Genomic DNA, 52500 nt, shown 5'->3' on the forward strand with positions numbered 1-52500 from the left:
TTATGAATTAATCAATCGGCGCACAACTCCATACGTATTTTCCCGTTATTGTAATTCCAGGACATTCAAAAGGATTGGTGCAATCAAAAATAAAAGGTTTTTGTTCAGGATTGTATGAGTCTGGCTCAAGAATAATGCTGTTGTTTGTTTGGTAAAATCTTTTCAGTGTTGTTTCATAACCATTGATACGGACAGCTACAATATCACCGTTTGCAACTTCTTTAGTTTTAGTATCTATAACAGCATAAAAACCATTAGGCACTATTTTGTTCATGCTATCTCCTTCGATTTTCAAAGATACGAGGTTTTCCAAACCATACATTTTAATTAATTTATCAGGGATTGGAAGGCTACCTATGATATTGTCATCTGCCCATTTAGGGCAACCTGCAGGAATAGATCCATATATAGGAACTGTCTCTGTCATCGGAACAATACTACTATGCGTATTTTGTTCGCCCACATTGTCAAAAATCAATTCGGCTGTGCTAACTCCTAGTTTTCTTGCTAGCGTTTCAATTGTACCTGTCTTGGGAGTTCGTTCCCCTCGCTCCCAATACCCTATTGTGACATCAGAAAAGCCAAGTCGCTTTCCGAATTCAGCTTTAGAAAGTCCTAACTCTGTTCTAATCCTTGCTATGTTTTTGGCGAAGTTTATTTTTTTCCCCATTTTTTCACCTCCTTGTTATTTATGTTGTTATTATAAAACAAAATGTTAGCTATAGCAAACATACAGTTAGAAAAAACAACGCAAATATATAAAAATGGTGTAAAAATCGTTGACATCTAACAAAATGTTAGATATTATTAACGTGTGAGGAGGTGAGGTAAATTGGAATATAAAATTGCAAGAACTCCAAAAGAATGGAGGGCGCGTTTAAATTTAACTCAAGACGATGTAGCTAAAGCCTTAGGTATTCATAGAACTACTTACTCTTCGTGGGAGAGAAATCCGCAAAAGATGGAGATAGAAGAAGGTGTGGCACTAGCTGATGTATTTGGGTGTGACTTTTCAGAAATCATTTTTTTTAAACTAAAACCTAACAAAATGTTAGATATAGAGAGGGATGTTTCTTAATGAAAAAAAACAAATCAGTTGAATCAATTGTTCTTAGCGGAAAGTATGCTATTACATTTGTTCAAGAGATAAGACCGAGCATGCATTCAATTATTAAAGAACGAAAGGCAAAACAAAAAAAGGAGATTTCATAAATGAATGAATTACAAACGATTAATCATAATTTTTGGAGATTTACCATTTTTGGAGATTTACCTGTAATGATAGTGGATGGAGTTGAGTGGTTTGGAGCAAAGGAAATTGCTAAAGCATTAAGCTTTTCGAAACCACATAATGCAATTCAAAACCATGTTGAGGAAGATGACTCCGCGGTCCACGGAGTCATCGACAGAATAGGAGAGAAAACAAAAGAAAAAGTTCGTAAATGAATCAGGTTTATACGATTTAATATTTGGAGCTGCAAAACAAGGGAACAATCGAGAAATTAAAGAGAAGGCAAAAAAATTTAAACGATGGGTAACCTCTGAAGTGCTACCTATAATTAGAAAAACGGGCGGATACGTTAATAAAGGTAACGAAGAACAATTCATTAAAAACTATTTTCCTAGTTTCAGTGATGAAGTAAAGCAAGCAATGGTGCTAGATTTGCGAAATCAGAACAATCAACTAAAAAAGCAAATTGAGCAAAACAAACCTAAAGTTCTGTTTGCGGATAGTGTGTCAGCATCCAGTACATCTATTTTGGTGGGGGAGCTTGCAAAACTATTAAAAACAGAATGGAATTGAAACGGGACAGAAACGATTTTCGCATGGTTAAGAGACAACGGATATTTAATAAAGCGAAAAGGGACAGATTACAACATGCCAACTCAAAAGAGCATGGAAAGTGGATTGTTCGAAATTAAGGAAACATCTATAACACATTCAGATGGTCATATCAGTCATCAGTAAGACACCTAAAGTCACTGGCAAGGGTCAAGTATATTTCATCAATAAGTTTCTAACGAAAGAAGAGGCGGTTTCATAATGTCAAATCAATTGCAGGTTATAGATGGTATTCAAAAGGAAAAGGTGGATTATTATTCGATCTATCGAAAAATATTTTTAAATGAGCTATACGAAGGATTGGCACAATGCGAAAGCCAGGGATCTATTGAAAGAGAGACCCTCAAAAGAGTTGTCTTTAGTGGTTTAAAAATGATTAATAGTGAGGACATGCCTGAAACATATGAAGACGTACTAACGAGATTTCACATTATTGGCTCTATCAATACAATGATAGGTTGGTTAACGCCAAGGGAATTGATGCAGATGTTCCCGGTCGAAAAGCATTATGACGGTGATAAATATGAAATGAAAGACTATTTTTACACAATGCGAGTTATTGAAGAAAAGGGACTAGACAATTGCATTGGAACAGAACGAGAAGTATTTGACTTTATTTCAGATTATCAAAACTCGGATATTACATCATTTATGATCGAATCGCTATCAACAGTCAGTGCCTTACGAAGAGCAGAAGGACAAAAAGGTTTGTTAGAAGAGTTTGCTGAGGAAAAGGGGATTGATACTTACACAATGGGGACTGATCACAGAGGAAAGCAAGTATTGGTTAACAATACAACTGGTGAAGTGCAGAGAGTGATAAAGAAGCGTCCGAGATATATACAGCCAGTAGATTAGGTCATTACTGACCAACTAAAAGGAGGTGGGTAAAGTGAAGATCAAAACAAAAGAATGGCTTGCTCTAAGCGAGGCAGAACGTTTTATGAAGATTTATCAGGCTTTTGTGAAGAAGCATATCTAAAAGTTAAAGGAGAGAGAATAAATGGCTAATATGAAATATCAAATGCCAGTTACATTAGAAAAAGGTAAGGCCTGGGCAGCTGTCTGGATTAAAGGGTTTGAAATAAAAAATAGAAATGCTTTTTCCATGGGTGATGCTAAAGAAAGCCAGCTCAATCTTGAACTGACTTTTAACAGTAATGATTATTCTACAGAAAAATATACACAGTTTATAAATGATCTTATTAGATTTCTTAATGAGCATGGTTGGACTGAAGGAAAACAATATTAATTTAAACCGAGCCTTTGTTTTAAATAATCTTGTGCAATTCCAGCCATTAACGACACTGAAATACTTGCAAGACCTTTTGTTTTTTCTTTAGTAGCTTCCCATATTGATGTCTCTCTTATGTTATCAAGAAATACATGGCCATCCCAGGTCAAATGACCTAGGATTAAGCCACTTAGTGAATCATCAGATCGTATTGCTTTACCTTCGATAAAATTGGCATCAATTAGCTTTAAAATAGCGTAAAACGAGGTTTCTTCTCCAAACTTTTGAACGGTTTGAAGTTCTCTTACCTCGCTAGTATTTAGCTGGTCGTTCAATGTAAGTTTTTCTTCTAATTCAAGAAGGATTTCTCTTACACAATCGTGATCAAGTTTCATAGTTTCACCCCCTATCTTACAGGAACATTATACCAAAGAGGAGGATAAGCATGAATTTAAATCGATTTCTAAAGTCTGATCAGGAAAGAGCTGAAAGGCTAATCAAATCAATGGATTTTCTAATCACTGAACTGTTACCAGATGCTATTGAGGACGGAGATTATGAAGGGTGTATTGAAATAGCAGGGTCGATGATTGCCCATTGTAAGGATCTTAAACGGATGGAGCATCCAGAACAAGTTGTTCAGCTGCATGAAATAGCGTCCCAACTCTTAAGTAAAGGGATAGACGTTTCAACTGTAAGGAGGGCGTATCAATGAATATCGAGCATCCAATCATTACAGAAATCAACCGTTACGGTTATCCGTTGGAATATTTGAAGTATGAAAAAGAGAAAGACAACGAAGAGGAAGACAATTAAAAAAGTTCACTCTGCCAAGTGAACTTTAGGGAAGTGATTTTTTAAGAAAGAATATTTAAAGCATATCGAATATTTTTTGAAAAATCAAGGGAGGAAACAAATTAATGAGTAGTCTTCCAGAAACAGAACAAGTGTTAATCGATCAGGTCGAAGAAGAGGAAAAGGATTATGAAGTGTTTGAGGTGACTGACCTAGAATCAGCAGCCGAAGCACAACGGCGCATCACTTACTTTAAAGGGAAACAATCAGAAATAGATGCAGTGGCTGAAAAGCAGCTTGAACGCCTCAGAACTCAAATTGAACGGGTTGAGTTTTGGCGTGATGAGTCTAAAAAACCATATGTCGAGCGTGAAAACTTCTATATCCATAGACTAGAGCGATACATGCGGGAAGAAGTCAGAAGGCAGATTGAAAGTGGCAAAAAGCCATATAAGTCAATCAATCTACCGTATGGAAAAATTAAGCTTACCAAGCAGCAGCCGGAATATCAACGTAATGAAACCGACTTGTTGAAATACGCGGAAACAAAAGGGTTAGTCAAAATTAAAAAAGACGTTGATTGGGCATCCATTAAAAAGAAATCTTCAGTTTTCGGGGACAAGCTAATAGACGCAGATGGCGAGATTATTTCAGGTGTGACAGTGGTTGATAGGGAAGATAAATTCACAGTCGAGGTGAACGAATAATGAATATTTATCAAAAGCTGATCGAGGTCAGAAAGGCGATCCCGTATCTCCAAAAAGAAAACAAAGGAAACCAGTACGAATATGTCGGATCAAGTCAGGTTTTAGGCGCTATCAGAGATGAATTAGACAAACAAACGCTTTTACTGATTCCGAAAATTGTAGACAAACGCATCTTAACAGAAACAGTTGAAAGTAAAGATAAGTACGGCAATCAGAAAAAGAAAACGACATATTTCACAGAATTAGACCTTGAATTTATTTGGGTGAATGCAGAAAATCCCGAAGAAACGTTGACTGTCCCTTTTTATGCACAGGGTGTTGATATAGCAGGAGAAAAGGGAGTCGGTAAGGCTTTGACATACGCTGAAAAATATTTTCTTTTGAAACAATTCAACATTCCGACAGATAAAGACGATCCAGACGCATTTCAACAAAAAGTAGAAGCGACAAAACCACCTGAAATGATCACACAGGAGCAAAAGGATGAAATTCAATCCCTTGCTCAACATTATATTGAATTGCGTGGACAAGGCGATGTGAAGACCGTTATAACAGCTCTTGACATCAAAGATATTAACAAAATCAATAAAGGGCAAGCTGACCATTGTATCTATCTACTTAAAAGATGGGTGGCTAAAGCAGAGAAAGAATTAGCATAACAAGAGGGTGATTTTATGGGCGGAGCGTTCCAAACAAGTAGAGACATTTTTACAAGCGATATATGGCAAAACCCAGTCGAATTCCGTCTATTCTTCTTTATTTATGGAAATGCAGTTTTTTCGGAAGAGGGGCAACGAAAAGGCGATGTTTTGGTGAAGCGCGGTCAATTTTTAAGATCATATCGAAATTTACAAAAAGACTTGCAGTATATCGAAAATAGATCGGTCAAACAGTATTCACTTTCGAGGATCAAAAGGGCGGTTGATCGACTGATTAAAGAAAATCGTTTGAAAATCGAGGACACCGAACTTGGAACGCTCTTCACTGTCGTAAATTATGAGGTATATCAGGGGTTAGAGAACTACAAAAAAGGCAACTTGGAACGGAGAGAGAACGCAGATGGAACGGAGACGGAACGCAGATGGAACAATAATAAGAATGTAAAGAAGGTAAAGAAGGAAAATAATAATAATAATAAACGTTTGGTTTTTGATGAAAAACAAATGCAGCTGGCTGAATTGCTTTGGAAACATGTCCATATAAACGCCCCTGACATGAAACAACCAAACCTTGATAAATGGGCTAATACAATTCGACTGATGATGGAACGTGACGGACGCACAGGAAAAGATATTCAAGAAGTGATCTTGTGGTCTACTAAACACGAATTCTGGTACAAAAATATTTTAAGTGCTGATAAATTGCGAAAACAATATGCCAGATTAGTAGTTCAGAAGAATGAAGAAGAAAGAAGGGGAACGAGAAATGGCAACCAACAACCGTACGGACAAAGCTATGGAGAAAATACTGAAGAAGCTTCAGGAAAGGTCAGCTCAATCTTTGGTGGAAGAGTCGGACGCCTTAGAAAAAAAGGGTGAATATGACTGTCCCACTTGTAAGGATGAATTGGGTTATCTAGAAAACAGGGACGGCATTGAGGTGTGGGTACGCTGTAAATGTGTTGAGTGGCGTCGAATTAGGAAATTAATGAATTCTAGTGACATAACTGCAGAGTTTGAGAAATTACAATTCAAGAATTTTGTTACGGAAGGGAAACACGGTCTGATCGTTGATGCTTACGATTGCGCTGTTGATTACTATAAGAATTTCGACAGTATCAAGGATAAACGTAAAAACAGCATTGCCCTTTTGGGACAGCCAGGATCAGGAAAGACACATTTACTTACAGCCATATCAAATAAATTAATCAAATCGAAAAACGTGCCAGTTCAATACTTTCCATATGTCGAGGGCTTCAATGATCTGAAAGATGATTTTGAAAAATTGGAAGAGAAGCTACGGCGAATGAAAGAGGTTGATGTCCTTTTTATAGACGATCTATTTAAGCCTCTGAAGGGTAAACCTAGGGCAACTGATTGGCAGGTGGAACAGACATATTCAGTCATCAATTATCGTTATCTCAATCATAAGCCGATTCTCATTTCAAGTGAATTGGATATTGAGCAGCTTGTACAAATAGACGAAGCACTCGGCACACGGATTTATGAAATGTGTGAGAACTATATAGTCATCATCAAGGGTGACCGGATGAAATTAAATCATAGATTAGGAGCTTGGAAATGAAAAACTATCAAATCATTCCATTGATGCCGGGAGTTTACGAATTGTCGCCAAGGAAGACAGGGAAAGGCAAAGACCTGACACCAGTTATCAAAATGCTAGAAGAGAAAATGCGCGAAATGGAAAAAGCGATAAAGGAGAGCGCCTAATGGGTGTTTATATCATGCTTGATCATTGTAATTTTGATTGGAAGCCGGACGAAGTGGATGAAGTTGAATCTTACTGGCAGGGCGGTTTACCCATTGAAAGAATTGCAAAAATCGTTAAACGACCAGTGAAAGAAGTCTTTCTCTTACTCTATGACCGTGCGGAGTTGGGGCATATCAGGGAAAGAGAAGGCGGGATATTCGGTGCTTGAGCAAATAAAAGCTGCATTTGAGATCTTATTTCTGGCCGGATACAGAGAAAAACAGATTAAGCAATGGATACATGATGACGGGAGGTAAGGAGATTGAGAGAGATCAAGTTTCGAGGTAAACCGATTGAGGATTATGGCGATATTAAATGGTTTTATGGCGGTATCGACTTATACCATGATAAAAAATTAGCCTATATCAGTGCTCCTTATAACGGTCATATACAGGTAGAGTGGGCATCAATTGGACAATACACCGGATTGAAGGACAAAAACGGTCAGGAGATCTACGAGGGGGATGTCTACCATCAAGGCGACCTAAATATCTTGTACGTTGTTGTATATAAAGACACTAGTTTTATAGGTAAGCAAATAAGGGCCAGTAGTTATGCGGGTTTGGAATATTGGAAAGACAGAATCGAAGTTATCGGCGACATATATCGAAATCCTGATCTATTGGAGGTGGCGGAATGATTAAATTACCTGAAAATCCTTGCGCTATCTGTCGGAAAAATGAGGTAACTCAGTTATGTGATTTTGTAACAGCTTATGTGTGGACATCAGTTCATGGTGGTATTCATAGAACTTGTGATTTGCCAATGTGTAAGGAGTGTGCAAAATCACACGGCCCATTTGACTTTTGCCCATACCATGATGGATTAAGCAAAAAGCTTAAAGTTCCAGATAAAAAATTAATAAGACGGAAAAATCAGTATAAATCAAAAGAGTTAAAAGAATTGAGGGGCAACCAATGATCACCCTTAACATACCCGTTACACCAATGGGAGCCGTTCGAATGACTGGGCGTGGCAAATTCGTAAATAAAAACGCTCAACGATACTTAGCCTATAAAGATTTCATCAAGTGGGAAGCGCAGAAACAGATGAAAAGCGATCCTTTTGAATCGGGAGCACTCCATGTAGATATCACTTTCGTTATGCCGATTCCTAAAAGTTGGTCAAAGAAAAAACAGCAACAATCCATCAATACGCTGCATACCAAAAAGCCAGACATCGACAATCTTATAAAAGGCGTGTTCGATGCTCTAAACAAAATTGCTTGGAAAGATGATAACCAAGTTTCAAAAGTAACTGCTTGTAAAAAGTACGGTGAAAAGCCAGGAATCGAGTTCAGATTACAAGGGCGACAGAAGAATGGGAACAGCTAAGCGTCTGATTATACGCTATAAAAACGATTATAGGCGCACTGTGGGGCATAACACCCTATGGAGGAACATTGATAGTCTAATAGAGTTAAAACGTCGCTATGGCTTTTTAAACGACGATTTAGAGTATATCGAAATTGATGGTATTGAATACGATCTCGACAAGGTAAGGGCAGCGCTCGAAAAGCATGGTTATTCATGAGATTGAAACAACTTTCCGTATAAATGGGATTTCACACCGGAGAGTAAAATAAATAACGGCTTCATTTGTCGAATTTTGTCGAAAAAATGAGAGGGAGAATTTAAACATGTTAAATAGATCAATTATTGTTGGACGCTTAACTAAAGATCCAGAGTTAAGATATACCGGCTCAGGTGTTGCTGTTGCAGGATTCACACTTGCGGTTAATCGACCGTTCAAAAATCAAAATGGAGAGTCAGAAGCAGACTTTATAAACTGTGTGGCTTGGAGAAAGCAGGCTGAAAACGTCGCGAACTTTCTTAAAAAGGGATCATTAGCAGGCGTAGACGGACGATTGCAGACACGCAACTATGAAAACCAGCATGGTGGTCGGGTGTTCATTACAGAATTAGTCGCTGAATCAGTTCAATTTCTGGATACAAAAAACAGCAACCAGAATCAAGGACAGAACCAGAGACAACAGCAAGGAAATAGATTCCTAGATGACCCGTTTGCCAATAATGGAAAGCCGATTGATATAAAAGATTCAGATTTGCCGTTTTAAGGGGGATAAACATGATAAGGCGTGTTGTTCAGTGGGTGGCAACAAACTATGATTCTGAGAATCTACAGGTCATTACTGTTTTTGAAGAAGGCATAAATAAACAAGCTGCTAAAAATCAAACACCGTTCTGCAGGCGTCACAGGGTACTTTACAAAAGTAAAGGGGGGAATAAATATGAGTTCAAATAAAAATTGGAGATTGCCAGGGGAAGTGAAAGTTTGGAAGATGACAGAGAAAGAACGGTTGGCTTATATCAAAAAGTACCCAATTGTCTACCGAGAGTATTTAAAACCTTCACGTAATTTTATATTTGAAAAACAGAATTATTGGGAGGCATGGAAATGACACTCTTACAAGGGGAATTCCTAAATCTATACAAGGCAAAATTGAATACCAGTAAAAAAACATCAGAACAAATTAAAAACGAATTAACTGGGCTAGAACCAAATGAAGAAGAAATTCAAAATTGGCTTAAAATATATGGCTTAATTGCCGGAGTAGAGGTTATTGTCGCAAAAAGTTGGAGTGGAGACGGGTATTGTCTCGTTAACTGGCTAGAAAAAGATAGTGGAACAATAAAAGAGTTTTTCTACCACTTAGAACAAGATCCAATGTTCGGCTCCTATTTTGATGAACGAGAAGAGTTTGAGGAAGATTGGCAATCGGGAGAGTATTGTCCGGCCTGTTCAATTGTATTCAGTGATAAAGATGTTGAAATTATTGAGATAATTGTTCGTTAAAGGAGTTACGAAAATGAAAGAATGCTCAAATTGTGGTGATGAGTTTCAAACAGATGAAGGTTATCCAACTAATCAAGAAAATAGGTTTGAATGTTGTTGTTCATTAAATTGTTGGCTTGAGCTTATAGATGAAGCGCCTTGGAAAGAAGAAATTGACTAATTCACAGTTTAAGAAATTAACGGCATAGTGTTCAGTCGTAGTTGACTAAAAAATAACATAAGACGGGAAGGGAGAATCATGATCTATCTAATTATAGGAATCATTATTATTGCAGCACCGTTGATTTGGATAGAGTTTACCGAAAGACGTATTGAAAAATGGGAAAAAGAAAAGTAGAAGAATAGGAGGGATAGGATGTCTAAACAATTATCTTTTCTTCCAGCTGTGGATGAAAAAGCCGTCCGCAAAGTTGTCATCAAAGAATTGAAAAATTACCGTGCGCTTAAAGTCCAATTGGAGAACAAAAAGGAATGTTCATCTGCTGGCATAAATACTTTCCCTTCCCTCCGAGATTCATTAAATCTCAATGAACTCAAGGTCAAGCAGATGGAACGCGCCTTACAAAACAGCTTGGATGAAGAAGAACGGTTAATCATTGAAAAGAAATATCTAACTGCTGCAAGGGTAAAAGATATTCATATCTATATAGAACTCGGAATGAAAAAGGATACTTATTATGAAATCAAGCAACGCGCTATAAACCGTATAGCTACAGCACTCGGAATTATCTGAGTGCTTTTTTTATCGACAAAATCCCGACATTTTTCCGATAAAATGGGGGACAAAAAGGGGGACTATTTATGTCTGCATTAGCGATAACATTTACTTATCAAGAATATATGGGAGACGCGCCTTTCCCTTATCAATGGCGTATCCGGATACGGAACAAAGGTGTTGAGGAATGAAGCCGAACGGGAGGAACATTCTGAGCCTGGATAGCGCTAGTCTTGCGGCAGCCGTATCGGGGAATAGTATTTTCATTGTACCCATGATCTTACTATGCTTGGCTTCCTCCCGGGGTATGTGTAAGTTCAATTTTATTAAATATAAGCGTGTTAATGGACTTGGTTGATGTTCTCTGTAAACCGTGTCCAGTGAATCTCAGATAAGACGATTGATGGCAAAGGGAGCCTCTGAGTGTGGGCATGGTTTAGAAAGAATATAGCCAAGCGCTTTTCCGAAAGGGAGGGTGTTTTTTTATTTGAGGGAGGTATAAAAAGTGGATTTTAAAAAGGATTTAGCCAATATGAGTATATCTGACCTATTGGAAAGGGTAGTAAATGGTCCATATCAACCGTATCAATCAATCACAACTAAAGAGAAAATGGCACCACCTTTACTTCAAATTGAACTTGATGATATTGATTCTCCGCCACGTATTTTTTATAACGGTAAAAAAATTGACAAGATTATAAATGCAGATTTTTCATACTTAACTAGGGATGATTCAACGCTTAATCCAACGCATATTGACATTGAATTTGTCGATAAAGATAGCAAGTATGGAACAAAAGCAATCGTTTACAATCGATCTCTTTACAACCGAAGGAAGGATAACAATGCCACCTAAGCCGTTAAGGGAGTGTAAGGCCTATGGGTGTAAGGCACTAACTAGAGAAGCCTATTGCCATGATCATAAGCACATCAAGCAAGAGGAAACAAAACAATACAACAAACATTCAAGAGACAAAACAATTACAAGTTTTTATAAATCAACTGATTGGAAGCAAACAAGACAACTTGCTTTGTTAAGAGACAACTATCTTTGTCAGAGATGTTTGAGGGAACATCGCTTCATACCTGCTGACATGGTTCACCACATTGTGGAAGTAAAAGAGGACTGGTCCAAGCGTTTAGACCTTTCAAACCTTGAAAGTCTCTGTAATGCTTGCCATAACAAGGTTCATGGTGATCGAAGTAAGCTAGGGCAGTAGGATACCCCCCTACTAAAATCTTTGGAAAACAACCGTCTGGGGAACGGCGCGCCCTCTTCTGCAAACAAACACCGCTTTTCAAAGTTCCCGAAAAATACAAAATACCCTCTCGGCGATTTGCCAAGAGGGCTTGATATAAACGATTTGATTGTTAGTTTCATCATAGCATGTTTGACGGAAAAAACAAGCGAAAAAAGAAGATTTTTTTAACGAAATGAGGTGAAAAACATGCCGAGACCCGCAAAATCTGCAGCTCTTCAACTAATACAGGGTAATCCGAATAAAAAGAATACTGAGGAATTAGCCACCAGAGCTAAATATGAAAAACAAATGAAAATGCGTACTGAAAATATTAAGCCTCCTTCATGGTTGGATGATAAGGTAGCTAAAAAAGAATTTAAACGGGTTGCTGCTTTATTGTCTGAAGTGGATCTCATCACAGAGGCGGATATCAACATGTTGGCCACCTATTGTAAGATTTACTCTCGATATATTTCTATTACAAAAAAAATTGATGAAGATGGCATCATGATAAACACAGAAGGGTGTAATGAAAATGGTCAGCCCATCAAGTCGGTTGGTGAAGAACATCCCCTTCTTAAACGCGAGAAAAATTATTATGATCAGATGATATCTGCGGCCAACCATTTTGGCCTTACACCGTCTGCACGTGCAAAACTAGCCATCACCAAAACTCAGGAAGAACGAGAAAAGACGGCAGCGGAAAAGGAGTTTGGTAATGTATGAATACAATTAAACAGTTTATGATTGACTACTCGCGCGATGTGATATCGGGTGAGATTGTGGCGTGTCAAAAACATATTTGGGCTTGTCATCGCTTTTTAAATGACATTAAGAGAGAAGGAACAAGGGAGTTCCCTTATATATTTGATGACGAGAAAGCTAGACGGTTTCTTTATTGGATGACTCAGTTTAAGCATACAAAAGGACCTCTCGCAGGAGAAAATATTGTCCCCGAACCAATCCAAATTTTTATTTTTGGCAATGTGTATGGGTGGGTTCACAAAGAAACAAGGTATCGCAGATTCACAAAAGTATATTGGCAAGTTGGACGTAAGAACGCGAAAACACAAAGTTTAGCTTGTGTTGCTTCTTATGAAGCTATGGCAAATGATGAAAATATGTCAGAGGTCTACATTGGGGCAACGAAAACTGAGCAAGCAAAAATATGTTGGAATGAGATCAAAGCACAGATTCTTCAGTGTGAGCTATTAAATAAACCTGAGCAAAAATATAGGATTGCCTACGGGAAAATTGAACATCCAAAAACACAATCTAAAATTGAGGCACTCTCTAAAGATGCAGGGAAAACAGGAGATGGGTTCAATCCTCAGTGCGGAATTATAGACGAATATCACGCACATAAAACATCTGAAATATATGATGTACTTGTTTCTGGTATGGCTGCACGAAATCAGCCGTTAATGGTCATTATTACGACTGCCGGTTTTGAATTAAATAACCCTGCCTACCGCGTTGAATATGATTACGTGTCACGCATTTTAGATCCAAATAAAGTAGAAACAAATGAGCAGTATTTTGTGATGGTTAATGAATTAGACAAAGGTGATGACATTAAGGATGAGCAGAACTGGATCAAAGCCAATCCTATTGTTGCTAAAAATGAACATGGACTTAATTATCTGCGTGGAGAGTTGGAAGTTGCCTTGGCTGTACCAGAGAAAATGAGGAACTTTCTGACTAAGAATATGAATATCTGGGTTAACATGCGTGAAAATGGCTACATGGACATGCAAGCTTGGAAAGATTGTGGATCTGATCATTTTCCTGATCTATCCGGCCGGGAGTGCTATGTTGGAATTGACTTATCAAAACGAATTGACCTGACAGCCGTATCTTTTATTTTTCCGTTAGATGATGGGAGCTTTGCTGTAGAAAGTCATGGTTTTATGCCTGAAGATACATTCTATGAACGTATGAAGACAGATCATGTCCCTTATGACTTGTGGAGGGAGAGGAACTGGTTAACCGTTACTGATGGTGCTGTAGTTGATTATGACTATATCAGAGCTTATATCAAGAAAATGGAGAAAGAGAAAGGATGGAAAATTAAAGAAATCGGTTACGATCCATATAATGCGACACAGTTTGCTCAACAGATGGAGGCTGACGGATATGTGATGATTGAAATTAGGCAGGGAGTTGCCACACTTTCAGAGCCTACAAAAGACTTTCGCGAAAAAGTAAAGGCGAAAAACATCATCCATAATAAAAACGATCTACTGACATGGGCGATGGGTAATGCTGTTACAAAAGTAGATGCTCAAGAAAATATCATGCTGGACAAATCAAAGTCAACACAACGGATTGACCCTGCTGCAGCCCTTATTAATGCACATGTGAGAGCATCTCAAATTGATATGACGATTGACTTAAATGCTTATATCAAGTCAGGATCTTTCAGCCTGTAGGAGGTGGGAATATGAAATTTATAAAAAGTATGCAGCCGTTTATAGATGATATCTTACTTATTATAGGGATGATATTCATTTCTACTGCCATATATCGAATAAATATCAACGCGGGTTTGATTGCGACCGGTGTTTTTTTATTTTCTCTTGCTGGCTTGTTAGGTGTAGATAGGCAGCGTAAGGAGGAAGGAGGGGATTAGATGCTATTAAGCCGTTTAAAGGGCGGGGTCAAGAATGAAATCGCAGAAGAGGATAGCGGCTCCCTTCTTCATCCAGCCAATTGGTTTAGAAATATTTTTGCTGGCACTGAAACCTCATCAGGTGAAAGAGTATCATCAAAAACAGCTGTTCTTCATCCCGATGTTTATGCATGTGTCATAGTTTTGGCGGATGATATCGCGAAACTGCCAATCAAACTTTTTCAGAATAAAAACGGCAATATCAAACAAGTCCAAAATGATATTAGTGAGATGATTCTGAACAAAGTCAATGATTATATGACAAGTTTTATTTGGAAAAGGCTTTTGGTCACAAGGCTTTGTACTTGGGGGAACAGTTACAATCTTTTGCTTTTTGATAAAGACGGAAATGTGACTGGAATCAGACCTTTAAACCCTGAGGCAACAAATACAAATATTGACCCTAATAACGGTCGGGTTTGGTATTCAACCACGATTGACAGCAAATATCGTGAGTTTTTTTATGAAGAAGTTCTGCATTTTAAAAACCTTTCTCTTGATGGAATTGTGGGACAAACTCCGATTTCAGTTATTCGTGACAATATCGGATCAAATCGAGCTGCCACAAAATTCAATGCAAAATTTTATAAAAATGGTGGCGCTCCGTTTGGCGTTGTCAAAGCACCAACTCTATTAGATAGAGAAAGTAAAAAAATTGTGAGAGAAGACTGGGAGCGTGTAAATGCGGGTCAGTCTATTGCAGTCCTAGACGCTGGTCTCGACTATTCACAAGTAACCATGCCGATGAAGGATGCTCAATTTATTGAGTCCATGAAATGGAACCGTCAGCAGATCGCATCTATTTATAAGGTACCACCACATAAAATAGGTGAACTTGATCGAGCCACTTTCTCTAATATCGAACAACAATCATTGGATTATGTCAAAACGACGTTACAACCTTTAGTGACAAATATAGAACAAGAATTGAACGATAAAATATTGACAGAAAACCAGTTAAAAAGTGGTTATTACTTTAAATTTAACCTAGAATCAGAACTTCGTGGAGATAGTAAATCTCGTGCTGAGTTTTATAAAACGATGCAAAGTGTTGGCGCTTTTAGCGTAAACACAATCCTTCAAAAAGAGGACATGACCGGAATTGGAGATATTGGGGATGAGCATTATGGGAATTTAAATCTTGTTCCTCTTTCAATTATGAAAGAATATCAATTGAACAAAGTAAAAGGGACATCTGATGAACAGAAGGGGGGTGATGGCAACGAAGAAGAAAAACAAGTATTGGAACATGAAGATTCTGAATGATTCTACTGCTGAAATCACACTTTATGGCTCAATAACGGGTGAAGGATGGTTTAGTGAGAGTTCTTCTAAAGTTTTTCAGTCAGAATTGAAAAGTTTAGGTGATGTAAGCTCTATTGATTTGTACATTAATTCACCTGGAGGAGATGTCTTTGAGGGCCAAGCGATTCATTCAATGCTTAAACGTCATAAAGCTAAAATTAATGTTTATGTGGATGCACTGGCTGGAAGTATTGCCTCAGTTATTGCAATGGCGGGGGATAACATTACAATGCCAAGTAACGCCATGATGATGATTCATAATCCTTACATGGGAATGGTCGGGAATGCAACAGAATTTCGAAAGGCTGCCGATGATCTTGACAAGATCACAGAAAGTATTGTTTCGACATACCTTGATAAAGCTGGTGACAAGCTGGATGATGTTACTTTACATCAATTACTTGATGAAGAAACGTGGCTGACAGCTGATGAAGCATTACATTATGGTTTGATTGATGAGGTCTCAGAATCAAAGGATGTAGCAGCCTGTATTGATCATCAAATTTTGGCACACTTTAAACATGTGCCAGGAAAGATAGTTGCTAAAACAGTTGCTGAAAATTCGGCTGAAGAAGCAGGATTGGATGAATTACAAAAACAAAAAATTGATATGAAACTTGAACTCTTAAATCTTTAAGGGTTCTTTTTTAATGCCACTTTTAAGGAGGACAAGAATTTGAAACCGAAACTATTAAAACAAAAAAATTTTTTATTGAAACTAGATATTCAATTTTTTGCTGGAGGTGGAATGTCTAAAAAAGAACGGGAGTTACGCCAAACGCTAGCAGAAAAGCGTACAGAAATTGAAGCATTGACAGACAAAGGGAAAATTGATGAAGCTAAAAAACTACTTTCTGAAGCTCAACAAATAAAAGAGCAGATCCAGACATATGAAGAAGTCCGAAATATGCAAGTCCCTTATGAACAGGAGCAGACATCACAAGATTCAGTAGCAACTGGTCAACAGCCAACAGATGATATCGCCAAAACGGAAGTAAAGAACCATGTTCAGCTTTTTGCGTCAGCTCTTAAATCTGGAACAATACCGAAACCTCTTTCCGCAATGAAAGAAGGTGTGGATGAAGATGGCGGTCTTGTTGTTCCGCAAGATATTTCAACGAAGATCAACGAAAAACGTAGACAATTTGATACACTGGCTAATCTCGTTGATGTCATTCCGGTATCTACAAATAAAGGTTCACGAGTGCTTGAAAAACTAGCAGATATCACTCCATTAGCAAACCTTGAAGAATTAGCGGATATTACGGAACTAGAGAATCCTAAATTTGAAAACATTAAATATAACATTAAAGATTATGCAGGAATTTTGGTTCTTTCTAATGATTTGCTTTCAGATACACAAGAAGCGCTTCTTCAATATTTGACCAATTGGCTCGCTAAGAAATCAGCTGTTACGCGTAATACGTTGATTATTAAGCAATTAGGAACACTCGTAAAAACAGCAGTTTCAAAGCAAGACGATATTAAAGATATTTTGAACGTCAAGCTTGATCCAGCTATCAACGCCACAACCTCTTTTATTACAAATCAATCAGGATTTAATGTTTTGGATAAATTGAAGGATGCTTTTGGCCGGTACTTACTACAGCCTAATCCAACAGATCCGACTAAAAAACTTTTATTCGGAAAGCCTGTGTCCGTTATATCTGATAAATATTTGCCAAACGGTGGTACAAAAGCAGCGCCAAAATATCCGTTGATTGTCGGTGATCTTAAAGAAGCTGTTAAACTATTTGACCGTCAGCAATATTCCATTTTAACGACAAATGTTGGCGGTAAAGCATTCTATCGTAATTCTACAGATATGCGAATCATTGAACGTGAAGATGTTGTTCTTTGGGATACTGATGCTGTTGTGTTTGCAGAGTTTTCATCAATCAAAGATGCAACTCCAGACAATGGGGTTCCAAATCCCGGTTCTGGTGAGAACAAATAATAGGTGAATGAAAGCTAGGTGATGCCCAATGACAGAAATTGAGCAAAAAGAACTTAAAGAAGCGAAAAAATTTCTCAGGGTTGATGGTGATTTGGAAGATGATTTAATCCTGGGATTTATCGCTTCGGCGAAGGAATATATTACAGCTGCAACTGGTTTAAAGTTCCCAAATCATTCAGCACGAGCTGATATGTGTGTAAAAGCATTTGTAACGCATTGGTATGAAAACAGGGAAGTAGCTGGCACAACTTCAAACCTTGATGGGGTGCTAACGATGATGATCAATCAATTAAAATATACGGTTTCGGAGACTGGTTCCAATGTTGAATGACATGCGGTATCGGATTGAATTTCAACAGAAAAAAGAGGGCGGGCGCCTCCCTGTGGAAGGTAAGTATGAAACTGTTGTGGAATGCTGGGCCAAAGCTGAGGGATTAAAAGGCCGAGAGTATTATGCAGCGGCAGCTGTTCAGAAAGAAAAAACTATAAAATTTACAATTCGTCACCGTGAAGATCTTAACGAACATATGCGAATTCTTTTTCAAGATCAACCATACGAGATTGAATCAATTTTGCCGAACTATTCTCGGAAACATTTCACCACAATAAGGGCAAAGGCGGTGGAATAATGGAATTTGAAATGGAGATGCAGGGCTTTAAAGAATTAGATTCATATTTAACTGACCTTGCAAGGAAAGATGAGTCAATCAATAAAGCAGCCGTAAAAGCCGGGGGTGCTATTCTTGCCAAAGAAATAGATAAAAATGCACCTCGATCTGATATTGGGGGCAGTCATCCCCATATTGATGAGGATATTATTGTTGGAAACCGTACTCGAAAGGATTTGGATGGTGAAATCTATGCTGTTGTTGGACCTACTAAAGACACAAAATTCCGTGTTCACTTACCGGAATTCGGAACCATTCATCAGCCAGCTAATCCATTTATTCAGCGAAGTATGAGAAGCGCAAATGAAAGAATGTTACAAGCGATGGCAAGCGTAATTAAAAGAGGGTACAAGCTATGAATGTAGTAGAAAGGTCTTTACTACTGAAAAACAAAGTATTTGAAGCGTTGGAGAATGATCCAGCGCTTTTATTATTGGTGAAACCATCAAATATTTTTGAACTAGCTGTACCAATTGGGATCAAAAGTAAGCCAGCCTATATTGTTGTACAGGAACTAGAGTATAGAGCTACTCAGTGGGCTGATGGCAAGCCAATAAAGGATAGTGCTGTCTATCAAATTGATGTCTATCACAGTTCTTCCTGTGATGAGATTCTTGTTGCCATCGTTCATGTGATGAATCAATTAGATTTTCAAACGACTGTTTTAATCAATGGTTTTTTAAAAGATGAAGTCCTCATCCGGAAAGGATATCGATTTGAGGCCAATATTTTAATATAATTGGAGGTTTAAAAATGCCTGAATTTAGTTCAGTTACCGGGTTGGAAGGTGTGAAATTCGCACCACTAAAAAAGGAAAACGGGGTTTATATAGCCTCAAAAATTATAGATTACCCTTATGCAATTAATGCAAAAGTAAATACTGAAACTTCAACAGAAAAGCAGTATGCGGATAATAAACTGGTTGATATGGCTGTTACAACAGGTTCCACAAAACTGGAACTCGAAATGCGTGATTTACCAATGGAAATATTAGCTGAGTTGTTAGGAATTGAAGCAACAGATGGACTGTATATGTTTAAAAAGAATATTATCCCGCCATGGGTTGCTATGTCGTTTTTTGGGCCGAAAGCAAACGGTAATCATCGTCATGTGGGATTAGTGAAAGGTCGTTTCTCGTTACCAGATGATGAATGGAAAACAAAAGAAGAAAAAACGAATTTCCAAACAATCAAACTTTCAGCTGAGTTTATGGAGCGTGAGCAGGATAATGTCTTTAAAGTATTAGCTGATGAAGATGCACCAAGCTTCAGTTTGGATAAGTTCTATACGAAGGTATTTGGCGATGCTTACAAGTCTCCTAGTGCAGGAGATAACCCTAACGTCAATCCAGGAAAATAAACATAAAGGGAAGCCTTAGTGCTTCTCTTTTTTCGTACTCAATACTTTTAAAGGAGGAGTCAGCATGGCTCAAAAGCAAATTGCAATTAAATTATGGTTTGAAAAAGATCAAAAATATAAAACGTTTATTGCCCCTCGTACGAATACAAAAATCTTGTATGAAGCCTTGGAATTAGATGAAGATGCAGCAAAAAAAACAAAAAACATTAAAGAAGTCCTTAAAAGTCTAGATGAACGCATGAAATTTATTGTCCGAGTATTTCACAACCAGTTTAGCTTAGAGGAATTCCAAGAAGGCCTACAATCCTTTGAGGTATCTGATCAAGTAAGACGAATCATGGGCGAAATCATGGGATACGAAGAGGTTAAAGAGGACGATGATTTTTTGCAGACAGCGGAAACAGAAACCTTACAGCCAAAAGTGGAATAGAGCAACTCAATGATATTTATTCGGCTCTTTTAAAGCAAGGATGGACAATGACAGAAATAGATCAGATGGATATTTATCACTATTTAGAAGTTTTGGCACATGAAAACAAACCTAAAATAGTACCTATAGATCAAGTATTTTTCTAAAAATGATTTTTTTGTTGAGTTTAAGCCAGGGAAGCGGGGTGGTTACATATGGCGCAACCTATCGGAAACATGATTGTTAAAGTAGGGCTTGACGATACTGGCTTTAATCGTGGTATTGAAGGTTTGAAACGACAAATGCGTTTGGCAAATTCAGAAATGAAAGCCTCCGGAGCAATTTATAAAGCAGCGGGCAATCAGTCTAAGTTCCTCCAATCTCAAATAGAAGGCCTTAATAATAAATATCAGATTCAAGGACGTTTAGTTGATGAACATCGCACTAAATACAATAAATTAGTAAGGGAAAAAGGATTAGATAACCGTGAAACACAGATACAAGCCCGGCGGTTAAATGACGCGATTGCTGTCCACCAAGGTCTTGGAAATGAACTGAAACGAGTAACCAGAGAATTTGATAATACGACAAACAGCACCCGAAGAGCAGCGGGTGTTTTTTCTGTATTCAAACGTAACTCAGGTGAAGTATCTAAAGAATTAAATGCAGTTTATCAGTCTGCTACTACAGCAGGGAAAGCACTTTCTGCCATTGGTGCAGCTGGAACTGTTGGAATTGGACTCACTGTAAAAGCAGCAGCAGACTTTGAGAAAGCAATGAGTCGTGTAGGTGCTTTGGCAAACGCAACGAATGAACAAATGGGAGAGTTAACAGAAACAGCCCGTCATTTAGGTGCGACAACTCAATTCACAGATGGGCAAGTTGCTGAAGGGATGCAATATCTAGCGATGGCGGGGTATAAAACGAATCAAATTGTTGGAGCCATGCCGGGACTTCTAGCGACTGCCGCAGCTGGTCAAACTGAACTTGGTGTTACAGCAGATATTGTTTCAGATATTTTGACTGAATTTCATATTAAAGCTGAAGATACAAACCGTGTTGCAGATGCGATGACCTACACGTTTACCAATTCAAATGCCACACTGCAAGAAATCGGACAGACAATGAAATATGCGGCACCTGCCGCAAAAACAGCCGGACTCAGTATGGAAGAGTTAGCAGCAGCCACCGGAATCATGGCAAACAGTGGGATTAAGGCGGATATGGCAGGAACAGCCTTACGATCAACACTTACTCGTTTAGCAGCACCGCCAAAGCAAGCAGGCAATGCAATAGATGAATTGGGATTAAAGGTCACAGATTCAACCGGAAAATTACGACCACTGGCAGATATCATTGGACAAATCAATGAGAAAACTAAAAACTATACGGAAACCGAGAAAATTCGTATTGCCAAACAAATAGCAGGGCAACATGCACTTTCAGGATTTATTACCTTAATGCACGCTGGAAAAGACAAGCTTCAAGATTTCACGAAAGAAGTAGAAAACAGTGGTGGAACTGCTGAAAAAGTAGCTAAGAAACAAATGGATAATTTATCTGGATCACTTGAATATCTAAAGTCAGCTACAAATAACGCAGTTATCACTTTGGGAAATCAGTTCTTACCTGTTATTAGAGCTACAGCTGATGGATTGACTAAGATGGTAACTTGGTTTGATTCGTTACCTCCTTCTGTGTCTCGTACAATTGCTATTACAGGTGGAGCCGTCACTGTGTTTTCACTTTTAGGTGGTGCAGCTTTGTTGTTGCTTGGCTCTTTGCCAAAGATGGCAGCAGGATGGAATATGCTTCGTACTGCCGGTGGATATTTAACTCGTAATGTAAACCGTGCTTCAACTAGTCTTGGAGTTTACTCTACAGAAGCGATTGCCGCGGGTAGAGCCTCCAGAACAGCAGCCACAGGGATGAGCACAACATCAACAGCGGCAAACTTAGCATCCACAAGAATGAATAGATTTCACCAAACGACCAACTTAGCAACAACAAGAGTTGGTAGACTTGAACAGTCAGCTAGTAGAAGTACTAAGGTCATGAGAGGGTTGGGTGGAGCCTCTCGTGTAGCTGGTTTAGGTCTTGGTATGTTTGGTGGTCCAGTTGGTGTAATCGGAGGACTTTTGCTTTCTTTTGCCCCGGAACTATTAAAATTTGGCTCAGGTATTTTAAAAGTTGGGGTCAATGCTGTTAAAGGCGCTGGCGGTTTTATGAGACTAGCAAAAAGCGGTTTCGGACTGTTTAACATTATCAAAAAAGGTGTAGGGATAGTCGGCTTATTACGTGGTGGATTGAGCCTGTTGGGTGGTCCTGTTGGTCTTGCTATAACAGGAACTACACTTTTAACTGAAGCTGGTTTCAAATACTATGACAATCTAAAGAAAAGAGTTCTTCCAGCAACAATTGATTTTGGTAATGGTGTATCAAAATCTACTTCAAAAGCTATAAACGCTTATGAAGATATGAACATAAAAATCACAGCTAAGCTTAATACACTACGTGTGACGAATAAAAAAATCACTAAAAGTATTGCTGAAGATGTATCTAAACAATTCACAGATATGGGAAATTCGCTGAAAAAAGGTTTTCAGACAAGTGCAGATACGGCTACTAAGGTATTAACAGATTTTTATGCTTCTAATAACAAAACATCAGACAAGGAAGCTGCTAAAATACTAAATAAAATTAAAAACGGAAATAGCAAGCAACAAAAAGAAATTCAAGGGTATGTTAATCGAGTTAACCAAATCTATCGAAAAGCTGCAAAAGAACATCGCAAAACAACAGACAAAGAGAATAAAGAAATAGCTAAAATACAAAGAAAAATGTATGCCAAAATGAAGACAGCTCTTTCTAAAAGTAAAGATGAACAAATAAAAATTTCAAGAAAATTAAAAGAGGAATCTTCCAATCTTTCTGCAAAACAAGCAGCCGCAGTTGTAAGAAACAGTAATAAAGCTAAAAACAAAACAATAAAAGCAGCAAATGATCAATTTAATGCTGTTGTAAAGGCAGCGGACGATCAATATTATGTCAAAGGCACGATTACTAAAAAAGAACATGATGATACTGTTAAAAAGGCAAGAGATCAGAAAAAAAACACGATATCAAAGGCTAAAGAAACTCATCAAGGTGTTGTAAAAGAAGCCAAAAAACAGGCAACCGGACATGTTAGCCAAGTTGATTGGGAAACGGGTGAAGTTCTCGGGAAATGGAATCTTTTCATTGTTGATTTAGCCCGTATCATTAATAAAATTACTGGTGGTATAAACAAGGTTCTTGAATTTTTTCATGCCCCAACTATTCCTGAGTGGAAACCTAAAGGATATAGTGACAATGATAAAAAGATGCAGGTTGCTCCTGGTGCTGCATATGCGAAAGGAACAAATTTCCACCCAGGTGGTCAAGCACTTGTTGGTGAAGAAGGTTGGGAACTGGCTCATTCACCAGGAATTGGAACCTATATGATAGGGGTAGGCGGTCCACAAATCTTGGATCTACCACGAGGGACTTCTGTACTTCCACATGCTGAGTCTAAAGTGTTAACAGGATCAGGTTTACCTGGATATGCGGGTGGAGTCGGAAGTTTTTTCAAAGGAATGATTTCAGCAGGGAAAAATGTTGTAGATAAAACGATTGATGTGGGTTCAAAGGCAGTAGAGTTGATTAAGAAAGGACCAGGTGAATTCATTAAAAAACTGTTTAAGGGATTAATACCTTTCAAATCTGGAAAAGGCATTGATTCCATAGGAACTGGCATAATGAAGACCATAAAAGATGGAGCATTTCAGTTTTTAAAAGGGATTATACCAGAAAATACGGCCACGGATTCGAGTTCATTTAAAGGAACAGGTGGGACAAAAGCTGTTAACCAGTGGGTTAGTGAGGCAGCAAACATAGCTGGTGTTCCTCCTACATGGATACCTGGTCTTGTTACAATTGCCATGAAAGAAAGCGGTGGAAATCCAAATGCCATCAACTTGTGGGATTCTAATGCAAAGGCTGGACACCCTTCACAAGGGTTAATGCAAACTATTCCATCTACATTTAACGCTAACAAGTTTCCTGGGCATAATAACATATTGAATCCTGTAGATAATACTTTGGCGGCTATTAACTATATTAAGCGCAGATACGGAGATATACGCAACCATCCAGGTTTAAGATCGATGGCTCTCGGTGGTGGATATGTTGGGTATGCAAAGGGTGGGATTTCTCCCGGTCGTGGTGGTTCAAAATGGGCAATTTTAAACGAAAGAGGCTTTGATGAAACTACAATTACAGAAGATCCTTCATACCGCGAACGCAATATAGGATTATGGGCGCGTATTGGTAGCAAGCTTGGAGTTCTCCCGTCTTTACAAGAAGGGATGATTTCAAAAGCTCTTGTGTTGTTGCAAAAAGTATCGATGCAACCCGAAAAAGAACGAGGTTCTTCTAATATTCCATCTGTGGACATTAGTAGTATCGTGCAGAACCAAGAAAAACAAATCAATATGATGGCAAAACAAATTGATTTTCTGAATAAAAACATGCAGCTGTTACAACAGATTCTATTAAAAGAGAGTGACACTTATCTTGATGGAAGAAAGATTGATCAATCTACCGGTGATCGGTTTACCCGAACGTCATTTATGAACGGGGTGAGATGATGAAATTGTTTATTGATTATGATAATGGGCTGGGGGAGCAAAGTTTAAATAGCTTGCTCCCTTTTTTCGAGGTTCTAAGCTTTACACCTGAGGCTCCAGGGATAAGTCGTGAAACAATCAATATTCCGAGAATAAATGGAGTTATTTTGCCGCAGCACCCACGTGAAATCACGTATACGGAGAGAAAAATAACAGTCGAAATTTATATGAATTCAATTATTGCAGAAAATTTTTATCAGTATAGACATGAACTTTATGCGTTACTGGTTAAACCTTTCCCATATTATATTTCAACGGATTTATTGCCAAATCTCCGTTTTAAAGTAACTTGTGATGGGAATTTCAGCATTCCAAAACAGAAAGAAAAAAATCACGTAGTTTTCACTGTGGACTTTAATAACTTTACAGGATTAGCTGAATCAAAATCTACTTCTCTGACAAAACAAAATTTTAATGGTGAACACTGGAGCCCGGGGATGAATATTCAAATGCGTGATGATCTAAAATACATGTTCAAAAATCAAAAAAGGTTTCAGGTCTATAACACTGGTGACGCCTATATTAACCCTATGCAGCATGATTATCATGTAACCTTACGAGCAAAAGGAAAAAATGTCACGATCATCAATCATACAAATGGTGAAAAGTTAAAAATAGAACGCGAGTTGAAAAAATCTGAGTCTGTGACTTTTGTTAAACAATATACGGTGATCAATAAAAAGCCTGTCAAAACATCTGGGAGGCTTCCGGGGCTTGATATCGGAGTGAATGATTTTGAAGTGCAGAATACCAATGATTTTGACATCACGTTTGATACACGTTTCTACTACGCGTAAGGGGCAAGTGATATGGCAAATTTAGATTTTATTAAACAGATTGCACCAGACGCACAGAGAGTTTATAAAAAGCATGATATTCTTGCTTCCCTGATTATTGCTCAAGCCTGTTTAGAAAGTGGATGGGGTACAAGTGAGCTAGCCCAGCAGGGAAAGAATTTATTCGGAATGAAAGGTACGTATAAAGGACAATATGTCCTCATGTGGACGACTGAATATGACAAGAACGGAAAACCTACTCCCGTGCAAGCCAGGTTTTGCAAATACCCATCTTGGTCTGAATCGATTCAAGACTTAGCCAAGTTATATGTCAACGGGACAAGCTGGGATCCTAATCACTATCAAGCTGTCGTAGGGGAAAAAGATTACAAGAAAGCAACAGCCGCACTTGTTGAAGCCGGTTATGCGACTGATCCGAATTACGCCATTAAATTAAATAGTTTAATCTTTACTTACAAACTAACACAATATGACACTGTGGAAGGTGTCCCTGACGGACCAGATGATCCAGATACACCGACACCTGATCCCGAATTTCCTAGTAAAGAGTATGACGGGAAAGACATCACACTCAATCAGAATTTACCTTCTGACGTTACCTTTCCACAACTACATGTTTCAACAAAGGATGGAAAAAGTGTTGTCGAAATAACGGGCGTTTCAGTCGATCTGATGGACGATAAGACAGGGAAGAAGAGTTTTACCTTTACGATCACAAAAACGCAGGAGAACGCCATAGAATTCGATTTATTGGTAAATGATAATATTCTGTATTTGGATGAGAAGAAATTCAATCATCAAAAGTATTACATTACAGATGTTAACATCCGTCAAGAGAAAAATGTTCTAAGGAAAACTGTATCAGCGAGCCACATTTTCACTGTGCTTCTGATTAACAATCGCATTCATGAAACGGTCTCAAAAAAGCTAAAGTTAAGAGAGGCGTTAGATATTGCGTTAAAGGATACGAATTTCAAATATATTTTTAAAACGCCTGAAAGAGAATTTGATGCAGCAGAACAAGAAAATTTTGGGGATAAGAATTCCACAGAGTTGATGGATGAAATTATCCAAGATTACAAGCTTGAGATCGATGTCGATAACTATAAAATGTATGTTTATCAAAAGATGGGAAAACGGATTAATTTCACCTTAGATTCACGCTATAATATGCCTGGTATCTCCATTAAAATTAACTCACAAAACAGCACAACTAGAGCTTGGGGCTATGGTGCTTTGAAAAAAGGCAGTAGCGCAGATAGCAAAAAACCAAAATATGAATTTGAGCCGATTTTGTACATTCATCCAGATGAAAAAAAGTTTTTACTCGAAGGAAAACCACGTTGGGCAGAACCGATCAGGGATGAAAGATATAAAAAGGCGAGTATCATGGTTTCAGCGCTTAAAAAACATGTGAATCCATATCCTGAAATGACAATCGAGGCAGACTTTCAATATATCTATGAACCAAAACTATTAGAAATTGAACAGGACTTCTGGAAAGGTGATACGATTCATGTCTTAGCTGATACGGCAGATGGTATCACGTTTGAAGATGATGTACGGCTGATCTCCATTCAGTACAATCCTTTAGATCCTTACAGTAGTCCAAAATTGATATTCGCCAATTTCAGAAAAGATATTCAAGATATCGCCGTTAGTCAGGCTAAGCAGTTAAGAGATCAAAAACGATATATCAACCAACTTTTTCAAACGCTCAGATAGCGTTTTTTTATTTTTGTTTAAAAAGGAGTGAGGCAGATGGTGCAGCTGATAAAAAATTATGATCAAACGCGAAACTCCCGTCATCAAGCACAATTAAAATCAGATATGCAAAGTATTGAAAATACCTTAAATGATCACGAGTATCATTTGAAAAGTCATGAATTATCTAAAACAGCCCATACATCAAAACAAGTCGATCACGGCGGTTTTTCTGTGTCTTCGGTTTTAGAAGGATTAAAGAACAGAATACGAAATTTAATATTAAATACCGATGGGACGAACGTTAAAGAGGTAGTCGATTCGAGAGTTACAGCTGATGGCGAGGTATTTCCCTTGCTTAAAGAGCGATTAGATACGGAGTATGGTAAGCTACTACAAAAAATCAAACGTAATGTAAATGTTGACGATTTCGGTGCTGATCCGACCGGTATAAAAGATAGTACAGAAGCATTTCAAAAAGCGATTGGTACCGGTAAAGTACGTCTGAACCTATCAGCCGGTACCTATATTGTAAAAGGCGTCAAACTTCCGTCTTGGACGTACATGGTCGGTCAAGGCATCGGTGTTACTACGCTGAAACTGCACGAAGATACGCCAGCTAGTGAGTGGGTGGTCACGAACGCGGATCATGTAAAGGGAAACCGAAATATCGTTGTAGAAGGAATGTCGCTTGATTGGAATTCGGAGCGCCAGGGCGGTGTAAGTGCAACCGGTGGAATACATTCGAGCTGTCTTACCTTTGCCAATGTTACATTCGGGATTGCGCGAGAAGTAGAAGGCATTAATCCGGGGTTACATTGTTTTGATGCCTCTGCACCAAGCTATAATATTGCGGATGTTGATTATACAAAAAGTGGATGCCGGTATATCTGGTTTGATCGATGCGTCGGTTCGGGGTATGGAGATGACGGAGTAACAACGCACTATAGTGAGTATGTTTTTATCACACAATGTGTGATGACCAATCCTAGTGGAAAGGCCCATCCAGTTGGAGAGGCAAATTCGAACGGTGTCGAGGTAGATGACGGGTCTAAAAACGTTTGGGTTATTGATTGTTATACGTCAGGGAATGTTCGTGGTGTTGAAGTGAAAGCACATCCGGAATGGCCGGCGCCTTCTAACGTCCACATTACAGGTTGTGAATCATTTCGAGATGTTCGCGCGTTTGATCTTCGTCACATTGGACATCACTTAGCAAACGAACCATGGAGCGAAACAGCTCGAGATGTTACGTTAGTCAATTGTACAGCGCGTGAACCAGTATTTAATGATCTATGTGTGGGACTAGATCCACGAGCGCTTGTCGTTTCAGCTTATCAACATGTCATGATTTCAAACTTCCGTGCGATTGGCGATCCTACGTATAACTATAAAGGGACAACAATCATCGCTTTTCAATATAAGAGTCGAAAGATTAATGTTAACGGATTACAAATGCATGGTTTCGCAAAAGCTGGTACAGATATTCATGTGATCGGAGGCGATCAACGAACGGATGATGTTCATATCTCAAACTTTGCAATCCATGATTCGGCAAAAGTCGGTATTAGCTTAGGCGGTGGGGTATATTACGTTAATTTAATGAATGGTATCACACATACAAAAGGTGGGATAGCCGGTGTAACAGCGCCAAACAACCAAGCAAATATTGTTTCGGTGCGTGCTGTTGGATATACTGATGCGGCTGTGATCGCAGGTGAACGTTACCCCTTTGTTCCAAACAATATCAAGGGCGGTTTTAGAGCTGCATCAAGTTCTGGTTCTCCTTTGTCAGATACTAGCGCAATTATCGGCTCTACTGGTGGTGGCAAAGCTAAAGGTGACGCTAATGTATTGATCGGAACACGGGGAGGTTCCACAACAGAAGGCTCTCGGTCTGTTGTCATGGGTTCAAATAATTCCCATGTGAAAGGCAAAGATTTAGTTTCGGCTATGGTTCTCGGTTCTGTCAATGTCATAAACGACAAGAGTTATACCACAGTGTGGGGGTTCGGAAGTGAGCCATCAACGGCTAATAAACGAGTCGAAGTGAATGCAGAGGCTGGATCGGTACGAGGTACGGGAGCCGTCCAGAGCGTTTCAGACCTAAAGGACCTTGCGGAATACTTCGAATCTAAAGACGGAAACAAAATTGAATCTGGCTATCTGGTGACATTGGATGGCGATAAAATTCGAAAAGCGCAAACAGGTGAAAAAGTTCTCGGTGTTATTTCTGAAACTGCCGGCGTTATCATGGGTGGTGCAGCGTTTTACTGGAATGACCGATATCTTAGAAACGAGTTCGGTGGTTTGATCTATGAAACAATGATTAAAGATGGCTGTGAATATAAGATCCCGAAAGAAAACCCAGATTATGATCCTAAGATTGAATACACACCAAGAGAAGATCGCGATGAATGGCATGTAGTCGGTTTAATCGGTCAGGTGTTTGTTAGAATTGATGAAACAGTAAAAACCGGTGATTTCATTGTACCTAACGATGGAATAGGTACAAAATCGGATAAAGGTAAAGGTCTTTATGTCATGCGAATCCGCAAAGACTTTAATAAAGATCAGGGTTACGGTGTGGCAAAAGTCTTTATTCATCCAGGAATATAACGGAGGTGGTTAAATGATATATAAAGACTCCGGCATTCAGTTCGATGTAAACGCACAAGTCAAACGCAATATATCAACTAGTATTCAATACAGTACACAAGACACTGGGACGGCAAAAATAACCTTTAAACTATTGAAAGACGGTGTACCATTGCCCATATCAAACGCGACTCACGGAAAACTGTTTATGAAGTTCGCGGACGGTAGTCACTTTTATGTTCATACGGAAGTCGGAGACGCTCTTACAGGCGTTATTTTTTATGTCTTGACTTCGGAACAAATGAAGCATTTTGGGACAGTGCAGGCTGAACTTTATGTCAATTATGATAACGGTCAGAAAATGAGTATTCACAAGTTTTCTTTTAAGATTGATCAAGCTCTTGTGGATGCGGATATTGTCCCGATGGCAGAATATTATATCGAAGATTTTGAGACGCTCAAAACCCTTGTTCAAGAAAAGGCAGCACATGCAGACAACATATTAGACGAACTTCAAAAGAAGTTTGCAGAACTGAATAACGTTGAAACAAAAGACGGAGCGCAAGCAAAAGCAAACAAGGCAGAAGCAAACGCAAAACATTATACGGATCAGCATGTAGCGAATAAGGAAAATCCACACGCAGTTACAAAAGAACAGATTGGATTATCTAATGTCGAAAATATGAAGCAAGCATCGAAGATTGATTTTGATACACACAATGAAGATTCTACTCGGCATATTACGCCTGAGGAACGAATGAAGTGGAATGATGGTCAATTAACTAAAATATCTAATGACACTGGGGGCGTGTTGGTATCCATAGGAGATACGGATGATCTCTATTTGAAAATAGTTCAGTCCGGCAAACGATTCGGAACTTTTTATTGTTCTGGGAAAGCCAAAAACTCGCCGAGTCCTCACTCGTCAAGAGGGCTTTTTCATATGACCGGAACGGATGAAAAGGGACTAGGTACGTACGGGTATGTCATAGCGCTTGATTGGAAAAACAACCTTTATACGAATTATATTGATCAAACGGAAGGCTGGCAGGGGTGGCAACGGTCTTTATCATCGTCAGACTTATCGCCGGAATGGAATGCGGCTACACTGATCAATGGGGCAAAGCAAGATTCAGCGTTCCCGTTACAATTCTCCGTCAATAATAACGTTTTATGGTTACGTGGCTCTTTCAGTTCCTTACCGGCTATCGGAACCATTGTCGCAAAGTTCACAATTAAGCTCTCTAGGCTTGTTGATTTTGTTGTACCTACAATTGGATCTTACGGAATCGCTCGTTTTTCTTTAACCACTGATGGGGAGCTGAGATATGACGGCATCATGGCGAATGATAATGCAAGTGTTACGAGAGTCTCTTTTAATGTCGGAATTCCGTTATGGTAAGGGGAGGGAAAAATATGCACGTTCTTTATTATGATGCAAACTTTAAATATGCTGGTGAAGATGATGTTGAGATAAATGGTGATACATTACCGCCTAATAGTACGACAGTGCTAATCCCTGAAGGGCTATACGATCCTAAATACCAGCTAGAGAAGGGTGTGGTGTGGGTTGAATCGGCTACACAAGAGTATATTGATAGCGTGAAGCCTTCTCCGCCTGAACCTAGTGCAACCGAGATTTTGAGGAAACAGGTTGCTCATCTATACTATATGATCTCGATAGAAGGATCAGAAAAGACGGCAGATTGGTTCACATATATGAAAGGCTTTTATAAAGACGGTCTGTGGACGAAGAAACAAATTCATGATGGAGTAGGTGCCAGAAGGATTACACCGAAACAATATGAAGAAATCACTGGAGAACCTTACGATTCCAATAAGCCTCCTAGCAACAAGACAGAATAACAGAACTATAAAAGAGCCGATTGGGCTTTTTTATTTTGCCTTAAAGGAGGTGAAGCCTTTGGAGATGGATTTAACTCAATATTTAATGACACAAGGACCCTTTGCGGTTCTTTTTTGTTGGATATTGTTTTATGTATTAAATACAACAAAAGAAAGGGAAAACAAGCTTAATTCACAGATTGATGCACAAAATGAAGTGCTAGCCAAATTCAGTGAGAAATATGATGTTGTGATTGATAAGTTGGATCAAATTGAAAAAAATCTAAAATAGGAGTGAAGAAAAATGAAAAATTTTGATAAAGGTACAGTCGTTCGGACGGTGCTTCTTTTTATTGCACTTATTAACCAGACTTTGATGATGTTCGGAAAGGGTGCATTGCCGATTAGTGAGGACCAAGTAAACACACTGGCAGATACTTTGTATTTGGTGGGTTCCACAGTGTTTACGATCATTACTTCAATCGTCGCATGGTATAAAAACAACTATGTCACAGAGAAAGGGAAGAAACAAAAAGAAGTGTTAAAACAAAATGGATTAACAAAATGAGAGGGCTACCGGTTGGCAGTCTCTTTTAATTGTCAAAAATAAAAAATAGAGGTGTTTTACAATGGCAGTTTCTTTACAAACATTGATCGATCGTTCTATTCGAAATATGGGGTCTGGTATTCACCCCGTAGTGAAAGAAACAGCAATCGAAGTCGTCAAAAGGGCATATAAAGAGAACATTTATGTGCAGATGACATCTGGCTATCGTTCTTTTGCGGAACAAAATAAGCTGTATGCGAAAGGACGTACTGCATCAGGGAAGATTGTGACTAATGCTAAAGCCGGACAGTCTAACCACAATTACGGTTTAGCAGTCGATTATGTTCTATTATCTTCAGATGGCAAAACAGCGATCTGGACGGTCAATTCTAAGTGGAAAAGAGTCGCTCAAATTGCAAAGGCTTTAGGATTTGCGTGGGGAGGGGACTGGAAAAGCTTTAAAGATTACCCACATTTAGAAATGATGGGCGGTTTAACTTTGAGCCAATTACAAGCTGGTAAACGTCCAGTCCTCGTATCAAAAGTAAACAACGCAACACCTGCGGTTCCTAAACCAACTAAAAAGCAGTCGTCAAAGAAATCATCTTCCAGTGGTGGTCGTGCGATTGTTAGAACGATTCAGAGTACGTTAAATAAACGCTATAAGTTAAATATTAAGGTAGACGGTTATCAAGGTCCTGAAACATACAAAGCTCTGCTTAAGGGCTTCCAGACCGAATTAAATAAGCAATTTCATGCCGGTCTTGTCGTAGATGGGGAGTGGGGACCGAAAACTCGTGCGGCTGTCGTAAATGTCCGTAAGGGAGCAAAAGGAAATATCACTTGGATTCTTCAAGTGTTGTTGATCTGTAAGGGATATGATGTGAATGGTCTGGATTCTATCTTTGGTCATGGACTTGAGAAGGCTGTGAGAGCTTTTCAAAAGGTGAATGGTCTGGCTGTGGATGGGATTGTTGGGAGAGCTACTTGGACAAGGTTGTTTGTATGAACATATTTTAGGCTGGGTGTTGAGTTTTTAATTACTAATAAGGTAAAAGGTGATGAATTTACAAAATTGTCACAACATCACCTTTTACCCCCATTTTTTATGGCTTCAAACTAAGAATATATTCAATTCGTGATTTTGCACCAAAGCTTGATTCTATAACCTTATAATCTTTACTTCCCATTAATTGTTTACATTTATTTATATCTTGCAGTAATTGATCTATATCTTCTGTATTAGCTTCAACTTTAAATTCGTTACTTTTAATATAATAATCTAATTTTTCATATATAAAATCAGGTATTTCTTTTAATTTAAAACACTCTATTGCAACACAAATATAATATGCAGTCTTTGTGAAAATATTATAGTTTAGCTCTCTCCAATCTTCTTCAAATACTTTTGCTGCAGATTGAGGTGCTGTAAAACCATCATCCTCTACATATTCTTCAAAACTAAATACAACGGAATCTTTGATGCTTTCATAATCAACATTATTATTCATATCACAAACCTCCCCTTAAATTCTGTACTCCTATGGAGTTACTGTATTATTTGAAAATACATTTAACTTTATATTAGGATACTTTGCTCTGAATTCTAATATAATATTTGTACAACTTTGACAAGTATCTAACTCTGAGAAAAGATTAATTTCTCCTTTAATATTTGGGTCTTTTATTTTAGATGCAATGTCTTCAAGAATCTTCGCTTCTGTATCATTATATCTCGGAAACTGATCTACTACATAATTTTTGAAGATACGCTCACTATCTGTCGGTGTATATGAAAAATCCATAACATCCGTTCCTAAATTATCCACAGAATGAATTTGACTATGAGCAGTAAATTCATTTCTTATACCTGGTATATTAACATCTGCTGTAGCAACATTACCTTTAGTAAGTGACTTTATTTTTCTATCTATTTTTTTCCTCTGTGTGTTAGATAGATTTAAATATTCATCTGAACTTTTGAATGCTGTTATTGAATCAGATAATTTTGTTCTTACGACGTTAGCCCTATCTTTTAAAGTTTTTCCAATAAGATTACGAGTACCCTTAGTCCCATTGTCAACATCTTTCCCAGATTCATGCTTCCTCGGCTTAGAAGACTCATGAGGATGCTTACCAGAAACGTTTTCAGCACCTTTAGTAGACTCGTGATGCTTATCAACCTTGTGAACTGGCTCGTGTGATTTTGATTTTGGTTGATGCGGAGTTTTGGGATCTCCGTCACCATGCTTGCCTTTTTGAACATTTTTGCCTTCGTGTTTTTCGGTCACTTTTCCAGTGCTTTTGGTTGCTTCTTTATTCTTCTCAACCTTCTGAATTGATTCGTGTGACTTCGGTTTTGATTTATGTGGAACTTTAGGTTCTCCACCATGGTCACCTTTCGGAGTCTTCTTAATGCCGTCCCCACCATGAGCTTTTCCACCTTTAGGACTTGTAAAATGATCAAACGACTTCTTGATGAACTGAATCATCTCATGTCCAGACTGCCGTAAAGTAAGCGCATGTATAGGAATTCCTTCTGTTACGAGGATCTCCCGTGCAACTGGGTTAGGTAAGTCTCCTATTTTTATGAGTCCTTTTTTGATTAGTTCTCCAACTTCCTTGAGATCTTTAACGACTCTGTTTCCTACGACTATTCCAACGTGTCCAGCACCTTTGATTCCTTGTTTGATTGCCGTTTTTCCAGCGCCTTTGATTCCTTGTTTGACTATTGATTTACCCGCAGCGCTTGCAAATCTTCCAGCTTTCGAAGCAATTGATGCACCCTTTGATGCTGCACCGGCACCACCTGATATAAATGTAGTGACGATATTTAATTTAAGATATTCAGCATAATGTGTCCTTGAATACAAATCTCCATGTACAAAGTTTTTATCCCATTTTTCTTTTACTTCATCCCAAGCAGAATTCCAAGCTTTTTTATAGTCGAATTCTATAATTGAGTTTGCAGTTCTAACTGGATGTAATGCAGAATTTCTTACAAATTTATTTAGTGTTACAACACCTTCAAGAGTTTCCTTAACAAAATCATATCTAGCCACTGTTATTCCTTTTGCATAGTCGTATGCAGAGCCTAGATATTTTTTACCTGCCTCATCTACAGGTGCTAAAACTTCTTTTAGTTTCTCCTCTCCTGTTTCTATAAGATTTATAACACCATCATCAAAATCGTCTAACTTCTCTGATACATAATCAATAGGATGTTCCCAGAAACTAACATCTTCTTCTTCAAGGGATTTAACATACTCCTGTTGTTCTGGTGAAAGGTTGTTATAACCAATTTCTTTAGCCATTTTAACATATTCATCAGGGTCAGATACGTTTGCAAGCTTCTCTTGCAACTCTGCAATTCTGCGGGCTTCTGCTTGCTCTTTTTTCGCATTAATATATGTAGTCGCTTGTTTGTCGGTTTTGATTGCTTCTTTATATAACTTATTCGAGTGAAAAGCCTTTTTATCAAAATACATAGGAGAAGCGCTTTTGCCATTACTTGTGGCTTCCATCAATGCTGATAATTTTTTGGAGACACTTTCGGCTTCAGCCAATGCTTGTGTGTATTCACCTGTCATAAATTTATCCAAATCGTCTACTGCATCAATTGCATTTTCCCGAGTTGTTTGTGCTTTTGACATCTCTACTGTGTAATTGTGGTCAGTCCACTTATCCAGATCAACGATGTCGCTCACTCGGTCTATGATCCGATCCATGCTACTCTTGAGAGAGTCAACGATTTGATCGGATTTTTTATCTGCATTTTTTAATTCAGTCTTTAAAAAAGACATTTCAATGTACGAATCGGGCAATTTTTTCGCTTCGATATCACCAGAAACCCCATTAAAAAACGAGATCTGCATATCGGCAAGAGTGATCCAACTGTCGACAACCTCAGCCTGTCCTCTAAAAAACTCTTTAATGTTATCTGCGCCTTTTCCTGTGAAATCATCACCTAAATCTGCCACTCCAAGACAGGCTGTTTTTAGCGTTTGAAGTTTCTCTTTTAGGTTTTTATAATCTTTTTTACGTTGATCGGCTCTTTCAACTAAAGTACTGGCTTCAAAAACTTTAGCTGAACTGTCTAACTCTTTGTTTTTCTTTTTCTTGTCTGCCATCACATTTTCCTTTCAGATAGTTATTTTTTTAAACAACATCATAAAAATAGCAATCAGTTAAAATTTTATCATGTTAATAAAAAGGGTGGTAGGATATTTTTTCCATTCTAAGAAAATGAATCTTTAGGATTAGGTATAAGATCCCAATAAATGGTTTTTTCTTCTCTATGAATTTTTATTTGCCATCAATCAACAGATGTTTTTTGGGAACTATAACAATATATGGTTGTCAAAAAGTGGGGTATTGTGTAGAATATTTACGATAAGAAAGAGGATATATTATTCTGATTATTTTCAAAAAATAAAATATTGGGAAAAGGGGAGAAATTGAGTGGAAATAATTCCTTATGATTTAGTTGCTACAAAAATGAATTTTTGGTATAACTCACTAAAGAACAACTGGATAGAAAAGGCGGAGATAACAAAAAAGGAAGTTAGACAGTTACTTGATAATATGGAAGAGAATCAAGACGTCCTGATTTATTACTCGCTATTAGAATTTCGACATAAACTCCAGCTCGACTATTTGTGTGCTGGTTCTGGTGGTAGTCTTGAGGAACGATTTGAGGAGTTTAGAGAGATTAGAGAAAAGAATAACCTAGAAGGTATGCTTGACTACTACTATCATTTCTTTTCAGGGATGTATCATTTTAGACAAAAAGAATTGTTACATGCTTTAAGGTATTATAGGAGCATTCCTGTAATGAAGAAATTTGAGAGTTGAACAAAAAAAGAGCCCCTTGGTATCATACGAGGTGTCCAAAGCTTCGAAGCAAAAATGGACCCTTAATTTAAGTAACCAAGGAGGACTCAATAATGAATTATACACAAAATCATAAAATCTCTCAAATTACACCTTTAACTCTTATTGTTGGCATTGATATTGCCAAGGATAAACATGTAGCACGTGCACAAGATGACCGAGGTATCGAGTTCGGAAAACGCTTGATTTTTGAAAATCGAAAACATGGCTTTCAAAAATTAGTGACTTGGGCGGAAAGTCTTCGAAAAGAAAATGGCAAGAATCACGTCATTCTTGGCGTAGAGCCGACTGGTCATTACTGGTTTAGCCTCGCTTATTTTTTGGTAGAAAAAGGGTACGATTTTGTCATGGTAAATCCAATGCATGTAAAGAAAAGTAAAGAACTAGATGACAATTCCCCTACCAAGAATGATACAAAGGATGCTCGAGTAATAGGGCAGTTGATTAAGGATGGGCGATACTCCGTACCAAACCTCTTAGATGGCGTTTATGCCGAATTAAGAGAAGGCGTCAAATTACGAGATCAGCTCACAAAGCAACTGATGACCACAGAAGGTCGCATCCAAAATCATATACAACGCTACTTCCCTGAATTCTTTGATGTGTTTAGAGATTGGGAAGGAAAAGCAGCTTTTTGTACGTTGCGTATGTTTCCATTTCCGTCTCAAATTAAAGAAATGTCAGCGGAAGAGGTGCTTAAGAAATGGAAACCATTTGTTCAACGAGGAGTGGGAATAAAACGAGCGAGGAAGCTAGTAGAAGCTGCGAAGAAGAGTATTGGTATTCAAATTGGTATTCAGTTTGCCCAGCGTGAACTAGATTATTTACTCGACCAATATGAGCTTTATAAGCAACAGTTAGCACAGTTAGACAAAGAGCTAGAAGCTCTAGTAGAAACACTTCCAGGAGCCAAACAAATGATGGAGATACCAGGATTAGGATCTACGACAATCGCTCTGTTTTTTTCAGAGGTAGGTGACATGACAAAATATAGTCATCCCCAACAGCTAGTAAATTTAGCAGGTCTCTCTTTACGAGAACATAGCTCTGGTAAATTCAAGGGTCAAACACGAATTACGAAAAGAGGACGAAGTCGTTTGCGACGAGCTTTATATTTGGCTATTCGCCCATTAGTCGCTCATAATCCGACGTTTAAAGCATTGCATCAATACTATACAATGCGATCTGAAAAGCCATTGAAAAAGCAACAATCACTCATTGCCTTGTGTTGTAAGTTACTACGTGTATTATTTGTCATTGGGCAAAAACAATGTCAGTTTGATGGTTCTAAACTATTAAGAGGATTGCCTCGAACCCAAGAATTACAGGTTGTTTAAAGTCTTTAGAAATACACTCTAAAGACCAACAATTTCTCATACAAACACCAATAGTGCAGAGTTGGAGCTTATTTTCACCATTCGGGCTTTAGACCCAGCATAGGAGCATTTCCAACCTCCACCTCATGGATACGCAGGACGAAGGAAAGTATGGATACGATCCGGAGAGATATGGGAGGGTTAGCGACCGTGATTTGTGTGGAGAATTCCTAGCACGGTTATACACTTGTTTTCCAAACTAATCCAGTTTGGTAGATAGGATGGCTTATTCCTTGTAAATATTTTATATATATTAAAAAGATATCCAGTAATATTGGTGTGTCAACTATATGGTGGTTATGAAATAGTGAGAATGCATGAGTATTTGGAAGAAAAACGAACTTTATTGAGGGAGTGCAGAAAATAAACTTGAAGTCTTCAACTGCGATGAGTTAGAGAAAGCTGAGTTTTATTTTAAAATTTCAGAACTTTATTACAATATGAAACAAACTTTGTTTTCGATGGATTATGCAACTCAAGCATATAATATATTCAAGGATCATGAAACATATGGTCAGCGTCGTATTCAAAGTCAGTTTATTATGGCTGGAAACTGGTTAGATCACATGTGTCCTGAGAAATCATTAGATAATCTATATCAAGCACTATTTGAATCTGAAAAAATGAATGTGGGTTATTTAATGGGAATGGCACACGCAAACCTTGGAATATGTTATGATCAACTTGAAGAACTTGAGAAATCCTCCAGTCATCTACGAAAATCCCTTGAAATATACAGAGAAGAGAATAATAGTTATCAAGGTAGAGTAATATTTAACCTTGCGCATGTTGAAGTAAAGCAAGGTAACACTATTGTTGCCAATGATTTATATTTAGAAGGAAAAGAATTTGCTGAAACGAATCAAAAGTTAGATGACCTTGCGAAGATGGAACTTCTTAAAGGACTTTATCTTGAAAATGATACGGACTTAGTTAGGGAATCATTTAAGTTCTTCAAGGAAAGAGGTATGTATGCAGACTTGGAAGAGTACGCTATAGTTGCAGCAGAAGTTCTAAGAAGAAGGGAAAAGGTGTATGATGCCCTTGATTTTTATCGTGCTGCAGTAGAGGCGAAGCGACTAATCAAGAGGAGTGTGGTATTAGATGAAATCTAAAATATTAGTTTGCGTAATTTTAATATTGGGTGTGGCGGGCACTACCCTAGGAGTAACTTACAGTCAACTAGATAACGCTACTTACAAGGTTGCTGACAGGATGTTGTCCTAATCTCATTAAAAATAAAGGAAACAAATTAGTGCAGATCACATTGATCTGCTTTTTTTCTAAATTTAAATTTGCTTAACCCTTTTCACTTTCCTTCTTTTATTTAACAGATATTAAATAAAATAATCCAAATAATCAATTTTATGTTAAAATTATTGGTGTTATTTTAATATTGTTTAAATAGGGACAGGAAGGGACTCTGCGTGATGGAGAAATTAAATGGGACATTAACTGTTTGGAATAAGAATTTCACTTTTCTCTTTTTTTCAAGGATCATCAAAATTTCGGCTGACAGCTTTGCATTCTACTCGATTTTATGGTTTCTTATTTTTAGTGGAGAAGGTGCTATCGGTACATCTTTATTAATTGCTGTTACCTTTCTACCGGAAGCTTTGTTGGGACCGGTGACAGGTCCGTTAATGAAAAGAAGCACTTTGAAGTTTTGGATGTATTTCTCTGACTTAACAAGAGCAGTGGTTGTGCTATCAATACCAATTTGTTATTTCAACGGTTTCTCACCTATGTGGTTTATTTTGAGCCTCATGATTATTTATTCAGCAACTGGAGCCACATATCATCCTGCATCAATTACCCTGATTCCGCAAATTATCCATGAAAATTTCATGCAAAAAGCAAATGCAATCCTCCAGTCTTCCTCTGAAATTGCGAAGCTTGGTACTGTAACACTGTGCGGTTTCCTCTTGACTTTGATCGGACCAGCAACGACATTGATCATTTCTTTTATACTTTATATCATTTCTGGCATTTTTGTTCTTTGTATCAAGTATCAAATCGAACAGCAATCTGCTGTACACGAAACTGAGAAAAATAGAGGTACATATAAGGAAAGATTAAAAAGAGGATTTTCTTTGGTTAGACATCATAGAATCCTATTTCCATTAGCCATCTATTGTATTTTTATGAATTTAGCAGCAACTCCATGGGAAGCACTTTCCGCCGTTTATGTTTCAGAAGATTTAAATGCCACGCCGTTTATTCATTCGCTTTTGAAGGCTACAACAACTACCGGTGCTTTTTTACTTGGGCTTATCCTTACTAAGGTAAAGATCAATAGATATGGACTTCTTTTCATAACAGCTGGAATTATTGAAGGCACATCTTTCTTCATCACAGGATTATTTACAATTTTACCACTTGTATTTATTGCTGCCTTTGTATTTGGAGCAGCAGTAAGCTCAATCAATGTACCAGAGTACACAATTATTCAAAAAACCGTTGATGGTGATGATCAGCCTCAAGTATTTGCTATCATCCGTATGATTGGAAACTTTGCTTTTCCACTAGGTTCAATAGTCTGTGGGTATGCAGCAGTCACATTTGGAGCTGGCAAGGTGATCGCGTTTGGTGGTTTAATTGAACTTCTCGCAGGTCTTGGAATTTTACTGTTCACGAAACTAGCCAAGGCTAAGGAATCAGATCTTATCAAGGAAAAAAAGGCAAGTGCCTCAATATAATGTAACCTCAAACACACTGATTGTTCATATTCAGCAAGTTAAAGGAAAAGACAATATTGATGCGGAACAGATTGAAAGTGAAGTCAGGGAAGCAATAGAGGAACAAAAAGCTGTTCTAGAGAAAGGTAACAGAGGATGGAGAAAGAGGACGAAGAACATATAGTAGACAATTCATTTGAAGTCATGGTGTATTGGCATCTTGGAACTAAATTTTATAATCAAGTCAGAAAGCAGGCCATCAGGCCTGCTTTTATTGCTGATTAAAAAATACTTGTTTGAGTGAATAAATAATAGAATGAAAACAAAAGCGCTAAGATTCCTACGAATAAAGCGAATTTTTTTTGTTTATTGTCCTTTTCGGTTATGAAATAAAGACCCGTGCAGAAAGATCCTATGAACCAACCAATTGAAATTTGTACAATGGCTAAAATAAAACCAATAATTCCTATAATCTTAATTACCATCCTTATGACATCTTTCAATAAAATTACCACCTTTGGATATTTTTTCATAAATAAATATATTCAAACGCTTTCATTTATGATATCATAATTTTGTATTACAAAATATATAAAGGGAGGAATTTAATAGAAATGATGAAACAGTTAATAGTTTCGTTGTTGTCTTTGTCTTTATTGGTTGGAATAGTGTCACCTCTAACTACATTGGCGAGTGCCAGTGAATTACCGTCTCAAGAGCTTTCGAATGATGCTGTGGTGAAAAAGGCTGCTCCTATTACTTCGTCTGTATTGCCAGAGGGGACAGTTTTGGGGGATGATAAAAAAGCGGACACAGCTGGGAAATGGAGATATTACGCAACTTCAAAGTATAGTAATAAAATCGTCTGGACTACAGTATCTGCGGCGGCTACTGCAATGGGACTCTATACGGGTATCAAACATTTAACCCTTGCGGGGATTGTAGGGAACTATATCATTGCTAATTATAATGATTGGATTTATTACACAGACAGAAAATATTGGAGAATGGCTGGGTTTGTTCGTCAAGTAAAGCACAGGGTAACATGGTATAAGGACAGAAAACGTAAAAAGAAAATTCATACGCAGGAGTATATAACAAATGATTATGGTGGTCCGAAATCTGTTCCTTCTCCTGCCATCAACAATTAAACTAAAGTAAAGCAGGCCTCGGCGGCCTGCTTTTATTGTTAGGTCTATTGATCGACCTCTTTTTGTCGTGGTGTCCACAGTTGGGTTTGAAAACAACCATAGTCGATATGATGATTTTTTATAAGGCTCGTGTATTGAGACTTCATAGTTAAAGCAGAAAAACCTAAAAGTATCTAAGGCGTTTAAGATCCTTAGTTAAGTTATTTAAGTATTTTAGAGGCAGCTTAAACTGTCGTCTTTCAGGAAGTTTTTAGAACTTATTGAGAATATATGTTCTATTTTAGAAATAAATGTGCTATGATAGGAACGAATGTTCTGTTAGGAGATGATTTATGTGATGGTGGCAGAGAATAAAACAATCGGAAGAGAAGAAGCCTTGGGAAAAGCATTAAAAGATATTGAAAAGGCTTTTGGAAAAGGTGCAATTATAAAAATGGGTGAAAAACCATCTTTGCAAATTGAAACTGTATCAAGTGGCTCCATAAGTTTAAATTTAGCTTTAGGTTTAGGAGGATATCCGAAGGGGAGGATAACTGAAATTTATGGTCCAGAAAGTTCTGGGAAAACAACATTAGCTTTACATGCAATTGCTGAAGTGCAAAAAACAGGGGGGCAAGCTGTGTTTATTGATGTAGAACATGCTTTAGACCCTCATTATGCTCAAAAGTTAGGTGTAAATATAGATGAATTATTGGTCTCACAACCAGATAGTGGTGAGCAAGCTTTAGAAGTTGCGGAAGCTTTGGTTAGAAGCAGTGCAGTGAACATTATTGTGATTGATTCTGTTGCAGCACTTGTACCCAAAGCCGAGATTAAAGGTGAAATGGGCGATTCACATGTTGGATTGCAGGCACGCCTTATGTCGCAAGCATTGCGTAAGTTATCTGCTGCAATTAATCAAAATGATGTAATTGTCATTATGATAAATCAGATTCGTGAAAAGATAGGGACTTATGGCAATCCAGAAACTACAACTGGAGGAAGAGCGTTACGATTTTATGCTACTATTCGTATTGACGTTCGACGGGGTGAAGTTTTAAAAAATAAAGAAAAAAGAGTTATTGGAAACCGAACAAAAATAAGAGTAGTAAAAAATAAGATTGCACCGCCTTTTAAAATTGCAGAATTCGATATTTTTTACGGTGAAGGCATTTCAAAACCTGGAGAGCTTATTGATCTTGGGTCTGATGCTGGTATAGTTCAGAAAAGTGGAACATGGTTTTCTTATAAGGAAGAAAGACTGGGACAGGGAAGAGAAAACGCTATAATGTTTTTAAAAGAAAATGAAAGTATAAAGTCCGCTGTTGAGAAAGATATCAAAGAATACTTTGAAGAATGCAACCATATTAATGAAGGAAAAAAGAATAAAGAAGAACAAGACTCCCTTTTGGAAGTCGAGAAGCCTTGTCATTGAGAAAAAATTTATGGTGACTTAATGTATATTTAAGCACTCCGTTATATCAGTTTGATTAATAGTTAAAAAAATTCCCCTCTGAGTGACCATACTTAGGGGGATTTTTCATATTGGAAATGAAATCTTGTTTTCCTCAAAAAAAGATTTGCTACAATAAGAACAGTAGATTATTGGCAGAGGAATGATAAGATGACAGTAAGAAGGCCGGTAGCCAGAACATTACCTTACTCCTATGAACAGTTTTTGAAACAGTATGAGTGCCTTGCAGTAGGCAAAGAACACCACATTCTTCTGGAAAGCGCTAGAGGTGGAGAATACAGTATAGCTGGTCTTGATCCAATCGCTATAGCGGAGGGGAAAGATGGTATTACCAAAATTCGTTATCAAGGAGAAACATTATACAGGGAAGGAGACCCATTCGTACAGTTTACTGAATGGTTTCAAACACTGAAAACGGAAACGATTGCTGACTTCCCCGATTTTCAGGGCGGGGCAGTCGGCTTTTTAAGTTATGATTATGCTCGCTATATTGAAAAATTTAAACTTTTGGCGATCGATGACTTGCAAACACCGGATTTATTTTTTCTAGTATTTGATGATGTAGCCGTTTATGATCATGCGAAGGAAATGCTGTGGTTGATTACTCACTGCGGTGAAGATCACACAAAAGCAGACGTGAAACTAAGTATTCTTGAAACGATGTGGATGTCAGACCTTCGGGAATATACAAAACGAGTAAACCCAGATGAAAGTGATGGAGCATCGTTTGCTGCATCATTTACGGAGGCTGGTTTTGTTGAAGCGGTGGAAAAAATAAAACAATACATTGCTAGCGGAGATGTATTTCAGGTCAATCTTTCTATGCGACAATCACAGAGGCTTTCTGTATCGCCTTTTGAAGTCTACAAAATGTTAAGGAAGGTCAATCCTTCACCTTATATGGCATATTTAGAAACTCCTGATTTTCAAGTCATTTGCGGGTCTCCCGAGCTGCTCATTAAAAAGAAAGGTTCCTTGCTTGAGACGAGACCCATCGCCGGAACAAGATCTCGCGGAGCTGATGATGCCGAAGATTTGGCACTTGCCGCTGAACTCATCATGAATGAGAAAGAGCGTGCCGAACATGTGATGCTTGTTGATTTAGAGCGTAACGATCTTGGTAAAGTGTCGAAGTACGGTTCTGTCCAAGTCAACGAATTTATGGTCATTGAAAAGTACTCCCATGTCATGCACATTGTTTCAAATGTTTGTGGAGAAATAAGAGAAGAATGTGATCCGGTAGATGTGATTCATGCTGTATTTCCGGGTGGTACAATTACAGGAGCGCCAAAGGTTAGAACAATGGAAATTATCGAGGAACTTGAGCCAACGAGGCGAGGGCTTTATACTGGTTCTATAGGATGGATTGGATATAATCAAGATATGCACTTTAATATCGTCATCCGAACGATTTTTGTTAAAGCAGGTCAGGCTTTTATGCAGTCAGGAGCAGGGATTGTCATTGATTCCAATCCTAAGCATGAGTATCAAGAATCATTTAAAAAAGCAGTTGCGATGGAAACGGCGTTAAAGTTGAGTGAAGAAGAGAAAAAAGAGCAGAGGAGAGCTGAGCTATGATATTGATGATTGATAATTATGACTCATTTACCTACAATTTGGTGCAGTATTTAGGTGAGCTTGGTGAAGAATTGATTGTGAAGAGAAATGACGAAATCACAGTATCGGAAATAGATGATATGTCACCTAATTTTTTGATGATTTCCCCTGGACCATGCAGTCCAGATGAAGCTGGGATCAGTCTTGAAGCGATCCGCTTTTTTGCAGGGAAAATTCCGATTTTCGGAGTGTGTCTTGGACATCAGTCAATTGCCCAAGCATTTGGCGGTCATGTCATTAGAGCAGAGCGGTTAATGCACGGGAAAACATCAGAAATCTTCCATGATGGGTTGACGATTTTTCAAAATCTTGAAAACCCGTTGATTGCTACTAGGTATCATTCCTTAATTGTAAAGGACGACACATTACCTGACTGCTTTATCAAGTCTGCATGGACAAAAGAAGGGGAAATCATGGCGATCAGGCATAAGGAACTGCCGCTAGAGGGTGTTCAGTTTCATCCAGAGTCAATTATGACACCATTTGGAAAAGATATGTTGAAAAACTTTATTAAGACTTACCGAAAGAAAGTGAACGCATGATCATCTATCTAAACGGTGAATATGTGAAGGAGGAGGAAGCAAGACTTTCTCCTCTTGATCATGGTTTTTTATACGGCATTGGTGTGTTTGAAACATTTCGTCTTTATCAAGGTCAGCCGTTTCTTTTAAAATGGCACATGGAACGACTTAAAAAAGCATTAGACGACCTGAAAATCGAAGCATCCTTGACTGAGGATGATGTGCTGAAAATATTGGAAAATCTTTTAGAGATTAATCAGCTAACAAGCGGAAATGCAAGGGTTCGAGTCAATCTATCTGCTGGTTTAGCTGGTTCAGGTCTTTCTGCTGAACCATACAAAGATCCCGTCCTTATGGTGCTGATCAACCCTTTTCAGCCTGAATCCGTTCCTGCTGAAAAGGAAGGAGTTGTCCTACAAGTTCATAGAAATACCCCAGAGGGCTTATTTCGCTTAAAATCTCATCATTTCTTAAACAACTTGTACGGAAAAAGGGAGTTGGGGAATGATCCGGGAAAAGAAGGGATTTTTCTTACGGATGATGGGGCTGTAGCAGAAGGGATTATTTCTAATATTTTCTGGAAAATAAATGACAGTGTGTTTACGCCTTCTCTTAAAACTGGAATTTTGGATGGTGTAACAAGGCGTTATGTCATTGAACTTCTGAAAAAATTGAATATAAAAGTCATGCAAGGGGAATATTCATTGGAACATTTACTTCGTGCCGATGAGGCTTGGATGACCAATTCTGTCCAAGAAATTGTCCCGTTTTACAAAATTGGTCATGCTGTCTTTCCAGGGAAGAATGGAAACATGGCAAAAAGTCTACAACAGCTATATGCTAAAGATAGAACTAAAATAAACGACTATAAATAAATGATTTAGAGGGTGAAGGATATGACACCGCAAACATTGATTCGTTCAAAACAGCTTACTGCAAAACACCACACATTGTCATATGAAGATCAAACGTTAATTATGGGAATTTTAAATGTAACACCTGATTCGTTTTCAGACGGAGGAAAATACAATAGTATCGATCGAGCTGTGATCCATGCGAAACAATTGGTGAAAGACGGTGCTCATATTCTTGATATCGGCGGGGAATCAACAAGACCTGGTGCAGATAAGGTTTCTCTTGATGAAGAACTGACAAGAGTTATTCCTATCATTGAAAAGCTCGTTCAGGAAATCGATGTACCAATTTCGATTGACACTTATAAAGCGAAAGTTGCGGATGAAGCCATTAAAGCGGGTGCCGTCATCATTAATGATGTTTGGGGAGCTAAAGCAGATCCTCAAATGGCATCTATCACGGCTGCGCATGATGTCCCAATTGTTTTAATGCATAATCGAAAAGAGCGAAATTATACAAATTTAATACCTGATATGATATCAGATCTGATGGAAAGTGTGAGTATTGCAAAAACTGCTGGAGTCAAAGAACATCATATTGTGATTGACCCTGGGATCGGATTTGCTAAAACCTATTCCGACAATCTTGCTGTCATGAAACAGCTAGAGGCATTTTGTCAGCTAGGATATCCAGTCCTATTGGGAACTTCACGCAAAACATTTATTGGACGAGTCTTGGATCTTCCGCCTGAAGAGCGGGCAGAAGGCACGGGGGCTACTGTGTGTCTCGGCATTCAAAAAGGATGTGACATCGTTAGAGTGCATGATGTCAAACAAATCTCGAGAATGGCTAAAATGATGGATGCTATGATGGATAAAGGAGGCGTTTATCATCGATAAAGTCTATATCGAAGGTATGGAGTTTTATGGTTATCATGGTGTATACAAAGAGGAGAATGTGCTTGGACAGCGGTTTCGCGTCGATTTAACTGCATTTTTAGATCTAAGTGAGGCGGGGAAAACGGATTGTCTTGAAGCAACAATTAATTATGCAGAGCTTTATGAGTTGTGCAAAGAGGTTGTCGAAGGAAAGCCAGTAAAACTTGTTGAATCGATTACAGAAACGATTGCTGAGAATGTTTTCAAGCGCTTTGAAAGAGTTCAGAAATGTACGGTTAAAGTGATAAAACCTGATCCACCGATACCTGGTCATTATCGATCTGTAGCTATAGAAATGACGAGAACACGCCCATGAAACACACAGCATATATCGCGCTAGGCTCAAATATCGCTCCGCGGGAAGTCTATTTAAAAAAAGCAATTCAACTCCTCCATCAACACCCATGTGTGACGGTTTTTGATATTTCTTCAATCTATGAAACCGACCCTGTCGGGTATACTGAACAGGCCCCCTTTTTAAATATGGTTGTGGGTGTTAAGACGTCCCTCTCTCCGTTCAAATTGCTTCAGTTGATGCAAAGTATTGAAAATGAGTTGGGTCGAACACGAGAAATAAGGTGGGGGCCGAGGACTGCAGATCTTGACATTTTACTGTATAATCGTGAAAATATTGAGACAGAACAACTCATCATTCCTCATCCGAGAATGAATGAACGCTTGTTTGTACTCATCCCATTGCTAGAGATTTTCCCTGATTTTAAGGGGTCTATAGATGATGTAGAAAATCGAGAAGGTGTAAGGGTATGGAAGCAGAAATCTGGGGTAGAAGAATTCGTGCGTATAGAAAATTAAAAGGTTATACCCAAGAAGGGCTCGCTAAGACATTGGGTATATCCGTTTCTGTTCTTGGAGAAGTTGAACGGGGAAATCGCATGCCATCTGATCTTATGGTGAGAGATATAGCTAGAACTTTAAATTTAACAATGGAGGAATTATCCCCTCCAAAGGAATGAAAGGAGGATAAAAAATGTTTAAGATCGGTGATATAGAATTAAAAAACAGGGTTGTGTTGGCACCGATGGCAGGAGTGTGTAATTCTGCATTCCGATTAACGGTGAAAGAATTCGGAGCTGGATTGGTATGCGCTGAAATGGTAAGTGACAAAGCGATCCTTTATAACAATGCAAAAACGATGGGGATGCTTTATATTGATGAGCGAGAAAAACCATTGAGCTTACAAATTTTTGGTGGCGAAAAAGAAACACTTGTTGAAGCTGCGAAATTTGTTGACCAAAACACAACAGCTGATATTATTGATATTAATATGGGATGTCCAGTACCAAAGATTACGAAGTGTGATGCGGGTGCTAAATGGCTGCTTGATCCTAATAAAATTTATGAAATGGTTTCTTCAGTTGTTGAAGCGGTTGATAAGCCTGTAACTGTTAAAATGAGAATGGGCTGGGATGAAAATCATATTTATGCAGTTGAAAATGCTAGAGCTGTTGAACGGGCAGGGGGAAAAGCTGTAGCTCTTCATGGGCGGACCCGCGTGCAAATGTATGAAGGAACGGCAAACTGGGATATCATTAAAGAGGTGAAACAGGCCGTTTCGATACCTGTTATCGGGAATGGGGATGTAAACACCCCTCAAGATGCCAAACGTATGCTTGATGAAACAGGAGTAGACGGTGTGATGATTGGTCGGGCCGCTTTGGGAAACCCTTGGATGATTTACCGTACGGTTCATTACCTTGAAACAGGTGAATTAAAGGATGAACCTAAGGTGCGTGAAAAAATTTCTGTCTGCAAGCTTCACCTTGACCGATTAATTGAATTAAAAGGAGAAAATGTGGCAGTTCGTGAGATGAGAAAGCACGCAGCCTGGTATTTAAAAGGCATAAGAGGAAACGCGAAGGTCCGGAATGAAATCAATCATTGTGAAACAAAAGCTGAACTTGTCCAGCTTTTGGATGCGTTTACGATCGAAGTAGAGGCAAAAGAGCTTCAGGATGAAAAAGCAGGATAAAGCCTTCCTCTGCTCACTGCCAGTTTTAACTGGCAGTTTTTCTGCTTTTTTCAAAAATAAAAGTAACGGAGTGATATTGATGAATCATGGAGAACAAAACCATGAAGAGTTAAATGACCAATTGCAAGTCAGACGGGACAAAATGAATCAATTAAGAGAAAGCGGTAGGGATCCGTTTGGCCAGCGTTTTGAACGCAGCCATCAATCAGCTGAACTTCATGATCTATACAGTGAGTTCACAAAGGAAGAACTAGAAGAAAAAGCCATTAAAGTAACGGTTGCTGGTCGAATGATGACGAAACGTGGAAAAGGTAAAGCTGGTTTCGCTCATATTCAAGATCTAAAAGGACAAATACAGATTTATATAAGAAAAGACAGTGTCGGAGATGAAGAGTATGAATTATTTACAGGCTCTGACTTAGGTGATCTGGTCGGTATCACGGGTGTGATGTTTAAAACAAAAGTAGGCGAGTTATCTGTTAAAGCGACATCCTTTGAACTATTGGCAAAAGCACTTCGTCCACTTCCTGATAAATATCACGGATTAAAGGATATAGAACAACGCTACCGTCAGCGATACTTAGATTTAATTATGAATCCTGATAGCAAAAAAACATTTATCGCGCGCAGTAAAATCATTCAGTCAATGAGAAGATACTTAGATAGCCATGGATATCTAGAGGTTGAAACACCTATGATGCACGATATTGCTGGAGGCGCCTCTGCTCGTCCGTTCGTCACACACCATAACGCACTTGATATGGAGCTTTATATGAGAATTGCGATTGAGCTTCATTTGAAAAGACTGATTGTTGGTGGGTTAGAAAAGGTTTATGAAATTGGGCGTGTATTTCGTAATGAAGGAGTCTCCACTCGGCATAACCCCGAATTTACAATGATTGAACTTTATGAGGCTTATGCTGATTATAAAGATATTATGAGTTTGACTGAGAACCTCATTGCCCACATTGCAGAAGAAGTTTATGGAACGACAACAATTCAATATGGTGAACATGAGATTGACCTTAAACCTGAGTGGAAGAGACTTCATATGGTAGACGCTGTTAAAGAAGCGACTGGTGTTGATTTTTGGAAAGAAGTCACTTTAGATGAAGCAAAAGCATATGCTAAAGAGCATGGGATTGAAATCAATGAAAATATGACTGTTGGACATATCATTAATGAGTTCTTCGAGCAAAAAATTGAAGAAACTCTTATTCAACCAACCTTTATTTACGGTCATCCTGTGGAAATTTCACCACTTGCTAAAAAGAATCCAGATGACCCCCGTTTTACAGATCGGTTTGAACTATTTATTGTCGGTCGTGAGCATGCCAATGCATTTACTGAATTAAATGATCCGATAGATCAAAAAGAGCGCTTTGAGGACCAGCTTAAAGAACGTGAAGCAGGAAATGATGAAGCTCATATGATGGACGAGGATTATATTGAAGCATTGGAATATGGAATGCCGCCTACAGGTGGTTTGGGAATCGGTATTGACCGGTTAATTATGCTTTTGACAAATTCACCTTCTATTAGAGATGTTTTATTATTCCCGCAAATGAGACATCGCTAATCATCCTGAAGCAACAGCTGTATATCGGCTGTTGTTTCTTTTATTATATTTTTTTAAAAAAAGTATTGCACTATTATTAATATGGTGGTATATTATTATTCGTTGCCACAAAAACAGGCAATGAGAGAAAAAAAGAAATTAAAAAAAGTTATTGACTTTATATTAAGATTTAGATATAATATAAAGGTCGCTTAACAAATGATCTTTGAAAACTAAACAAGACTAAACGTACCTGTTAATTCAAGAAACAAGAAATACAAAGCACATTTAGTGCAAGTCAGGGCAGATATCGTCACAAGTGACGAACTTAATCTGCACTCCATTTTATGGAGAGTTTGATCCTGGCTCAGGACGAACGCTGGCGGCGTGCCTAATACATGCAAGTCGAGCGGACCATAGGGAGCTTGCTCCCGAAAGGTTAGCGGCGGACGGGTGAGTAACACGTGGGTAACCTGCCTGTAAGACTGGGATAACTCCGGGAAACCGGGGCTAATACCGGATGCTTGATTGAACCGCATGGTTCAATCATAAAAGGTGGCTTCGGCTACCACTTACAGATGGACCCGCGGCGCATTAGCTAGTTGGTGAGGTAACGGCTCACCAAGGCAACGATGCGTAGCCGACCTGAGAGGGTGATCGGCCACACTGGGACTGAGACACGGCCCAGACTCCTACGGGAGGCAGCAGTAGGGAATCTTCCGCAATGGACGAAAGTCTGACGGAGCAACGCCGCGTGAGTGATGAAGGTTTTCGGATCGTAAAACTCTGTTGTTAGGGAAGAACAAGTACCGTTCGAATAGGGCGGTACCTTGACGGTACCTAACCAGAAAGCCACGGCTAACTACGTGCCAGCAGCCGCGGTAATACGTAGGTGGCAAGCGTTGTCCGGAATTATTGGGCGTAAAGCGCGCGCAGGCGGTTCTTTAAGTCTGATGTGAAAGCCCCCGGCTCAACCGGGGAGGGTCATTGGAAACTGGGGAACTTGAGTGCAGAAGAGGAGAGTGGAATTCCACGTGTAGCGGTGAAATGCGTAGAGATGTGGAGGAACACCAGTGGCGAAGGCGACTCTCTGGTCTGTAACTGACGCTGAGGCGCGAAAGC

General features: G+C 38.5%; 64 protein-coding genes, 1 rRNA gene and 2 pseudogenes (1 of these 67 only partly in view). 63 read left to right on the plus strand and 4 right to left on the minus strand.

What is annotated here, in order from left to right:
• Positions 1-7: 7 nt before the first annotated feature.
• Positions 8-670, minus strand: coding sequence for a LexA family protein (locus HOO54_RS01795; RefSeq protein ID WP_172292282.1), 663 nt, complete (start codon positions 668-670; stop codon positions 8-10).
• A gap of 162 nt (positions 671-832) precedes the next feature.
• Here HOO54_RS01795 and HOO54_RS01800 point away from each other — a divergent pair, with 162 nt between their 5' ends.
• The 6 genes and pseudogenes from HOO54_RS01800 (at position 833) to HOO54_RS01820 (ending at position 3095) form a co-directional block, all read left to right on the plus strand.
• The gene (locus tag HOO54_RS01800; RefSeq protein WP_172292230.1) at positions 833-1078 is read left to right on the plus strand and encodes a helix-turn-helix transcriptional regulator; all 246 of its coding nucleotides are present in this window, start codon (positions 833-835) and stop codon (positions 1076-1078) included.
• The gene (locus tag HOO54_RS24640) at positions 1078-1212 is read left to right on the plus strand and encodes a hypothetical protein (RefSeq protein ID WP_301539265.1); all 135 of its coding nucleotides are present in this window, start codon (positions 1078-1080) and stop codon (positions 1210-1212) included. Before HOO54_RS01800 ends, HOO54_RS24640 begins: the two co-directional genes overlap by 1 nt.
• The gene (locus HOO54_RS01805; RefSeq protein WP_172292280.1) at positions 1213-1446 is read left to right on the plus strand and encodes a BRO-N domain-containing protein; all 234 of its coding nucleotides are present in this window, start codon (positions 1213-1215) and stop codon (positions 1444-1446) included.
• A gap of 19 nt (positions 1447-1465) precedes the next feature.
• Positions 1466-1969 (plus strand): annotated as a pseudogene (locus tag HOO54_RS25050) (phage antirepressor KilAC domain-containing protein).
• A gap of 75 nt (positions 1970-2044) precedes the next feature.
• Positions 2045-2701, plus strand: a complete 657-nt coding sequence (locus tag HOO54_RS01815) for a hypothetical protein (RefSeq protein WP_216664702.1) — start codon at positions 2045-2047, stop codon at positions 2699-2701.
• Between the two features lie 145 nt (positions 2702-2846).
• Positions 2847-3095, plus strand: a complete 249-nt coding sequence (locus HOO54_RS01820; RefSeq protein WP_172292234.1) for a hypothetical protein — start codon at positions 2847-2849, stop codon at positions 3093-3095.
• Here HOO54_RS01820 and HOO54_RS01825 read toward each other — a convergent pair.
• Complete coding sequence (locus HOO54_RS01825; protein ID WP_172292236.1) at positions 3092-3472, minus strand: DUF2513 domain-containing protein; 381 nt, start codon at positions 3470-3472, stop codon at positions 3092-3094. The genes HOO54_RS01820 and HOO54_RS01825 overlap by 4 nt on opposite strands.
• A 50-nt stretch (positions 3473-3522) precedes the next feature.
• On the opposite strand from HOO54_RS01825, the gene HOO54_RS01830 reads away from it, so the two are divergent.
• From HOO54_RS01830 to HOO54_RS02030, 40 genes are all read left to right on the plus strand, one after another.
• A complete protein-coding gene (locus HOO54_RS01830; protein ID WP_172292238.1) occupies positions 3523-3792 on the plus strand; it encodes a YqaH family protein in 270 nt (89 codons plus the stop codon).
• Positions 3793-3997: 205 nt separating this feature from the next.
• On the plus strand, positions 3998-4579 hold the full coding sequence (locus HOO54_RS01835) for a host-nuclease inhibitor Gam family protein (RefSeq protein ID WP_172292240.1): 582 nt from the start codon (positions 3998-4000) through the stop codon (positions 4577-4579).
• On the plus strand, positions 4579-5238 hold the full coding sequence (locus tag HOO54_RS01840) for an ERF family protein (protein WP_172292242.1): 660 nt from the start codon (positions 4579-4581) through the stop codon (positions 5236-5238). Before HOO54_RS01835 ends, HOO54_RS01840 begins: the two co-directional genes overlap by 1 nt.
• A 15-nt stretch (positions 5239-5253) precedes the next feature.
• On the plus strand, positions 5254-6117 hold the full coding sequence (locus HOO54_RS01845; protein ID WP_172292244.1) for a hypothetical protein: 864 nt from the start codon (positions 5254-5256) through the stop codon (positions 6115-6117).
• A complete protein-coding gene (locus HOO54_RS01850; RefSeq protein ID WP_172292278.1) occupies positions 6035-6823 on the plus strand; it encodes an ATP-binding protein in 789 nt (262 codons plus the stop codon). The genes HOO54_RS01845 and HOO54_RS01850 overlap by 83 nt, the downstream gene beginning before the upstream one ends.
• On the plus strand, positions 6820-6969 hold the full coding sequence (locus HOO54_RS01855; protein ID WP_172292246.1) for a hypothetical protein: 150 nt from the start codon (positions 6820-6822) through the stop codon (positions 6967-6969). Before HOO54_RS01850 ends, HOO54_RS01855 begins: the two co-directional genes overlap by 4 nt.
• A complete protein-coding gene (locus HOO54_RS01860) occupies positions 6969-7178 on the plus strand; it encodes a hypothetical protein (protein WP_172292248.1) in 210 nt (69 codons plus the stop codon). Before HOO54_RS01855 ends, HOO54_RS01860 begins: the two co-directional genes overlap by 1 nt.
• A 93-nt stretch (positions 7179-7271) precedes the next feature.
• Positions 7272-7649 carry a YopX family protein gene (locus HOO54_RS01865; protein WP_172292250.1) on the plus strand — a complete coding sequence of 126 codons (378 nt, stop codon included), beginning with the start codon at positions 7272-7274 and terminating at the stop codon, positions 7647-7649.
• Entirely contained in the window at positions 7646-7930 is a 285-nt protein-coding gene (locus tag HOO54_RS01870; RefSeq protein ID WP_172292252.1) for a hypothetical protein, read from the plus strand. Before HOO54_RS01865 ends, HOO54_RS01870 begins: the two co-directional genes overlap by 4 nt.
• Positions 7927-8343 (plus strand): RusA family crossover junction endodeoxyribonuclease, encoded by a 417-nt coding sequence (locus tag HOO54_RS01875; protein WP_172292254.1) that lies wholly within the window; start codon positions 7927-7929, stop codon positions 8341-8343. Before HOO54_RS01870 ends, HOO54_RS01875 begins: the two co-directional genes overlap by 4 nt.
• The gene (locus HOO54_RS01880) at positions 8330-8542 is read left to right on the plus strand and encodes a hypothetical protein (protein WP_172292256.1); all 213 of its coding nucleotides are present in this window, start codon (positions 8330-8332) and stop codon (positions 8540-8542) included. Before HOO54_RS01875 ends, HOO54_RS01880 begins: the two co-directional genes overlap by 14 nt.
• A 106-nt stretch (positions 8543-8648) precedes the next feature.
• Positions 8649-9086 carry a single-stranded DNA-binding protein gene (gene ssb, locus HOO54_RS01885; RefSeq protein WP_172292258.1) on the plus strand — a complete coding sequence of 146 codons (438 nt, stop codon included), beginning with the start codon at positions 8649-8651 and terminating at the stop codon, positions 9084-9086.
• An 11-nt stretch (positions 9087-9097) separates the two neighbouring features.
• Entirely contained in the window at positions 9098-9274 is a 177-nt protein-coding gene (locus HOO54_RS01890; protein WP_172292260.1) for a hypothetical protein, read from the plus strand.
• The gene (locus HOO54_RS01895) at positions 9261-9431 is read left to right on the plus strand and encodes a hypothetical protein (protein ID WP_172292262.1); all 171 of its coding nucleotides are present in this window, start codon (positions 9261-9263) and stop codon (positions 9429-9431) included. The genes HOO54_RS01890 and HOO54_RS01895 overlap by 14 nt, the downstream gene beginning before the upstream one ends.
• Positions 9428-9826, plus strand: a complete 399-nt coding sequence (locus HOO54_RS01900) for a hypothetical protein (protein ID WP_172292264.1) — start codon at positions 9428-9430, stop codon at positions 9824-9826. The genes HOO54_RS01895 and HOO54_RS01900 overlap by 4 nt, the downstream gene beginning before the upstream one ends.
• A gap of 13 nt (positions 9827-9839) precedes the next feature.
• A complete protein-coding gene (locus HOO54_RS01905) occupies positions 9840-9986 on the plus strand; it encodes a hypothetical protein (RefSeq protein WP_172292266.1) in 147 nt (48 codons plus the stop codon).
• A 195-nt stretch (positions 9987-10181) separates the two neighbouring features.
• Positions 10182-10559 carry an ArpU family phage packaging/lysis transcriptional regulator gene (locus HOO54_RS01910; protein ID WP_172292268.1) on the plus strand — a complete coding sequence of 126 codons (378 nt, stop codon included), beginning with the start codon at positions 10182-10184 and terminating at the stop codon, positions 10557-10559.
• Positions 10560-11046: 487 nt separating this feature from the next.
• Positions 11047-11397 carry a hypothetical protein gene (locus HOO54_RS01915; protein WP_172292270.1) on the plus strand — a complete coding sequence of 117 codons (351 nt, stop codon included), beginning with the start codon at positions 11047-11049 and terminating at the stop codon, positions 11395-11397.
• Positions 11387-11761 carry an HNH endonuclease gene (locus tag HOO54_RS01920; RefSeq protein WP_172292272.1) on the plus strand — a complete coding sequence of 125 codons (375 nt, stop codon included), beginning with the start codon at positions 11387-11389 and terminating at the stop codon, positions 11759-11761. The genes HOO54_RS01915 and HOO54_RS01920 overlap by 11 nt, the downstream gene beginning before the upstream one ends.
• A gap of 228 nt (positions 11762-11989) precedes the next feature.
• Positions 11990-12508, plus strand: coding sequence for a phage terminase small subunit P27 family (locus tag HOO54_RS01925; RefSeq protein WP_172292190.1), 519 nt, complete (start codon positions 11990-11992; stop codon positions 12506-12508).
• A complete protein-coding gene (locus tag HOO54_RS01930) occupies positions 12505-14214 on the plus strand; it encodes a terminase large subunit (protein WP_172292192.1) in 1710 nt (569 codons plus the stop codon). Before HOO54_RS01925 ends, HOO54_RS01930 begins: the two co-directional genes overlap by 4 nt.
• Before the next feature lie 11 nt (positions 14215-14225).
• Positions 14226-14414: a DUF1056 family protein gene (locus HOO54_RS01935; RefSeq protein WP_172292194.1), complete on the plus strand. Its 189-nt coding sequence runs from the start codon at positions 14226-14228 to the stop codon at positions 14412-14414.
• A complete protein-coding gene (locus HOO54_RS01940) occupies positions 14415-15719 on the plus strand; it encodes a phage portal protein (RefSeq protein WP_172292196.1) in 1305 nt (434 codons plus the stop codon). It begins immediately after the preceding gene.
• Positions 15670-16395 carry a head maturation protease, ClpP-related gene (locus HOO54_RS01945; RefSeq protein WP_172292198.1) on the plus strand — a complete coding sequence of 242 codons (726 nt, stop codon included), beginning with the start codon at positions 15670-15672 and terminating at the stop codon, positions 16393-16395. The genes HOO54_RS01940 and HOO54_RS01945 overlap by 50 nt, the downstream gene beginning before the upstream one ends.
• 39 nt (positions 16396-16434) lie before the next feature.
• Positions 16435-17715, plus strand: coding sequence for a phage major capsid protein (locus tag HOO54_RS01950; protein ID WP_253907589.1), 1281 nt, complete (start codon positions 16435-16437; stop codon positions 17713-17715).
• Positions 17716-17743: 28 nt separating this feature from the next.
• Positions 17744-18046: a head-tail connector protein gene (locus HOO54_RS01955; RefSeq protein ID WP_172292200.1), complete on the plus strand. Its 303-nt coding sequence runs from the start codon at positions 17744-17746 to the stop codon at positions 18044-18046.
• The gene (locus tag HOO54_RS01960) at positions 18036-18344 is read left to right on the plus strand and encodes a phage head closure protein (protein WP_172292202.1); all 309 of its coding nucleotides are present in this window, start codon (positions 18036-18038) and stop codon (positions 18342-18344) included. The genes HOO54_RS01955 and HOO54_RS01960 overlap by 11 nt, the downstream gene beginning before the upstream one ends.
• Positions 18344-18742, plus strand: coding sequence for an HK97-gp10 family putative phage morphogenesis protein (locus HOO54_RS01965; RefSeq protein WP_172292204.1), 399 nt, complete (start codon positions 18344-18346; stop codon positions 18740-18742). Before HOO54_RS01960 ends, HOO54_RS01965 begins: the two co-directional genes overlap by 1 nt.
• Positions 18739-19122 (plus strand): hypothetical protein, encoded by a 384-nt coding sequence (locus tag HOO54_RS01970; RefSeq protein ID WP_172292206.1) that lies wholly within the window; start codon positions 18739-18741, stop codon positions 19120-19122. The genes HOO54_RS01965 and HOO54_RS01970 overlap by 4 nt, the downstream gene beginning before the upstream one ends.
• A 14-nt stretch (positions 19123-19136) precedes the next feature.
• Positions 19137-19742: a major tail protein gene (locus HOO54_RS01975; protein WP_172292208.1), complete on the plus strand. Its 606-nt coding sequence runs from the start codon at positions 19137-19139 to the stop codon at positions 19740-19742.
• Positions 19743-19806: 64 nt separating this feature from the next.
• Positions 19807-20172, plus strand: a complete 366-nt coding sequence (gene gpG, locus HOO54_RS01980; protein WP_172292210.1) for a phage tail assembly chaperone G — start codon at positions 19807-19809, stop codon at positions 20170-20172.
• Positions 20173-20366: 194 nt separating this feature from the next.
• A complete protein-coding gene (locus tag HOO54_RS01985; protein ID WP_172292212.1) occupies positions 20367-24818 on the plus strand; it encodes a phage tail tape measure protein in 4452 nt (1483 codons plus the stop codon).
• Positions 24818-25654 carry a phage tail family protein gene (locus tag HOO54_RS01990; protein ID WP_172292214.1) on the plus strand — a complete coding sequence of 279 codons (837 nt, stop codon included), beginning with the start codon at positions 24818-24820 and terminating at the stop codon, positions 25652-25654. The genes HOO54_RS01985 and HOO54_RS01990 overlap by 1 nt, the downstream gene beginning before the upstream one ends.
• 12 nt (positions 25655-25666) lie before the next feature.
• On the plus strand, positions 25667-27379 hold the full coding sequence (locus HOO54_RS01995; protein ID WP_172292216.1) for a phage tail protein: 1713 nt from the start codon (positions 25667-25669) through the stop codon (positions 27377-27379).
• Positions 27380-27415: 36 nt separating this feature from the next.
• A complete protein-coding gene (locus HOO54_RS02000) occupies positions 27416-29977 on the plus strand; it encodes a peptidase G2 autoproteolytic cleavage domain-containing protein (protein ID WP_172292218.1) in 2562 nt (853 codons plus the stop codon).
• 13 nt (positions 29978-29990) lie between these two features.
• Entirely contained in the window at positions 29991-31358 is a 1368-nt protein-coding gene (locus tag HOO54_RS24005) for a phage baseplate upper protein (protein ID WP_253907590.1), read from the plus strand.
• Between the two features lie 14 nt (positions 31359-31372).
• On the plus strand, positions 31373-31822 hold the full coding sequence (locus tag HOO54_RS25055) for an XkdX family protein (protein ID WP_375335794.1): 450 nt from the start codon (positions 31373-31375) through the stop codon (positions 31820-31822).
• A 58-nt stretch (positions 31823-31880) separates the two neighbouring features.
• Positions 31881-32093: a BhlA/UviB family holin-like peptide gene (locus tag HOO54_RS02020; RefSeq protein WP_172291990.1), complete on the plus strand. Its 213-nt coding sequence runs from the start codon at positions 31881-31883 to the stop codon at positions 32091-32093.
• A gap of 12 nt (positions 32094-32105) precedes the next feature.
• Positions 32106-32369 (plus strand): phage holin, encoded by a 264-nt coding sequence (locus tag HOO54_RS02025; protein ID WP_172292220.1) that lies wholly within the window; start codon positions 32106-32108, stop codon positions 32367-32369.
• 61 nt (positions 32370-32430) lie between these two features.
• Positions 32431-33357, plus strand: coding sequence for a peptidoglycan-binding protein (locus tag HOO54_RS02030; protein WP_172291992.1), 927 nt, complete (start codon positions 32431-32433; stop codon positions 33355-33357).
• Between the two features lie 97 nt (positions 33358-33454).
• Here the strand turns inward: HOO54_RS02030 and HOO54_RS02035 are convergent, their stop codons facing one another.
• Together HOO54_RS02035 and HOO54_RS02040 are read right to left on the minus strand one after the other, a co-directional pair.
• The gene (locus HOO54_RS02035) at positions 33455-33859 is read right to left on the minus strand and encodes a hypothetical protein (protein ID WP_172292222.1); all 405 of its coding nucleotides are present in this window, start codon (positions 33857-33859) and stop codon (positions 33455-33457) included.
• 30 nt (positions 33860-33889) lie between these two features.
• Positions 33890-36478, minus strand: coding sequence for a T7SS effector LXG polymorphic toxin (locus HOO54_RS02040; RefSeq protein WP_172292224.1), 2589 nt, complete (start codon positions 36476-36478; stop codon positions 33890-33892).
• A gap of 331 nt (positions 36479-36809) precedes the next feature.
• Between HOO54_RS02040 and HOO54_RS02045 the strand changes: the two are divergent.
• The 17 genes and pseudogenes from HOO54_RS02045 to HOO54_RS02125 form a co-directional block, all read left to right on the plus strand.
• A pseudogene (locus tag HOO54_RS02045) lies at positions 36810-37172 on the plus strand (response regulator aspartate phosphatase); the annotation flags it as partial.
• A 122-nt stretch (positions 37173-37294) separates the two neighbouring features.
• Positions 37295-38578: an IS110 family RNA-guided transposase gene (locus HOO54_RS02050; protein ID WP_172291902.1), complete on the plus strand. Its 1284-nt coding sequence runs from the start codon at positions 37295-37297 to the stop codon at positions 38576-38578.
• A gap of 479 nt (positions 38579-39057) precedes the next feature.
• Positions 39058-39732 (plus strand): hypothetical protein, encoded by a 675-nt coding sequence (locus HOO54_RS02055; RefSeq protein ID WP_172292000.1) that lies wholly within the window; start codon positions 39058-39060, stop codon positions 39730-39732.
• 315 nt (positions 39733-40047) lie between these two features.
• Complete coding sequence (locus HOO54_RS02060; RefSeq protein WP_172292070.1) at positions 40048-41316, plus strand: MFS transporter; 1269 nt, start codon at positions 40048-40050, stop codon at positions 41314-41316.
• Positions 41303-41479: a hypothetical protein gene (locus HOO54_RS25330; RefSeq protein WP_253907579.1), complete on the plus strand. Its 177-nt coding sequence runs from the start codon at positions 41303-41305 to the stop codon at positions 41477-41479. Before HOO54_RS02060 ends, HOO54_RS25330 begins: the two co-directional genes overlap by 14 nt.
• A 433-nt stretch (positions 41480-41912) precedes the next feature.
• Positions 41913-42446: a serpin family protein gene (locus HOO54_RS02070; protein ID WP_172292002.1), complete on the plus strand. Its 534-nt coding sequence runs from the start codon at positions 41913-41915 to the stop codon at positions 42444-42446.
• 337 nt (positions 42447-42783) lie between these two features.
• On the plus strand, positions 42784-43860 hold the full coding sequence (recA, locus tag HOO54_RS02075; RefSeq protein WP_253907581.1) for a recombinase RecA: 1077 nt from the start codon (positions 42784-42786) through the stop codon (positions 43858-43860).
• A gap of 189 nt (positions 43861-44049) precedes the next feature.
• A complete protein-coding gene (locus HOO54_RS02080; RefSeq protein WP_172292006.1) occupies positions 44050-45477 on the plus strand; it encodes an anthranilate synthase component I family protein in 1428 nt (475 codons plus the stop codon).
• Positions 45474-46058, plus strand: a complete 585-nt coding sequence (pabA, locus tag HOO54_RS02085; protein WP_172292008.1) for an aminodeoxychorismate/anthranilate synthase component II — start codon at positions 45474-45476, stop codon at positions 46056-46058. Before HOO54_RS02080 ends, pabA begins: the two co-directional genes overlap by 4 nt.
• On the plus strand, positions 46055-46912 hold the full coding sequence (pabC, locus tag HOO54_RS02090) for an aminodeoxychorismate lyase (RefSeq protein WP_172292010.1): 858 nt from the start codon (positions 46055-46057) through the stop codon (positions 46910-46912). The genes pabA and pabC overlap by 4 nt, the downstream gene beginning before the upstream one ends.
• 21 nt (positions 46913-46933) lie before the next feature.
• On the plus strand, positions 46934-47791 hold the full coding sequence (gene folP, locus HOO54_RS02095; RefSeq protein WP_172292012.1) for a dihydropteroate synthase: 858 nt from the start codon (positions 46934-46936) through the stop codon (positions 47789-47791).
• Positions 47784-48146, plus strand: coding sequence for a dihydroneopterin aldolase (folB, locus tag HOO54_RS02100; protein WP_172292072.1), 363 nt, complete (start codon positions 47784-47786; stop codon positions 48144-48146). The genes folP and folB overlap by 8 nt, the downstream gene beginning before the upstream one ends.
• A complete protein-coding gene (folK, locus tag HOO54_RS02105) occupies positions 48143-48643 on the plus strand; it encodes a 2-amino-4-hydroxy-6-hydroxymethyldihydropteridine diphosphokinase (RefSeq protein ID WP_172292014.1) in 501 nt (166 codons plus the stop codon). The genes folB and folK overlap by 4 nt, the downstream gene beginning before the upstream one ends.
• On the plus strand, positions 48595-48804 hold the full coding sequence (locus HOO54_RS02110) for a helix-turn-helix domain-containing protein (protein WP_172292016.1): 210 nt from the start codon (positions 48595-48597) through the stop codon (positions 48802-48804). Before folK ends, HOO54_RS02110 begins: the two co-directional genes overlap by 49 nt.
• Before the next feature lie 14 nt (positions 48805-48818).
• Positions 48819-49820: a tRNA dihydrouridine synthase DusB gene (gene dusB / locus HOO54_RS02115; RefSeq protein ID WP_172292018.1), complete on the plus strand. Its 1002-nt coding sequence runs from the start codon at positions 48819-48821 to the stop codon at positions 49818-49820.
• A 79-nt stretch (positions 49821-49899) separates the two neighbouring features.
• A complete protein-coding gene (gene lysS / locus HOO54_RS02120) occupies positions 49900-51399 on the plus strand; it encodes a lysine--tRNA ligase (protein ID WP_172292074.1) in 1500 nt (499 codons plus the stop codon).
• A gap of 323 nt (positions 51400-51722) precedes the next feature.
• Positions 51723-52500: ribosomal RNA gene (locus HOO54_RS02125) — 16S ribosomal RNA — on the plus strand; it runs 772 nt beyond the window's last position.

Source organism: Bacillus sp. WMMC1349 (genome assembly GCF_013155385.1).
Classification (GTDB): domain Bacteria; phylum Bacillota; class Bacilli; order Bacillales; family Bacillaceae; genus Bacillus.

Bases quoted from the DNA above. Each gene is read 5' to 3' on its own strand.
- HOO54_RS01795 (WP_172292282.1), bottom strand. From the start codon at position 670: ATGGGGAAAAAAATAAACTTCGCCAAAAACATAGCAAGGATTAGAACA.
- HOO54_RS24640 (WP_301539265.1), top strand. From the start codon at position 1,078: ATGAAAAAAAACAAATCAGTTGAATCAATTGTTCTTAGCGGAAAGTAT.
- HOO54_RS01805 (WP_172292280.1), top strand. From the start codon at position 1,213: ATGAATGAATTACAAACGATTAATCATAATTTTTGGAGATTTACCATT.
- HOO54_RS01815 (WP_216664702.1), top strand. From the start codon at position 2,045: ATGTCAAATCAATTGCAGGTTATAGATGGTATTCAAAAGGAAAAGGTG.
- HOO54_RS01820 (WP_172292234.1), top strand. From the start codon at position 2,847: ATGGCTAATATGAAATATCAAATGCCAGTTACATTAGAAAAAGGTAAG.
- HOO54_RS01825 (WP_172292236.1), bottom strand. From the start codon at position 3,472: ATGAAACTTGATCACGATTGTGTAAGAGAAATCCTTCTTGAATTAGAA.
- HOO54_RS01830 (WP_172292238.1), top strand. From the start codon at position 3,523: ATGAATTTAAATCGATTTCTAAAGTCTGATCAGGAAAGAGCTGAAAGG.
- HOO54_RS01835 (WP_172292240.1), top strand. From the start codon at position 3,998: ATGAGTAGTCTTCCAGAAACAGAACAAGTGTTAATCGATCAGGTCGAA.
- HOO54_RS01840 (WP_172292242.1), top strand. From the start codon at position 4,579: ATGAATATTTATCAAAAGCTGATCGAGGTCAGAAAGGCGATCCCGTAT.
- HOO54_RS01845 (WP_172292244.1), top strand. From the start codon at position 5,254: ATGGGCGGAGCGTTCCAAACAAGTAGAGACATTTTTACAAGCGATATA.
- HOO54_RS01850 (WP_172292278.1), top strand. From the start codon at position 6,035: ATGGAGAAAATACTGAAGAAGCTTCAGGAAAGGTCAGCTCAATCTTTG.
- HOO54_RS01855 (WP_172292246.1), top strand. From the start codon at position 6,820: ATGAAAAACTATCAAATCATTCCATTGATGCCGGGAGTTTACGAATTG.
- HOO54_RS01860 (WP_172292248.1), top strand. From the start codon at position 6,969: ATGGGTGTTTATATCATGCTTGATCATTGTAATTTTGATTGGAAGCCG.
- HOO54_RS01870 (WP_172292252.1), top strand. From the start codon at position 7,646: ATGATTAAATTACCTGAAAATCCTTGCGCTATCTGTCGGAAAAATGAG.
- HOO54_RS01875 (WP_172292254.1), top strand. From the start codon at position 7,927: ATGATCACCCTTAACATACCCGTTACACCAATGGGAGCCGTTCGAATG.
- HOO54_RS01880 (WP_172292256.1), top strand. From the start codon at position 8,330: ATGGGAACAGCTAAGCGTCTGATTATACGCTATAAAAACGATTATAGG.
- ssb (WP_172292258.1), top strand. From the start codon at position 8,649: ATGTTAAATAGATCAATTATTGTTGGACGCTTAACTAAAGATCCAGAG.
- HOO54_RS01890 (WP_172292260.1), top strand. From the start codon at position 9,098: ATGATAAGGCGTGTTGTTCAGTGGGTGGCAACAAACTATGATTCTGAG.
- HOO54_RS01895 (WP_172292262.1), top strand. From the start codon at position 9,261: ATGAGTTCAAATAAAAATTGGAGATTGCCAGGGGAAGTGAAAGTTTGG.
- HOO54_RS01900 (WP_172292264.1), top strand. From the start codon at position 9,428: ATGACACTCTTACAAGGGGAATTCCTAAATCTATACAAGGCAAAATTG.
- HOO54_RS01905 (WP_172292266.1), top strand. From the start codon at position 9,840: ATGAAAGAATGCTCAAATTGTGGTGATGAGTTTCAAACAGATGAAGGT.
- HOO54_RS01910 (WP_172292268.1), top strand. From the start codon at position 10,182: ATGTCTAAACAATTATCTTTTCTTCCAGCTGTGGATGAAAAAGCCGTC.
- HOO54_RS01920 (WP_172292272.1), top strand. From the start codon at position 11,387: ATGCCACCTAAGCCGTTAAGGGAGTGTAAGGCCTATGGGTGTAAGGCA.
- HOO54_RS01925 (WP_172292190.1), top strand. From the start codon at position 11,990: ATGCCGAGACCCGCAAAATCTGCAGCTCTTCAACTAATACAGGGTAAT.
- HOO54_RS01930 (WP_172292192.1), top strand. From the start codon at position 12,505: ATGAATACAATTAAACAGTTTATGATTGACTACTCGCGCGATGTGATA.
- HOO54_RS01935 (WP_172292194.1), top strand. From the start codon at position 14,226: ATGAAATTTATAAAAAGTATGCAGCCGTTTATAGATGATATCTTACTT.
- HOO54_RS01940 (WP_172292196.1), top strand. From the start codon at position 14,415: ATGCTATTAAGCCGTTTAAAGGGCGGGGTCAAGAATGAAATCGCAGAA.
- HOO54_RS01945 (WP_172292198.1), top strand. From the start codon at position 15,670: ATGGCAACGAAGAAGAAAAACAAGTATTGGAACATGAAGATTCTGAAT.
- HOO54_RS01955 (WP_172292200.1), top strand. From the start codon at position 17,744: ATGACAGAAATTGAGCAAAAAGAACTTAAAGAAGCGAAAAAATTTCTC.
- HOO54_RS01960 (WP_172292202.1), top strand. From the start codon at position 18,036: ATGTTGAATGACATGCGGTATCGGATTGAATTTCAACAGAAAAAAGAG.
- HOO54_RS01965 (WP_172292204.1), top strand. From the start codon at position 18,344: ATGGAATTTGAAATGGAGATGCAGGGCTTTAAAGAATTAGATTCATAT.
- HOO54_RS01970 (WP_172292206.1), top strand. From the start codon at position 18,739: ATGAATGTAGTAGAAAGGTCTTTACTACTGAAAAACAAAGTATTTGAA.
- HOO54_RS01975 (WP_172292208.1), top strand. From the start codon at position 19,137: ATGCCTGAATTTAGTTCAGTTACCGGGTTGGAAGGTGTGAAATTCGCA.
- gpG (WP_172292210.1), top strand. From the start codon at position 19,807: ATGGCTCAAAAGCAAATTGCAATTAAATTATGGTTTGAAAAAGATCAA.
- HOO54_RS01985 (WP_172292212.1), top strand. From the start codon at position 20,367: ATGGCGCAACCTATCGGAAACATGATTGTTAAAGTAGGGCTTGACGAT.
- HOO54_RS01990 (WP_172292214.1), top strand. From the start codon at position 24,818: ATGAAATTGTTTATTGATTATGATAATGGGCTGGGGGAGCAAAGTTTA.
- HOO54_RS01995 (WP_172292216.1), top strand. From the start codon at position 25,667: ATGGCAAATTTAGATTTTATTAAACAGATTGCACCAGACGCACAGAGA.
- HOO54_RS02000 (WP_172292218.1), top strand. From the start codon at position 27,416: ATGGTGCAGCTGATAAAAAATTATGATCAAACGCGAAACTCCCGTCAT.
- HOO54_RS24005 (WP_253907590.1), top strand. From the start codon at position 29,991: ATGATATATAAAGACTCCGGCATTCAGTTCGATGTAAACGCACAAGTC.
- HOO54_RS25055 (WP_375335794.1), top strand. From the start codon at position 31,373: ATGCACGTTCTTTATTATGATGCAAACTTTAAATATGCTGGTGAAGAT.
- HOO54_RS02025 (WP_172292220.1), top strand. From the start codon at position 32,106: ATGAAAAATTTTGATAAAGGTACAGTCGTTCGGACGGTGCTTCTTTTT.
- HOO54_RS02030 (WP_172291992.1), top strand. From the start codon at position 32,431: ATGGCAGTTTCTTTACAAACATTGATCGATCGTTCTATTCGAAATATG.
- HOO54_RS02035 (WP_172292222.1), bottom strand. From the start codon at position 33,859: ATGAATAATAATGTTGATTATGAAAGCATCAAAGATTCCGTTGTATTT.
- HOO54_RS02040 (WP_172292224.1), bottom strand. From the start codon at position 36,478: ATGGCAGACAAGAAAAAGAAAAACAAAGAGTTAGACAGTTCAGCTAAA.
- HOO54_RS02050 (WP_172291902.1), top strand. From the start codon at position 37,295: ATGAATTATACACAAAATCATAAAATCTCTCAAATTACACCTTTAACT.
- HOO54_RS02055 (WP_172292000.1), top strand. From the start codon at position 39,058: ATGAAACAAACTTTGTTTTCGATGGATTATGCAACTCAAGCATATAAT.
- HOO54_RS02060 (WP_172292070.1), top strand. From the start codon at position 40,048: ATGGAGAAATTAAATGGGACATTAACTGTTTGGAATAAGAATTTCACT.
- HOO54_RS02070 (WP_172292002.1), top strand. From the start codon at position 41,913: ATGAAACAGTTAATAGTTTCGTTGTTGTCTTTGTCTTTATTGGTTGGA.
- recA (WP_253907581.1), top strand. From the start codon at position 42,784: ATGGTGGCAGAGAATAAAACAATCGGAAGAGAAGAAGCCTTGGGAAAA.
- HOO54_RS02080 (WP_172292006.1), top strand. From the start codon at position 44,050: ATGACAGTAAGAAGGCCGGTAGCCAGAACATTACCTTACTCCTATGAA.
- pabA (WP_172292008.1), top strand. From the start codon at position 45,474: ATGATATTGATGATTGATAATTATGACTCATTTACCTACAATTTGGTG.
- pabC (WP_172292010.1), top strand. From the start codon at position 46,055: ATGATCATCTATCTAAACGGTGAATATGTGAAGGAGGAGGAAGCAAGA.
- folP (WP_172292012.1), top strand. From the start codon at position 46,934: ATGACACCGCAAACATTGATTCGTTCAAAACAGCTTACTGCAAAACAC.
- folK (WP_172292014.1), top strand. From the start codon at position 48,143: ATGAAACACACAGCATATATCGCGCTAGGCTCAAATATCGCTCCGCGG.
- HOO54_RS02110 (WP_172292016.1), top strand. From the start codon at position 48,595: ATGGAAGCAGAAATCTGGGGTAGAAGAATTCGTGCGTATAGAAAATTA.
- dusB (WP_172292018.1), top strand. From the start codon at position 48,819: ATGTTTAAGATCGGTGATATAGAATTAAAAAACAGGGTTGTGTTGGCA.
- lysS (WP_172292074.1), top strand. From the start codon at position 49,900: ATGAATCATGGAGAACAAAACCATGAAGAGTTAAATGACCAATTGCAA.